The following is a 56574-nucleotide window of genomic DNA, read 5'->3' as shown; positions in this document are numbered from 1 at the left end:
CTGGGAAGTCTCGCTCCGACATCGCAGGAACAGGAGCGGCCCTCCGTCCGAGGAGCCACCCGGCCAAATTTCCAGGGCCAAGCAATTCCGTGGATAGAAAAGTTCTCTGACCCAATCTGAGGCTTTTTCGAACCTGCCACGAAGAAAAGTTCTCTATCTCGTATGCGCTCCTGCAGATCGGGCTCCTTCTTCCGCGCGCTATGTCGGAAACATAACCGTGTACCTCGTGGCCGGACCTCCAAAGATATTGCCCGAACGCCTGAACATAGGCGCCGTCTCCGCCGAAGAAGGCGTCGTACGGATAGCTATGGACAATTGCTACAGTGACCATCTGCCACCTCGAAGAGCTTCACGGGAAGCAAATCGCCCACAAGATCCGGCGCACTGGATGCTCCGCCTGTTCGCCGGTCGATGTTTGGGTGCATCAAGCACTGGCCCGCGCCTCCCGCCGGAAGCTCAGCAGCACATCCTGAAACAGGTGCAGCTGCCCGAAGACGAACAACAAAACGAACGCATAGATGGCGCTCAGGACCACCCCTCCTGCCACGAGCCGCACAAGTGAAGAAACCGACGCGCCGAGATAGTGCTGTGCCGCCAGCGCACCCGCTGAGGCCACCATGCCTGACATCCACGGCCTCACGATCACGCGCAACAGGTCCCCGATTGAAACTGGCGTGTCGCGCAGGCTCCAGGCCAGGTGTGGATAGAGCCAGAGCACCAGCGCCGTGGAGTAGCTCAGGGCCACGCCCTCGGGGCCGAAGGAAATCCCGATGCAATAGGAAACGATGACAAGTGGGGCGATGGCAAAAGCCATATACAGGCTGCGCTTCTGCTTGCCGGTCGAGATGAGCAGCCAGTAGGTGGGGTTAATGATCCCCAATACCAGGATGGTGGGGGTAAGAAGCCGGAAGATGGTCGCCGCCTCTGTCCATTGCGAGCCCAGAACCACGGTTATGATCTCATGTGCGAATACGAATGAGAACATTGTGATCGGCACCGTTACCGCGATGACGATCGAATACCCCTTGAGGTAGAAGTTCCGTAACCGCGCGGAATCCTGCTGCATCCGCGATAGGGCCGAGAACAGTACAGCGCCGACGGCGCTGTTGATGGTCGCCGTTGGGATGCCGATCAGCTGGAAGGCCCGGGTATACATTCCAAGCGGCCCGGCGCCCCAGAACCGCCCAAGAAGGACTTTCTCGGCGTTGTAGCCAACATAGACGACGAGGTTATTCAGCGTGACGATCCCACCGAAATGCAAGAGCGAGCGAATGTTGGCGCCGCGTCGGGGAAGTCCAGGAACCCACCCGGTGGCAATCCAGAAGCCCAGACTATTGGTCGCCGGTGTAATGAGGGTCGGGGCGATCAGTGCCCAATATCCATAACCATGGAGCGCCAGCAGCACGCCTGCCACCATGCCCAGGCACAGGGCGCCCGTATCGATTGCGCTCAGGGTGACATAACGCAGATTGCGCTCCAGCAGGGCGGCATGCTGGACCCCGCTCGCGTTGAGCAGGAAACCTGGGGCGATCGCGATGGCTATCCAGAGCAGGCGTGGCTCGTTGTAGAAGGCGGAGATAGGATAGGCGCTCGCGGCGCAGAGCAGCGCGAGAAGGATCCCCACCAGTATGTTGACCCAGAACAATGCCGAGATCTGCTCAAACGAAATCTCATGCTTCTGGATAGTCGCGGAGGAAAGCCCGGCGGTGGTGAAGGCGTCGAAAATGCCTGTGAGGGCCACCACCATCGCGACCAGGCCGAAATCGTGGGGGCTGAGCAGGCGTGCCAGTGTGGCTATGTAGCCGACCCTGAGCATCAGGTTCGCGCCCTGGCTCACCATCCTGGCGACGCCACTGTAAACGGCTTCGTTCTTAAGGCTGCGCTCGCTTTTCGCAGCCAGGAGCTCGTCGGTCATGTGTCGCTGGCTGCATGCGCGCGTGTCTCCGTTTGAGCGGCCTGCGCATGCCTTCTCTGATCAGTTGTGTCGCAAGATGCCCGCTCGAGCCATACTTCTCGCCACCAGGGATATACGGCTCTTGGGCATTGCATCCGGCAATCGCTATACCGCGAATTGCACCAGACTTTCTCCAGGATGACGGCCGGTCCCCTGAGCTTGTTGATAAGCCCGGTCTTTTCATTAACAAACGTCGTTACCCGCGACCTGACTCTGAAGGTATGACCGCAATAAGGTACCATCTCCGCGTCGAAGGTGAGACCGACGCTTTTATTATCGGTATCTAGGGTCTCCAGGATCTCTTCATAGGACTTGACCCTGATCAACTCGCCCGGTTGGAGATCAAGCTTGATCGTTGGCACCGGCCGGCCGGCAGGGATTGATCCACGATATCGTGGAAACGGAACGCCACCATAGAGGCGCTGCACCTTGTCATAACCCCAGCTGACACCCACTGATAGTCTGGTGAGACCCAAACGGCGCAGGTAATAATAGCAACTGAACACTGCCGCATAAATGAGACCCACGGTTAGGCGCCACGCGCTGGCATTTCCTGAGGCGTAGTCTTCCAAGTATTGCCGAACATCCCACCATGGAAGCCGGGTGGTCGCCTCCAGAAGTTCGGTGGCTTGGCATGAATATCTCGGGCCGCCCGAAAATGGTTGGTTCTTGGCTCGTGTACCGGCCAGCACATCGGCCTCTGTGCAGCCTTCTTCGTTGCTCCGCAACTTGATGGTCTCATCCGTCGACGGCATGTCCACAGGCTTGAGCCATGCCTCCTTCCAGAAAATCAGGCACGCCGCCTGACAGCCTCCAAACGCGCTGCCATCGCACCTCAGGTTTTCCAGATGGATGCCGCCGGGCAACTTTCGTCCGCCAGCGAAATTGATCGTATCACAAGTCTTATGCGCCCGCTTGTAAACGCGAAAGCGACGACCGCAATATTGAAACATCTGCGGCATGAGCGGAAGATTCTCAAGCCGACCATCCCTGTCGAGCGTGCGAAGGATCTCTTCCTTGGACCGCACTTCCACCCAGTCGCCAGCCCTCAGTGACATGCACCACTCCCGCTGACAGCGCCCCGGAACCAATGTCATTTCATTGTGCCGAAACCATAGCATTCTTGGATTCCGCTGGCCGACCACAAATAGCAGTAGCTGCCCTCCACTTTTGACGGAGTGGACGAGCGCCGCCCTTGTTTCTTACGACATGGATCGGGCGGATAGGGCTACGTTGGCCAACCGCGGGGGGTGCAGGCATGCTGCAACCTCCATGGGGCGAACGTGGGCTTCTGCAGTATCCGCCTTACTACGGAAAGCGGCTCACAGCGAAGATGCAGAATCGCTGGTGCGGAGCGGGCGGTTTCCTGACGATGCGCAATCGGAGCGTGCTTATGCCCAGCGTTGACGTGGTCATTCCGAATTATCAGTACGGGCGATTCCTGCCGGGCTGTATCAACAGTGTGCTTTCGCAGGACGTAGAGAATTTGCGCGTGCTCGTCATAGACAACGCATCGACTGACGACAGCCTCGAGGTGGCCCGTGCCTTGGCCGCCACCGATCGGCGGATCCAAATTGTCGCTCATCCGGTCAATGTCGGTGTTACTGCCTCCATGAACGAAGGCATCGACCAGGCGGCGGCGGATTACTTTACGATACTTTGCTCCGACGACATTCTTGCGCCCGGCAGCCTGTCGCGTGCCATCTCCATCATGGAGAAACATCCCACGGTGACAGTTGCACAAGGAGCGGCGCAAATCCTTGATTTCGAGCTTGCTCTGCCGACCGGGCCAACCACTACAGATCCGCCGGCTTGGACAATTATTTCGGGATCAGAATATATAGAGAATATCTGCCGCCGCCCGCTACACCGCCCGGTCGGCTTCATATTGGTGCGAACCGCTGCGCAGAAACAGGCAGGTTATTACACTAGGGAGCTGCCCTTCACTAACGATCTTGAGATGTTGATGCGGCTTGTCAGTATAGGTGATGTTGCCGAGACAAATACGATTCAAGGAATTCGACGGGAACACAAGAATAATATTTCGAGTGCGTACTGGCAGGACTTCAAGCTTAGATTGGATGCCGTATATAGGGCTGTCGAGGCTTTCTTGTCGTCCTGCAACATGGCCAAGAAACAATCAGCCAAGTTGCTTACGCTTGCGCGAGTGAATTTGGCCTGCGACGCCTACTGGTCGGCCGTATCACACTTGATCCGCGGTCGATATCGTGAGGCCTTCGAACTGTTCAAATTCGCCTTCAGCCTGTCGCCACATTTGGCGATCCTTCCTCCAGTTGCCCATCTCCTCAGGACAAAGAATGTCCTCTCTCGGACCCGAATGGTTTTCTCCGAGGCATTTGGGCGAGGTTGATACGAGAGGGTGTCAGCGAAGTGCCAAATGGTTGGTGCGGGTCATGCCGCCCAATAGGCGTGGAATGACCACCGTCGAAAGGGGTAACGAGAGGCTCCACTCAACCGTATGGGCAAATTGCACCCAGCGTCTGCAGTCCCGACTATCCCGCCCTTCGACACCCGGCAGGGAGCCCGTTGCCATGTCCTTTCGTTTTGCAATCGCCGCAGCCTGCCTGCTGGCGACAGCCGCACCTGCTTCCGCCGATTTCCTCTGGGGCGTCAACGGCCATCCGATAAATTCCTATCCGGGCGTCCCGATCGACAAGCAGCTCGATTTCCTCAAGGATCTCGGCCTGAAATCGTACAGGGTCAACGTCACGGGCGAGGACAACGCGGATATGCTTGCCAGCCTTGTCGACGCTGGCAAGGCGAGGGGAATTGAGATCCTGCCGGTCCTGACACCGCAGGGTATCGATCTGGACAAGGACAGCCCTGAGGACCTCTACGGCAAGACCCGGAAACTCGCGGTCGCCCTCGGCACCAGGTTCAAGGACGACATCCGTGTTTGGGAACTCGGCAACGAGTTGGAGAACTACGCCATCATCAAGCCGTGCGAGAAGCGCGACGACGGCACACAATATCCGTGCGGATGGGGCCCCGCGGGGGGAGTGGGAGCGCTCGATTACTATGGCCCGCGCTGGGTAAAGGTAAGCGCCGTTCTCAAAGGCCTGTCCGATGGCATGATCGAGGTCGATCCGGGGATCAGGAAGGCGTTGGGCACTGCCGGTTGGGGCCACGTCGGCGCGTTCGCGCGGATGAAGCAGGACGGGATCGCTTGGGACATCTCGGTCTGGCACATGTATGGCGAAGATCCGGAATGGGCCTTCCGCGAAATGTCGGGCTACGGCAAGCCGATCTGGGTCACTGAATTCAACAATCCTAACGGAAGTGAGCGCAGCGAGCGGCTGCAGGCCGAAGGCATCAAGCAGGCCATGACGCAGCTTCGCGCGCTCAGCGAGAAGTACAAGGTCGAGGCCGCGCATATCTACGAACTGTTCGATGAGACCTATTGGGCTCCCAGCTTCGAAGCGAAAATGGGATTGGTGAGACTAACCCCCGCATCCGATGGCAAATGGCGGGCCGGCGAGCCGAAGGCCGCCTACAAGACGGTGCGTGACTTCACTCGCGGTCCACGGCCGCCAATCAAGCCGCACTGGGAATGTGATCCGGAAACCACGGCCGCGGCCAAGTCCACGCCGGTGCGGCAGGCAAGTTTTGTCTACTGCCTCATCCTCGGCCACGAAGGCGACAGCGCCAGCGTCAAACAGTGGGCGGCGGCGCTGGAGAGCGGACAAGCCAAACTCCCCGACATGATCACGGCAATGATAGGCTCGGACGAATTCGAAACCAGATACACCACGATCGGCCTGACCGACCGCGAATATATCGGCTTCCTGTATCTGCTGCTTCTGGACCGTCCCGCGGATGGCTACGGGCTCGAAACCTATGTCGTCCAATTGCGCGCAGGCTCGATGACGCGCGAGGCCGTGGCCTTCGGAATCGTCACCTCGGCGGAGTTCCAATCCAGACATGCCGCTACCCGCGACGCTTCCGCGGTCGCGACTCCTGGGTGAAGCGGAACCATCGGGTGGCATTCGGAAATTGCTTGTCAGGCGCACAAGGTCGCGACCTTTGACAGGAGCGGCGGCGCCGGCGGCGGCAGCCGGCCATTTGTTTGCCCTTAGGCTTGCATCGGCAAGATGCTTTCGCGCAGGGCTGCAAGCCGAGTTGACCGGCCAGAGAGCAGAGACACGAATTCAGGATTTCCTCCTCTCCACGCTCAGGGAAAGAGCCGAAAGGGTTAGGCGCGCACCCCCCGAAAGAGGTAGCCGGCGGCACGGTTTCGTCCAACGGGGCAGGCTGATCTCCCATTGAAGTTCTCCCCGCACGCCTTTGAGGCCAAGTAGCCTCTCCTCGACTGTGTCTGCTCGAAGAAAGGTGTGCGATGAAAGTCATGGTGACCGGCCATCTAGGCTATATCGGCTCGGTAATGGTGCCGATGCTGCTCCGCGCAGGGCATGCGGTCTGCGGTTACGACAGCGATCTCTACCGGCGCTGCACCTTTGCCTGCGGCGGAGAGCAGGCGTTTGTCCCCTCCCTCCTGAAGGACGTCAGGGATGTGGATGCGCGCGACCTCGAAGGCTTCGACGCCGTCATCCATCTGGCGGCACTTTCCAACGACCCGCTGTCCGATCTCGATCCCGGCGTCACCTACGAGATCAACCACAGGGCCACGGTCCGTTTCGCGAAGGCGGCCAAGGAGGCCGGCGTGTCGCGCTTCCTGCTTGCGTCGTCGTGCAGCAACTACGGACAGGCCGGCGACGGCATGGTCGACGAGACCTCTGTGCTGAACCCGGTGACGTCCTACGGTTGGTCCAAGGTGCTTTCGGAACGGGATATTTCGGAGCTGGCCGACAGCAGCTTCTCTCCCATTTATTTCCGCCCGGCGACGGCCTACGGCGTGTCGCCCAGGCTCCGCTTCGACATCGTGCTGAACAATCTCGTCGCCTGGGCAGTCACGAAGGGGGTGATCCTCCTCAAGTCCGATGGAACACCCTGGCGGCCGATCGTCCACATCGAGGATATTTCCAGGGCGTTCATCGCCGGACTGGAAGCGCCGCGCGAGACCGTCCACAACGAGGCCTTTAATGTCGGAAGCACTGAGCACAACTACAGGATCCGCGACATAGCCGAGATCGTGGCCGAGGTCGTGCCGGGCTGCAGGCTCGAATTCGCGTCCGACGCGGGACCGGACAAGCGGTCGTACCGCGTCAGCTTCGACAAGATCGCGCGTGCCCTTCCTGCCTTCAAGCCGCAATGGGACGCCCGCAAGGGCGCCGAGCAGCTCTACCAGGCCTACCGCGAGGCCAATGTCACGCTCGAGGAATTCGAGGGGCCGCGCTTTCAGCGCATCGGCCACATCAAGTATCTTCTGGCCAACCGGCTTCTGGACAACCGGATGCGGGTCGCCGAACCTTCACGAAAGCTGGAGGCAGCGGCGGGCTAGCTGGAATGGAACATCTAAACCCCGAGGGTTTGCGCTCGCCTCCGCCCCCAGCCAGCCTAGGCCAGGAAATCTATGCTTTGGCCGAACGCCTCTTTCCAATTTGCAGGAGCATTACCGGGGACGGCGTGCGGCAAACGCTGGATCTCCTGTCGGGACAGGTCGACTTGCAACGGCATGAGTTGCCGACCGGCACGCAGGTTTTCGACTGGATTGTTCCGAAGGAATGGAACATCCGCTCGGCGCGCATCGCGGGCCCCGACGGGCAAACGGTCGTGGATTTCGCCGACTCCAACCTGCACGTCGTCAACTACAGCGTCCCCTTCAAGGGCACGCTGCCGCTCGACGAGTTGCGCAAACACATCCACACATTGCCCGAGCAGCCGGACCTGATCCCTTACCGCACCTGCTACTATGCTCCGGCATGGGGCTTCTGCATGGCCCACGACCGCCTGGCAAAAATGCCTGACGGTCTCTATCACGTGGAGATCGATGCCGAGCTCACGGACGGCAGCCTCACCTACGGCGAATACCTGCACCGCGGGCAGTCGGAGCGGGAGTTCCTTCTTTCGGCGCACATATGCCATCCCTCGCTGGCCAACGACAATTGTTCAGGCCTGGCCCTGCTGGCGATGCTTGCGAAAAGCCTGAAGGCAAAAAAGACACGATACAGCTATCGCTTCCTGTTCGCTCCAGGCACGATCGGCTCGATCGCGTGGCTGTCCCGCAACGAAGACCGGGTCCATCTCATCGATCACGGTCTGGTGCTGTCATGCGTGGGTGACGCCGCACGCCCGGCATACAAGCGCAGCCGCCGCGGCGACGCCATCATCGACCGCGCCATGGCCCATGTGCTTGGCCGTGAAGCCGGGGCCAGGCTTATCGACTTCTCCCCTTACGGCTATGACGAGCGGCAATATTGCTCGCCGGGCTTCAATCTTCCGGTCGGCATGTTCCAGCGCGCTGTTCACGGCACCTTTCCCGAATACCACACGTCCGCCGACAACCTCGACTTCATCAGGCCAGAGCACCTGGAGGACTCCTTCCGCATCCTCACGGAAGTGATCGACATCGTCGAAGGGGAATGGACCCCTTTGAATCTCTTTCCCAAGGGCGAACCACAGCTCGGCAGGCGCGGCCTCTACGCCGCGCTCGGAGGACAGAAGTCTTCGGGCGCGACCTCGATGTCCCTGCTTTGGGTGCTCAATCTCGCCGACGGTCGGCATTCGCTTCTCGCGATGGCGGAACGCTCGGGTCTGCCGTTCAGGGAACTGGCGGCCGCAGCGAGGCTGCTCTCGGATCATGGTCTATTGGCCGAGGCGGAGCCATGAAAACTATCCAGCACTAGCGTCGAGGCCCAAATATCACTTCCGTTATGGTTCGGCCTTCAAAGGAATTCAGGGGGAAGCTAATGGGCATAGAAGAATACGTTCCGGAGCCACTAAGAGATCCATACCGACGTCTACGGTCGGTTTTGAAGAATGGAACGCTGGCTAAGTCTAATTCCGAGATTTTCAACTCGATTTACAAAACGGCGATCTGGGGGAAGACGGAGGATGGGGCTGCTTGCTCAGGGTCGGGCTCCTACGACCCCTCAGTCGCAACTTATGTTGCATTCGTGAAAAGGTTTATTACAGACAATAGCGTTGCAAGTATCGTTGAGATTGGATGCGGCGATTTTGAAATTGGACATCAGTATGCCGATTATGCCAGATGTTATCTGGGAGTTGATGTTTCGTCGTTCGTGATCGAGAAAAATCGAGAAAAATTCGGTCGTGACGGGATTTCCTTCGAGCATTTCGATGCGAGCAAACGAGATATCCCAAGATCAGATCTGTGCATCATCAGGCAAGTTTTGCAGCACCTTGATAATAACACCATCGCTGATATTTTGGCGCGCACGACTGCACACAAGTTCGTTCTGATTACGGAGCATTTGCCCGCGCCGTCCAGACTTAAAAAACCAAACCTCAACAAGTGGACGGGCCCGGACACTCGCGTTGTGTTCAATTCGGGGGTGTACGTCGACCTGCCACCATTCGGGCGGGAAGGAACAACGGTGCTGAGTCTACCCGTAGCAAATCCGCAGGCCGGTCCCGGAGAGGAGATGAGGACGACACTGCTTGTAAACCCTTAGGAGTTGGAGCCCAGAGGTCAAGACACCAGCTTCTTCAGCAGCGGCCAGTTCATGTCCCGCTCCGACATTGCTGTCGGCAGCAAGGGCCAGTTAATCGAAAGCGCCGGGTCGTTGTAGTGGACGCCGGTCGATGCATGGGGCGTGTAGAACTGCGATATGAGGTAGGCGACCTCGGCGTCGTTCGTCAGGGTCTGGAACCCGTGCGCGAACCCGGCGGGGATATAGACCTGTTTCATGTTTTCGGGCGTCAGCTCGAAGCCCATCCAGCTGTGGCGTGTCGGTGAGTTCGGGCGCAGGTCGACGACGACATCGAAGATCGCACCACGCACGCAGGAGACCAGCTTCACCTCGCCGTACGGATCCTCCTGATAGTGCAATCCCCGCAGCGTTCCTCTTTTGACCGAATGCGACCGGCTGTGCTGGACAAAGCGCGTTGCCAGCCCGCAATCGGCCATCTCCTTTTCGCAGAACAGGCGGGTGAAGGAACCCCGGTCGTCGATCACGGGCGTCGGTTCGATCAGCCAGATGCCCTGCAGCTTGGTTTCGGTGAACCGCATGTCGACCTTGGCCCCACGGTGGCCGGGTGAGGACCGGCGGTCCGATTGTCGGCACCGTGTGAGCGGGCTGGAAGAGCTACCTAAGCGTTAGATGCTTCTCCGATCGCAGTATCCCGGACCGGCCGCACTACCCGTTCGGTGGTCTTGGCGACGTCACGGCCACGGCCGTTTCCCCATAAGGATTAAGCTACCCAACGGATTGGCAAATCGAACCCGGGGACGAGCCGTCCTAACCTGCGTGGAAAAGAAGCGCTCTCCGCAACGAAGCGCTGCCTAGGAAGGCGTGGTGGTTCCCGGTTCATCGTTTCAGGCCACCGCGTCTCCGTTTTTTCAAGCCGGCGCGAGGAGAGTACGGAATGAACGTCCAGGCTGCCGAGATCCTTCGTGCCCCCAGTACAGCACACCGGATCGTCAGCTGCAGGCTCTGCGGATCGCGCCTGCAGCACACACTGGTCGACCTTGGCATGTCGCCGCCTTGCGAGAGCTTCCTGCGCGCCGACCAGCTTGACCAGCTGGAACTGTATTATCCGCTCAACGTCCTGGTCTGCGACAGCTGCTATCTGGTGCAGCTCAAGGAGTATGTGAGCGCCGAGACCATCTTCAGCGAATACGCCTACTTCTCCTCCTTCTCGACGAGCTGGGTGGCCCACGCGAAAGCCTATTGCGAGCAGGTCACGAAGCGACTTGGGCTTGGCGGCCAAAGCTTCGTGGTCGAGCTGGCAAGCAATGACGGCTACCTGTTGCAGCACTTCCTGCCGCTCGGCGTTCCGGTGCTCGGCGTCGAGCCGGCGGCCAATGTCGCGCATGCCGCGGTTGAGAAAGGCGTCCCCACGCGGGTCGATTTCTTCGGCGCGCGGCTGGCAAATCAGATGGTGGCCGAAGGACGTCGCGCCGATCTCATCATCGGCAACAACGTCCTGGCTCAGGTGCCCGACCTCAACGACTTCGTCGCCGGAATGAAGATCCTGCTCAAGCCGGATGGCGTGATCACTCTGGAGTTCCCGCACATCGAACGGCTGATGGCGGAGAACCAGTTCGACACCATCTACCACGAGCACTTTTCCTACTTCTCGCTGCTGACGATCGACCTGATGGCGGCTCGCCATGGGTTGCGGCTGATCGACGTCGAGGAACTGCCCACCCATGGCGGGTCGCTGCGTGTCTATCTCGCTCACGAAGACAGCAGATGGACCGTGGACGATCGTGTCGCCGAACTCCTCGACCGCGAAAAGCGGCACGGGCTGACGGAAATGTCGACCTACGCATCCTTCGGCTACAAGGCGCGGCGCGCCAAGCGCGATCTCCTGGCGTTCCTGATCTCGGCCAAGAACGAGGGCAAGAGGATTTGCGGCTACGGCGCGCCCGGCAAAGGCAACACGCTGCTCAACTACTGCGCCATCGGCACCGACTTCCTCGACTTCACTGTGGACCGCAATCCTTACAAGCACGGCCGCTTCACGCCGGGCATGCACATCCCGATCAAGCCCATCGAGGCGATCGACCAGGCAAAGCCTGACTACATCCTCATCCTGCCGTGGAACCTGAAGGATGAGATCATGCGGCAGATGCATCACGTCGTTGCCTGGAACGCGAGATTTGTGGTGGCAATCCCCTTTGTGACAGTGATCGATCCATCGGAGTTACGGAAATGAAAGTTGTCCTCTTCTGCGGCGGCCGCGGGACGCGCATCCGCGACTATTCCGAAAGCGTTCCGAAGCCGATGATTCCACTCGGCCATCAGCCGATCCTGCGCCACGTCATGCAGTGGTACAGCGATCATGGCCACGACGAATTCATCCTGTGCCTCGGCTACAAGGCCAACGTCATCAAGGACTTCTTCCTGCACACCCGGCCGGAGACGTTTTCCGATTGCGTCGTCACGCACGGGGGAGAAGACGTCAAGCTGCTCGGCGACACGATCAAGGACTGGAGCATCACCCTGCTCGACACCGGCATCTGGCGCAATATCGGAGAGCGGCTGTGGGCCGCGCAAAACCATGTCCGCAACGAGAAGATGTTCCTGGCCAACTATTCCGACGGCCTGACCGACGTCGACCTCGATGACATGATCGCGAAGTTCGAGGCCAGCGGTAAGATCGGCTGCTTCCTGGCCGTGCATGCGCCGCTGACATATCACCTCGCCGACATCGCCGAAGATGGCCGCGTGCGCGAGTTCCGCGCGGCGGAGACGTCGGAGATCTGGATCAATGGCGGCTACTTCGTATTCCGCCCTGAAATCTTCGACTACATGCGCGACGGCGAGGAACTCGTCGTCGAACCCTTCAGGCGGCTGATCGAAGACGACATGCTGATGGCGTACAAGCATGAGGGGTTCTGGCGGTCGATGGATACGCTGCGCGATTGGCAGTCCCTCGAAGACATGGTCGAAAAAGGCGACATGCCCTGGAACATGAGGGTCACGGCGGAGAAGAACAGACGCAGCATCGTGTTGGCTGCATCATGAGAGGCCTTGGCCTCGCACGTCGCGGGGAGGCACTCTCGATCCTCTGCCTTGGTGCTCATTCCGACGACATCGAGATCGGCGCCGGCGGCACGATACTTAGCCTGATAGCATCGGGGGTCAAACTGGACGTTTGCTGGTGCGTGCTGAGCGCTCGTGGCCAGCGGTCGGAGGAGGCCAGGGCATCGGCAGCTGCTTTCCTAGAGGGAGCGAGTTCATCCATGGTCGAGGTCGCGGATTTTGAGGACAGCTACTTCCCCAGCCACAGCCGATCGATAAAGCAGTGGCTGATCGATGTCAGGTCGCGGGTCGATCCCGACGTGGTCTTCACGCACGCCAGGTTCGATGCTCATCAGGACCACCGGGAGGTCAACCAATTGACCTGGAATGTCTTCCGCGATCATCTGGTGCTCGAATACGAGATCCCGAAGTGGGACGGCGACCTCTGCCAGCCGAATGCATACGTGCCGCTCACGGCCAGCGTGCTGGAACGCAAGATCGAGCTTCTCCACCAGCACTTCGGGACGCAGCGCTCCAAGGACTGGTTCGACCGCGAAACCTTCGTCGGACTTGCGAGATTGCGCGGAATGGAATGCCGGGCAGCCGAGCATTTCGCCGAGGCTTTCACGTTTCGGAAAGCCAGAATTCTCTGAGGGTTTCGCGCCAGAAACTAACAGTGGATCATGGGGTGAAAGAGCTTTGAACGTATACGGCGATCTGCTACCAAACTTGCCTGTCGTCGTCCGGCGAAACAGATATTTCCAGGATAGACAGGCACGCAAGCAGCGATCCAAGCCAACGCATTTTTGCCGATGCGTTCTAAAGGAATTGACTAAGGTGGGCCAAGCAGCACTTGCTCCTGGATTTTCGCTCAACGAAGCTCGAATCGGAACGGTCGAGGGGGGAGAATCCGGCCTTCTTGTTTGGAAATTTGGCCAGTTGGTTGCTGTCCTCACCCGGATCGACGAGGAAGCCTATTCCACGAAGGGAAAATGGTTCCTCGAGACGGGCTTCGGATTGCTGAGCGGGCAGCACAAGAACTTCGACACGATCGAGGAAGCCGTAAGCTGGGTCGGCAAGTACACCTTCCCTAGCGCCGCCAACTCTGCAGATTGATCTGCGGATTCCAAAACACCAGCCTCTATGCCTCGGGAGCGCTCAAGGTTCCTTCGGCGCAGTGTCAGCCGCGGCCGAGCTGCGCGTAGAAATGGCCAACGGACGTCGTCTCCGTCTCGTTGCCGGCTCTAATGTTTTTTTTAAACTGGACGTAGCTGGACGTGCGAACACTCCGTTCCGGCGGCAACCTGAATGTCGGCTCAGGTTCCGCTGGAACGGTGGGTTCTATCCAAAACAATCACTTCTCGGCCAGCGTTCCTTCCGCGAAGAGATCGTTGACCTTGTAGGCGACTTCCGTGCGGTTGGTCGCCTTCAGTTTCTTCATGATATTGCGGATATGCACTTTCACGGTGCTTTCGCGCAGGTTCAGTTCGTAGGCGATGATCTTGTTCGCCTTGCCACGCCGGAGCGCCTGCGCCACTTCGGCCTGCCTGAGCGTGAACATTCCAGTCAAAGGCTGCGTGTCGCGGCTGCCTGAATCGATCAGATGCCGCATGGAAAGAACGCTGCTCGCCGGAACGAAGATGCCTCCGGCTGCCGCAAGGTTGATCGCCTCGACGCAGACATCGATCCCCACGGAGGTCGGAATGTAACCTCGCGCGCCGCATTCGAGAGCCGTCAGGATCTGTGTCAGCTCTTCGTTGTCGGCCAGGATGACCACGGGGATTGATTTGAACTCGGACGATATGTGCCTGATCTCGTCCGCTATGCCATGATCGGTGACCTTCCGGCCGCCGAGGTTGAAGAGTATGGCGACAAGCGGAGGGGCCGAGCCCTTCTTCGAACGCCATTCTTCGATTGAACCCATGGCGGCGACCGCCATGCCGAGTTCGTGCTCTACAAGGGCCGATGCTAGACACTCGCGGTCTAAGGCCCTGCCATCCAGGATGAGGAGGCATTCCCTGCTGGAGGCGTTTTCGGTTCCGTTGGCTGGAACTCGCGGCTGATTGGCCGAAGCATAATTAGACAGTCCTGCTGCGGTACTCATACTACCCACCCTTTCCCACACCGAGCCGCCTTCCGGCGGCCGACATAAACTCCTTGTCCTCTAGATTTGGAAGGTGATCCCCAACCCTACGCCAAAACTTGACGCTCTTTTGCCCTAGCCCTGGCGTCTTTGGCAGTTTCCCGGTTTGCCCCCGAAGAAACGGCTTGGGTAGTTTAGAACCAAATCATTAGGGGTCTCTAACATAGGTTAATTTTTAGTAAATTTCTGGTCGAAAGGCCTGCGTAGAAAATGGGCATCTCGATACACGCAATCAGCTGAAAAGGGGAGACACGGTCAGCCCGATGCACTGTGGCCTGGCGCCACGGGGAGGCAGGCCACGAGAATAAGACTAGGCCGTAGCGGGAGCGAAACCCTACCGCAGGTACTCATTGTCGAACCCGGCAACCTTGACCAGATTCTTGCGGTTGAGGACCTCCACATGGCCTGCCTTGAAAGAGACGAGATCGGCCTTGCGAAGTTCGCTCAATGTCCGGTTCACATGAACCGTGGTCATTCCGAGGATGTCTGCCAGCTCGTGCTGAGTGAGGGGGCACTCGTATCTGCCATGGGCAGACAGGCCAACGGAGGACAGCCTCTCTTCCAATTCGAGCAGGAAATGAGCAGTGCGGCTCATCGCATTCCGCCGCCCGACATTCACCAGATGTTCGGCAAGGATGGCGTTCGCCCGGGCCAGCGAGCAAGCGAACCTGTTGCCGAAGGTGCCCCCCGACAGGATGCGTTCGACCAGCGCCTTCCTGGACACCTCATGAACAGCCAGTTCCGTTATCGACGCCAGCGATGCGAAACGGGGACCGTCGACGGAACGCAAGCCGACAACGTCTCCCCACAACGGAGTGTCGATGATCTGACGCTCTCCGTCCAACAGCCCGCGGTAAAGCAGAGCCCAACCCGATTTCACGATGAATATTGTGTCGTCGTCATCATCCTGGCGGCACAGGATCGAGTGGGGTTTATAGATCTTGGGGGTGCCGAGAAAATCATTGTTCGCCCACTCGTTCTTGGACGATGTTTCCCCCGAATGATGTGACCCTATGAACTGCGACAGCGTCTGCATGGAGACCCGCGAGTTTGTTTCAATTTATGCACAACCTACAATAGTTGCTTTCAAAAAGCCAGATGTACACAACTTCGTGTGTTCTGGCCTTGCCGAATGCATCGTGCCCACCCGCCGCGCAAAACAGCCAATTGCATCAACGCTGCGCCGAACTTCAAAGTTCCGCATCGGCATGGATGCGGGTCGAAAATGACTTTTTCCGCTTTGGCGATTGGGCGGCGCGTCCGAAGGTAGGCAGTGATTACCCGGCGCGCGGGCGCCGTGCGGCGAACACACCGCCGGCCAGTTCCCGGATAAGTTGAGAGGTAAGCGGGGCTCCGCCTTAGGGCAGGCGTCCATGGCATCGACGGGACAGCAGGGTCACCTCGTCCGCCGGCTTCGCGGACGCCGCCCGTGAAGTCCAAGTCTCAGGCGTTTCCTTTGGGATTGGCGTCACGCAGCCACTGCGTCTCCAAGGCCGTTCCGTCGGCCCGGATCACGGCTTCGAAGGCGTCGATCAATCTTTTGGCGGCTCTGCTTGCAATGTGTGACTCCGGGTATCTGGCCTTCACCTCCCGGGCGCGGTCGTAGACTTCCTTGAGCTGCCGGAGTTGCTTGGCTCGCAGCGCACCCTGCATGACCTGGCCGGTCATATCGTTTCTCCTCCTCCTGTCGGAACGCCAAGCAGGCCGCCCGCGGCTTGCGTCCTCCCAGCCAGCATCCAGCCAGCAAGGCAGCTTACATCGTGCCGAGGTCTCCAGCACATTGACCCCGCTTAAGCTTTAGTACGTATCGTCAGCCCGGCCGTGCGCAGGCTCATTCGGAAGGAGTATCGGCTGCCATCCTACTGCCGTGGGATGTCCAGCTACGCCCTTTGGCTTCCTTGTCCGGGCTCCTGGTCTGCCGAAGTATGGGGTGTGGAACACAGGCAGCCTGGCGACATCCAAACCGCGACTTGTGCGAGAAAGGCCGAGCGACCATGCAGGTCTCGATTCCGGGACTGACAGTGTGCGCTGCCATCTTGATTGTCGCTTACTATTCCCGCGGCATGTTGATCATCGGGCTGATTGCATCCATGGCATTCGGCGCCACGGCTGCCATGATCCTTACGGCGCTCGGCGGGTCATCTCCGCAGATCTATACCCTGTTTGCGGCCTTGCTCGTCATGGCCGTCACAGCAAGGCGCCACATCTGGTTTGAGCTAGGCAGCGTGTTCGGGAGCATCCGCCCGATCTGGATACTCGCAAGCCTCATGGCCTACGCAGTCATCGGAGCCTGGCTGTTTCCAAGATTCTTCGCCGGACAGACCATCGTCTTCGTGCAAGCGAAAACCCGCGGCGCCGTCGTTGAAGCCGCTCTGGCGCCGGTCTCCGGCAACATTTCGCAGACGGGCTATTTCATTGTTGGTGGGCTCACGGCCGTCGCCCTTTGTGTTCTGTTGCTGCACTCCGACAGGATTGACCAGGTTCGCCGCGGCTTCTTCTTGTGGTGCGGTCTGCACACGGGCATGGGGCTGATCGACTTCATAGGCAAGAGTGCAGGGGCGGGAGACCTGCTGGCTCCAATCAGGACCGCCAGCTACGCTCTTTTGACCGACGCGGTCGAGGCGGGGTTCGTGCGGATCGCAGGAGCATTTTCGGAGGCCTCGGCTTTCGCGAGCGCATCGCTCGCCTGCCTGGCATTTTGCTACACGTACTGGCGAATGACCAAATCGCACCTTGCCCAATGGCTGGCGGGTATTCTGCTCTTCCTGGTCATTCTGTCGACATCATCGACCGCGTACATCGGGCTGGCTCTCCTCTGCATCCCGGTCGCCTTCATGATGTTGCTTTCGGTTCTCAAGGGACGGATTGAGCGCGAGGAGATATTGATAACCGCTCTGATGGCGACAGGCATGGTCGCGATAATCGGCATCAGCCTCTACGACGCCGGCGTCCTCGACCCCTTCGTGAGGCTCATCAACTCCACCATTATCAACAAGGCGAATTCCGCCTCCGGCGAGGAGCGCGCCTACTGGAACGTCAAGAGCCTGCAGTCCATCGTGGACACCAGCGGCCTCGGCATAGGTTTCGGCAGTTCGAGGGCATCGAGCTGGCCGATCGCGGTCCTGTCCCAGCTTGGCTTCTTCGGATCGCTTATGATGGCACTCCTGCTCGGTGTCCTGGTCAGCGGCATTGGCCGCGTGCGGGAATGGGTCGATCCGGAAACCGATGCCGTCGTTACGAGCGTCAGGAACGCGGCCCTGGCCGGCCTGGTGGCCAGCTCGGTGTCGGCCGGCAGCGCCGATCCAGGCATTCTCTTCTTCATCGCATTTGCCGTCGTTGCCACCGCGAGGGTCCGCGCCCGGCGCGCCATGGCCGCATTTGAACGGACTCGGCATCGGTTGGTCGCACAGGCGCTATGAACGGCTCCGGACTGGCAACGCAGGCCGCTGGTCGAGCGCTTTGTACAGGACTTCGCCGGGACACGCAGGCCGCGCCGGAGCTTACTTGCGCCCGTCCTTGCGGGTCGATGCCTGATAGACCAGCGAGGTCCAGCTGTTGCTCGAGGCGAGGTGGCAATAGAGCATTCCCAGCGCGCCCGATTTCCTGAGGTCGAGGAAGGCCTCGTCGCTCAGTTTGCTGAATGCGACCTCGTCGATCACCTGGAAATCGGTGAGGTTCAGCACCTCGCCGCCCTCCAACGTCACCTTGCTCTGGCGCGGCGCAAACAGGCCGTGCGCGTCGATCTTCTCGATCATGGCCCGCGTCGCGTTGAAGTCGGCCTGGAACTGGTTGCAGAAGGCCAGCGCCTGCCTGGTCGCCTCGGTCGGCTCGGCGCCGCTGAAGAAGGGCGCGATCTTGCCGCCATCCTCGCGGAACGGCGCCAGCAGCTGGTCGATGACGCGCTCGCTGGCGCGGTCGATGCACAGCGTCAGCCGGCCGGCCGTCTTGGTCTCGTCGGCGAGGATGAAGGGATAGCGCCGCACATAGGCCGGAATGTAGTGCGGCTCGCTCCAGCGGCCGTCGGCATCGACGAAGAGGTTCTCGTTCTGGCGCACGCCGGTGATGATGACCGGCGCCTTGGCGACGCCGATGAAGACGATCGGATAGGAGCGCATCGCCGCCGGCATTTCCGATGCCACCACGGGGATGGCATGGGCGGACCGGGCGAAGGAGAAGTCGGCGCGCGCCGTCAGGCCTAGCGAGCCGTGCCGTATCGGGTTGAGCGCCTCGGGCTTCGAATAGAACAGCGGCAGCCCGGTATCCGCCGCGGCCGGTGCCGTCTGCGTCTTCAGATCACTCATCAGTATTCTCCTCTGGCGCCATCTGGGTTTAGAGCAATTCCAGGAAAAGTGTGAAACGGATTTCCGTCCGGGATTGCGGCAAGGCAAAGAGCAATTCCAAAGAAAGTGTGAAACGGTTTTCCGTCCGGGATTGCGGCAAGGCAAGAAATAGAGCGGCTCAGCGTTTCCGCGAAACGATGAACCGCTCCGGTGACCCGAAAGGCGGTGACCATGCCGGCCTCGTTGGCGGAAGCCGCGATTGAATGAGTCACGAACCGAGGCCAGTGTCCGGCGGCTATTTTTCCCGCATCGCCCGGCGGAAGTTCTGCGTGATCGGCTCGGCGATGTAGGAAAGCACGGTGCGGGCGCCTGTCCGGATCATCGCCTCGCTCGACATGCCGGGCAAGAGCTTGCGGCCCTCCAGCTTGGCGAGCTCGTTTCTGTCGATCAGCACGGTGGCGGCGAAATACGGTGCCCCGCTGCGCTCCTCCGTCATGCGGTCGGCCGACACGACCTCGACGACTCCGTCGAGCGGCGGCAGGTTGTAGCGGGCGAAGGCCGGGAAGCTGACGCGCGCGGGCTGTCCGGGGGCGATCGTCTCGACATCCTCCGGTTTGACCATCGCCTCGACCACGAGCTGTTGCCCGAGCGGCACGACTGTCATCAATGTCTCGCCGGGTTTCACGACACCGCCGGCCGTGTGGACCTTCAGATCCATGACGATCCCGTCGACCGGTGCGACGACGTTGGTGCGGGCAAGCACGTCCTTGGCGGAACGCTCCCCCTGTCTGAGGTCGAACAACTCCGCCTCGACCTTGCTCAACTCCTCGACAGCCTCGTTCAGCCGCACAGTGTTGAGGTTCAGGGTCTGCATGTCGATCTCGGCCATGGCGCTTTTGGCGCGCGCGATCGCCGCGACGTTGGTGGCGCGCTCGCCTTCGATCTCGCGTTGTTGCTGCCTGAGCGACAGGTTCCGTTCGCGGGTGGTCAGCCCCTTCTTGAGCAGGCCCTCAAGGTCCTTGGTCTCGGCCTCGAGCGCCTCGATCTGCCTGCCCTCGGTGGCGACAAGCTCCTGCAGTCCCGTTATCTCTTCCTCGGTCTGGTGACGGCGCTGGGCGAGAATTCCCCGCTCGTCCTCGAGATTATGATGCTTGGCCGCGAACACGTCGCGCTGCGCGGCCACCGCGTCCCTCGCGGCCGTAGTGGGATTGGCGAGCAGCGTCGGATCGAACTCGATCTCGGCCTTGCCGTCGCGCTCGGCCCGCAGACGCGCCGCCAGCGCCTCTCGCGTCGCTATCCGGTTCTGGACCAGGTCGAGCTGCGCCTTCGCCTGCGTGTCTTCGAGCCGGAGGAGGACCTTGCCCGCCTTGACGATATCGCCGTTGGCGGCATTCAGCTCCGCGATGATGCCGCCCTCAAGGTGCTGGATGAGCTTGCGGTCGCCGGCGACCTTGATGACGCCCGGTGCCACTGCTGCGCTGTCCAACGGTGCCAGCGCCGCCCAGCCTCCGGCGACGCCGAAGAAAAGGAACATGATCGCGAATCCGGTCCATTTCAGGCCCGCGAGACGCAAGGGCACCGGTTCCAGTGCGGAGGGTGGCGCCACGGGCAACGGCACGACGGTCATAGCTGTTCTCGTTTTCCGGGTTGCGCAGCTTCTGCGTCACCCTCTCGGCCGCTTCCCTGCGGCGGCGGATCCTGACTGGCGGCAACGAGGTTGAGGTCCGGCCGCAATTTTCGTGTCGCGTACCGGCGCGCCGGCTGAGGAGCGCTGTCCTGGTTTGCGGCGATGGCCTGGTTCGACGCTATGTCCTGGTTCGCAGCGATGGCCTGGTTCGCCCCTATGGCCTGGTTCGCTGCGATGGCTGGCAACTGGCTCACCTGGCGGACGCGCGCGGCAAGTTCGCCGAAGACATAGTCGCGTGGACCGTAGAGGTCCTGTTGGCCGCGGTTGAGGACCAATATCTTGTCGACCTTGTCCATGATGTTCGGTCGGTGCGCGACCAGGATGATCGTCATGCCCGCCGCCTTGACCGCGCCAAGGGCTGAGATCAATGCCTCCTCACCCTCGCGGTCGAGGTTGGAGTTGGGCTCGTCCAGGATGAGCAGCGCCGGGTCGCCGTAGAGCGCCCGCGCCAGGCCGATGCGCTGGCGCTGCCCGCCTGACAACACCGCGCCGGATTCGCCGATCTCGGTGGCGTAACCCTTCGGCAGTCCTTTGATCAGTTCGTGAACGCCGGCCAGCTGCGCCGCCTTGACCACCTTCTTGAACACCGCCGGATTGAGCTGCGCGAAGCGGGCGATGTTTTCGGCGACCGTACCGGCGAAGAGCTCGATGTCCTGCGGCAAATAGCCGACATGCTGACCGCGGTCCTCTGCCGCCCATTGGGCGACGTCCATGCCGTCGAGCAGCGCGCGCCCGCCGGATGGACGCCAGGCGCCGGCCAGTATGCGCGCCAGGCTCGTCTTGCCGGCCGCGCTCGGGCCGATCAGCGCCATCGCCTCACCCGGCTTGAGCCGGAAGCTGATGCCTTTCAGGATGGGCTCGCCACCCTGTCGGGCGAGCACAAGATTGTCGACCTCGAACCTGCCTTTCGGTCGTGGCAGCGGCAGGGCCTGTGTGGCCTCCGGATGCTGTCCGGCGACCGCGGTGAGGCGCCGGTAGGCGGCACGCGCCCCGACCGTCGCCTTCCATGTGCCGATCGCCTGCTCGACCGGGGATAGCGCGCGACCCATCAGGATCGAGGCGGCGATCATGATGCCGGGCGAGGCCTCGTTACGAACCACCAGATAGGCGCCAAGGCCGAGTATCGCCATTTGCAGGGTCAGCCGGTGGCAACGCGCGATGGCCGCGATGACTCCGCCGCGGTTGGCGGCCAGGACCTGTCCCTGGTTTGCCTCGTCCTGCTGCGCCTTCCAACTCTCAAGCAGCGGCTTCAGCATGCCCATCGCCTGCACGACCTCGGCGTTGCGGATCGCCGCCTCGGCCTGCACGTAGGCCCGCGCCTGTGCGCTTGCGGCCTCGCTCAACGGCTTGCGGGTGAGGTATTCGTTGAGCACAGCCAACGCAAACAGCACGATGCCGCCGACCAGCGCCAACCAGCCCAGCCAGGGATGCATGAGGAATATGGCTGCGAAGAACAGCGGCGCCCAGGGCGCGTCGAGGATCGGGAAGATGCTTGGGCTGGTGAAGAAGTTGCGGACCTGATCCAGGTCGCGCAGCGGACGGGCGTTGGCATGACCGGGCGCCGAGGCCGAATATTCCACCGATGCGGTCAAGAGTACCGGCGCCAACCGCGCGTTCATCCACGATCCGACGGTGGCCAGCAGGCGCCCGCGCACCACCTCCAGCCCGGCCATCGCCGCGAGCGCCGCCGCCGCCATCAGCGACAGCATCGCCAAGGTCTCCAGGCTGTGGCTGGACAGCACGCGATGGTAGACCTGGAGCATGTAAAGCGCCCCGGTCAGCATCAGCACGTTGATGCCGGCGCTGAACCAGATAAGCGGCCGGATGGCGCGCCTGGCCTCTTTCATCACCACTTGCAGGGCAGGGGGCTGTTGGCTGGCTCTCATCATCATTTCTCTGTGCGGGAGGACATCGGAACGTCGTCCACAGCATCGTAAGTGGACACTGCAAGCCGCCGCCTTGCGCGTCGCCTAGTTTTAGTCCAGGGCCTTGATGTCTCGTGAACGACCGGTCCCCCAAGGGGGACCGGATCGCCAGGCGTTGAAGTTCTTGCAGGGTACGAGGACGCCATCAAACAATGAAGTCCTGGCTTGCGAGGATGCTCAGGTCTTGCGTGGCAGCATCGCCATCGAGATCGGTGTTTGCCAGCGTGAAGTCGAACTGCTGATCGGGAACCGGACCCTCGATGCTCGTCGAGAAGTCGAGGATGCGAACACCCGAGTTGGCACCGGGGACGTGGAACTGAACGTAGGCCGTGTCGAAGGCTTGACCACCATCGTCGTTGATACTCACGGTCTGATTACCCGTGCGCAAGCCGGTAACGGTGTCGATATTGTGATCGATCAGAACACCGGCATCGTTGTAAAGCCACGATTCTACCGTGATTGTGTTGATGTTTCCGATCCCGGCCACCGCAAAGGTTAGATTGTTGACATCAGAACCGTCCGCAGTATGGAAGGCGAAGCCCTCGTTGTTATTGATCTGCGAAGCCTGACCGCCTTTCACCCCGAATCCAACTGCATCGGGGTTAAGGTCGTCAGCCGCTACAGTCGGGCCTCCCAGTGGAGCAGTGTTGAACGGCGCAAAGTCTATCTGGGCCGCGTTCGCTGCGGGCGTAGTGTTGAAGATCAGACCGTCAAAGACGATGCTGCCGGTGTTGTCCACTGTGGGTACCGTCAAGGTCTCCTGGGGACCGCCCGACTTGACCGCATTGAAGTCGAGGGCGGACTGCTCACCCTGGGGTGTGAAGAGCACGTCGAAGGTGTAGCCCGAGTCGGTCACGTTAAGTTGGTAAAGGTCCGTATTGGTGGCCACGTCGGTGTACGTCAGCGTGGTTCCGTCGTTGGTGAGGGTCTCCGAGATGGCAGTGCCACCGAGATCGGTGTAGGCGGTGATGGTGACGTGTGAGCCGTCGGCTCCGGGATTAAGGTCGAACGTCCCTGTGTCCTGTTGACCGGCGGCCAATCCGACCTGGAACGGGTCATTATCACCAGTGATGCCGGTGAACGTCGGCCCGGCGTCCTCGAACACCAGGTGCGTCCCGAGATCCTCGTGGTTGACGACCGTCACCTCGGACGATGATGGGAACGCAACTTCGAGGTTCTCAATGCGGACGCCAGAGGTGCTCGTCTTCGTGTCGTAACTAAATCGAACGTAAATTTGATCGACACTATCCGTTGGCTCGATGGTGTAATTCTCAAAGACGGCACTGCCAGAGGGTAAGCTTACTTTGTCGGTCCCGTGGTCGATTACTAACCCATTGTCGACAGTCCACCACTCAATGTTAACGCTCTTCACGCCGCCTACGGCCTGGATGTCGAACCTGATGCCGCCGATTTCGTTCGCATCTGGAGAACCCGAGGTCCAAGCCGCGTCTTGAACCAAGAAACCCTCATTTTGATTCATCTGAGAGGCTTGACCGCCCTTCACACCGAAGCCGATGGCGTCGGGGTTCAGATCATCATTGGTTCCGGGGTTCTTGTTGATGGTCGTCGGATCAGCGACTGCACCTGTCGGGAAGATGATGCCATCAAACTTGGCGCTGTGGTTGTCAGTGGGGTCGGTTGTCGCAACCGTGAGTGTCTCCTGCGGGCTACCTGACGGGATCGCCGCGAAGTCGAGTGTCTGAAACGTCGTTACGATTTCGGTGGTCGATACATCGAGTATGATCTTGCCATCGGCAAACGACAGGATGTCGTCATCGTCAACTTTGAGAGGATCGCTGTGTTGCAGCGGTTCGTATTGAATGAGGTAAATTTGCGCCGAGGACAGATCGCTCTCGTCCAGCGCAACCGCGAACGCCAGGTCGCCGTTCGGGTCAGCGTTCCCATCCGCGTCGGCCTCGCGCCCATAAATGATGCCGCCCTCGTTGTAGAGGAAGATTGCCACACCGTCGACGGTAGAGAGGCCGCTCGGCGTGCCGTCATCGGGGATCGACAGCGCCAGATCGGTCACTCCGGTTGTGTCAAGGAGGGCGTCGTTGACAGCCACCTGCGGGAAGCCTGTCGTGGCGTCGGTACCGCCACTGATATCGGCCACGCCGAGACCTGCGAGCTTGGCGATCAGCGTCGCGTCGAGTTCGATATCATTATCATCGGTGACGGTCTGTACGCCGATCTGCTCGTCGAGAACGAGATTGTCGGTAATAGTAGCCATAATCTGCCTCCCAATTGTGATCGAGTTGTTCCAGGTTCAGCTGGAATTAGGTCAGGGCGCGCCGAAAATGGTGGATTTCGAGAACCAGAACAGAACATGCCTTAACGTATGCAAGTTCCGGAAGCGTCGAAAACACGATTGCCCGTCCGCCATGACTTGAAATGCTAGCAACCCCTAGCTGCTGAGGATCGATCTGAAATGCTGCCCTCGAACTCATTGTCCGGCTGAGGCAGAGGGCGCGTCCATTCGCGCTTCGATAGCTTTTCGGTCAATGATCGTCCTGATCGAACGATATATATCCTTCGATATACGGGCGGACGCGGGCCTGAACGCGCGGGGTCTTCGAGTCACGATGCGCAAACACATCGACGAACGCTGGCGCGCCGGCGCGATGCGCTTCAGCCAAAAAGGGGATTAGATCAGGTCGGTGTTGGGACGGTCGGAGCCTCGGCCGTGCGCCGCCCAGGCGAGCTCGGCGCGGCTGCCGAGATTGAGCTTGGCGTAGACGTGATGCAGATGCATCTTCACCGTGCCTTCGGACACGTTTAGCCTCTGCGCGATGGTCTTGTTGCGCAGGCCGCGTGACACCAGGTCGGCGATTTCCGTCTCGCGTCCGGTGAGCTTCGACAGGGGCTGCTGCTGCGGCCTGGGCATCAGCAGATGCTGGACGATCTTGTTGTCGATCCATTTCTTGCCGCTCGCCACCGCGTTCACGCATTCGACGAGGTAGCGGTGGCTGATGCCGTCCAGCAGCAGGCCGTCGGCGTCGAGCCCTTGTATGTCCCTGACGTCGAGCGCGCTGTTTGGCTGCAGGATGAAGATGATGCCGATGGCGACGTTGCGGGCTCTCAGCCGCGAGGCAAGACCGGCAGTCTGGGGGTCCGTCGTGTCGAGGCCGACGATGACAATATCGGGCCGATGGCGTTCCACTTGGGGAAGAACGTCAATAACGCGGTGGCACTCGGCGACAATCTCGTGACCGGCCTTCCGCAACACCCACTCCAGACCGGCGAGATACACCCCCCGCGGGTCCGCGACAACCACTGTCGACATGCGAACACCGTCCGTAAAAAACGCAACGAACTTTGTTTAAATACCCCAAAAATAAGGAAACCAGAGCTTTGGCCAATTGTCAAGAAATCACTAATATAGTTGCGGCTATAACCGCAACTATAGGCCATGCAAGATGGCGCCGGGAACGGCCAAGCAAGCTGCCGCGGGGCGTCGCCGCGACGACGCCCGCGGGCCTGGTCCTGACAATCAGTAGCCGACGGTGAAGCGCTGCCGGATGTGCCTCGGCGTCTCGATCTCGTCGGCCATGACGATGGCGTAGTCCTCGAAGGAGATGCTGCTGCCCTTGTCGGAGGAAAGCAGCGTATCCTTGCCGAGGCGGAACGTGCCGGTGCGCTCGCCGGCGGCGAACAGCGCCGACGGCGACAGGAAGGTCCAGTCGAGATCGCCGACCGTCCGCAGCGTGTCGAGGAAGTCGCCGCCCTTCTGCGCCTCGGCCTTGTAGATGGCCGGAAATTCCGGGGTGTCGACCAGGCGCTTGCCCGGCGCGACCTCGAGGCTGCCGGCACCGCCGACGACAAGGTAGCGCTTGACGCCGGAGGCGCGCGCGGCGGCGATCAGCGTGTCGGGATCGCTGGCGGTGAAATGCACCGAACTGACGACGGCGTCATGTCCCTGGATCAGCGCGGCGAGGCCCTCCTTGTCGAAGACGTCGCCCTTGACGGCGGTCACGCCCGGCAGCTTGGCGATCTTGTCCGGATTGCGGGCGATAGCTGTGATGGTATGGCCGCGGTCGGAGAGCTCTTTCAGGATGCGCGAGCCGGCCTGGCCGGACGCGCCGATGAGGGCGATCTTCATGTTATTTCCTTTCTGCTTGGGGGAGGGCTGGGAAGGATCACGCCGCCTGGATATGGGCGACGAGATTGTCGTAGCTGCCGAACAGCGCGTTGGCGCCGATCAGGCGCGGCGCCGCGTTGCGGATCACGGCGAGCGCGGGGACGCCATTGGCATGCAGGCGCTGGAACAGCGTGCGGCCATGGCCGACAAGGTCGCGGTGCGCGGCCAGCAACGCCGGCGTCGGCGCCTTCAGCATCTGCGCCGCGTCCGCCATGCCGACGTCGGTCAACACCGCGGCGACACCGTCCACCGTCACGATGTCGCGTCCGCCGACATAGCGGGCATGCTGGATTGCCTTCAGCGCCGCAAGCCGCTGGCGCGGGTCTTCGAGTCCGGCGGCGACGATGCCGAGGGTGGCAGCGCCGGAATCGAGCAGGGTGCCGCGAACGTTCAGCACGTTGTCGAGATAGGCCTGGCTGAAGCGCTGTCCGCTCAGCCGCTCGATGCGCTGGTCGTTCGCCCAGGCATGGGCGGCAAAGCCGGCATCCAGCGGCCGCGCGCCGGCGCCGGAGAAGAGACCGGTCGGCAGGAGCTCGAGCGCGATGCCGCTCTGCTCCAGCCTGTCCAGCATCGGCGTCGCGCCATAGCACCAGCCGCAGAGCGGGTCGAAAAGATAGGTCAGCGTCGCATCGTTCATGGCCGTCTCGTCCGGTGTCTGTCACGGATCTAGATGGCAGTTCGCCCAATTGCGAAAAACAGCGATCAATCGTACAGACTGTCTGATCAGATCAGACAATGGTTTGCCGATGGCCGAACTTCTGAACCTTAACCGGCTCGTCTATTTCACCACGGTTGTCGAAACCGGGTCCTTCACCGCGTCCGCCGACCGGCTCGACGTCGCCAAGGCGGTGGTCAGCCATCAGGTCGGCAGGCTCGAGCGGGAACTGGGCGCCACGCTGCTGCGGCGCACGACGCGGCGCGTCACGATGACGGAGGAGGGGCGGCTGTTCTACGACCGCGCCGCCATCATCCTGCGCGAGGCGGAAGCCGCCTATGGCGACATCGCGCGCAGCGCCGACAAGCCGACCGGGATGCTGCGGCTGACGGCGCCGCTCGACTATGGCGAGAAGGTCGTGGCGCCGACCATCGCAGCCTATCTCAGGAAATATCCGAGGATGCGGGTCGAAACAATCTTCGACGACGCGGTCAGCAATCTCGTCGACGAGCAGATCGATCTCGGCATCCGCGCCGGCTGGCTGGCCGATTCCAGCAATCTGGCGCGCCGCCTCGGAACCTTCCGGCAGGTCGTCGTCTCAAGTCCGGAGCTTGCGGCCAGGCTGCCGCCGGATCTGGTCCCCGGCCAGGCGAGGTCGCTGCCCTGGGTCGGCAATGTCCAACTCCGCGGTATCGGCCAATGGCTGTTCTCGAAAGACGGCGAAACGGTGCTGGCCGAGCTCAACCCGGTCGTCAACTGCGACAAGAGCCCCGGCGTCCATGCCTGCGTGCAGGCCGGCATCGGGCTCGGCATCTTTCCGGACTACAGCGTCGATGACGACATCGCCAAGGGGCGCCTGGTGCGGATGTTCGCCGACTGGACTTTGCCCACCGGCGGCATCCATGCCGTCTTTCCGCCGGCGCGCTTCAGGCCGGCCAAGGTGCGCGCCTTCGTAGAGCTTCTGGCGGCGGCCGAACGAAAGCGCGCCCGGGGCTCAAAACCGGACTGATGTCTCGACTGGTCAGCCCGGGCAGGGGGAGCAGTTCAGGGAACCTTTGTCCGGCTGGCGATTTTGGATATGGTGGAACTTCGAACCGGTTTGGAGGGGTATGCGAATGACGACGAAACGCCTTGCGATCCGCGCACTCGTTTTCGCTGTGGCTTGCGGCATGGCCGCCTCGGCCTTCGCCGGAAGCCGGGACCATCGGGCCGAATCCGAACGCTACGTCCCCGCGCATCGCGATATCATCGACATCCTGTTCGCGGGTCCGCACTACTATGACCAGCAATTGTTCACGACGGCGGCCGGGCCCTGCTCCTACGACCGGGTTGGTCCCGACGCGAATGCGCTGAACAAGATCAACGATCACCATTGCGGGAAGTAGGCGGCCAGCCTCAGCGCCCGCCGCTCTCCCTCATCTTGCCGATGATCTCCGCCATCAGCGCCAGGTCGGCGCGTGAATCCGCGAGGTCGGTCAGCGGCTTCGTGCCCTCCATGATATGGCGGTGGAAGGTTTCGAGCTCGTTGGAGAAGGCGTCGCCATAGAGCGGGCCGAAGGCCTTCGTCACCGGACCGAGCGGACCGGCTTCCGTCACCTCCAGCCGCGTCGGGAGGCTGCGGACATAGGGCGTGTCGTAGATGATGCGAACCCGCCTGGTGTTCGAGCGCACTTCGATCATGGCATCGAACAGGCCGAGGTCGTCGACCACCGCGTCATAGAGGCAGGCGAAGTGACCGTAGTCGAAGGTCACGCTGGTGTTGGCGCCGCCATTGGTGCGGTGCGCCGCCACCACGCGCTTCGGCTCGCCGAGCAGCCCGCGCATCGCCGAGATGTGATGCGAGGAGAGCGCCGTCAGCCCGCGGTAGGCGCGCACCAGGTCGGCGGAGGCATCCTGCCCCACCACTTCGCGGATCAGCGCGTCCCGCTCCCCGCCGCCGCGCGCCAGAATCGCCGGGTCGATGTCGGTGGGATAAAGGACGTTCTGGCTCTTCTTGAGAAAATGCCGGCCTTCCGAGATCAGGTCGAAGATGCGCACATGGGTGATGTCGGCGTGGGCCGGCAATTCCTCCCGCGCCGCCAGATAGGCCGGCGCGTAGCGGCGCATGTAGCCGACGAAGATGGTCTTGCCGTAATCCTTGCTCAGCGCCAGCAATTCGTCGATCTCGCGCACGGTCAGGCAGGCGGGCTTTTCCAGCAAAATGTGCTTGTTGGCCGCGATCGCGGCGCGCACGAAGCGGCTGTGCGTATCGTCGGACGACAGCACGAACACCGCGTCGATGTCGGGCGAGGCGATCAGCGCCTCGGCGCTCTCGAACGCCTTGGCGGTCGGATATTCCGATGTGGCGAGCGACACCAGGCTCGGCGAGACGTCATGGACGCCGGCGATCACCCAGCGGTCGCGCTGGTCGGCCAGCACCGGCAGATGGATCGACTGCGCGACCTCTCCAAGACCCACAAGCCCGACACGGATCACCGCCACGGCAAACTCCCTTGCATTTCCATTCTGTCGCCGGCCACCGAGGCCCGCGTTTGACGTCACGAATGACGGGCGATCACGCCGCGCCGGTGACCAGCGCCACCAGTTCGTTGCCGGTGGTTTCGGAGGCGCGCACCGTCGCCGCCATCCGCCCGGCCCGCATCACCCAGATCTGGTCGGACAGGCGCCGCACCTGATCGAAATTGTGGCTGACCAGGATGACGCTCACCCCTTGCTCGCGCAGCCGCCGGATCAGCGCCTCGACATTGCCCGTCTCCTGCACGCCGAGTGCGGCCGTCGGCTCGTCCATGACGACGAGCTTGGCGCCGGAGCCGGCGGCGCGGCAGATCGAGATCGCCTGCCTTTGCCCGCCCGACAGGCGCCGCACGCGCTGCGTCACTGAAGGCACGTTGATCGACAGGCGCGACAGCATGGCGCGTGCCTGCGCCTTCATCGCCGCGCGGTCGAGCAGCGCGAACCGGCCGATGCGGCGCACGATCTCGCGGTTGAGGAAGAGGTTCTGCGCCACGGTCAGCTCGTCGATCAGCGCCAGGTTCTGGTGCACCGTCTCGATGCCTGCCTTGCGTGCTTCGTCCGGGTTGGAGAAGGGATGCGGCCGGCCGTCGAAGAAGATCTCGCCGCCGTCCGGCGCATGAACGCCGACCAGGCAGCGGATCAGCGTCGACTTGCCGGCGCCGTTGTCGCCGATCACGGCGGTGACCTCGCCGCGGCGGGCCTGGAAGGCGACATCGGTGAAGGCGCGGATGCCGCCGAAATGCTTGCTTAAGCCGTCGCAGGCGAGGATCGCTTCGGTCGAGGGGGTGTGATGGACGGCGCTCATTTCTGGTACCGCATGATCAGCGCCGCCAGCACCACGATGGCGCCCACGGCGAGCGGTTGATAGAAGGCTGAGACGCTGAGCAGCGTCAGCCCGTTGACCAGCGCGGTGAGCATCAGAGCGCCGATGGCGGGCCCGAGGATGCTGGCGCGGCCGCCGAACAGGCTGACGCCACCCAGCACCACGGCCGCCACCGAATTGAGGAGCAGGCTGGTGTTGATCAGCGGCTCGGCCGAGCCGATCCGCGCCACCAGGAGCAGCGAGGCGATGCCGGCGCAGAAGCCGGAAATCGTGTAGGCGGCGATCTTCACCCTGCCGGTGCGGATGCCGAGCGCCGAGGCGCTTTCGGCCTGGCCGCCGGTGGCCAGCAGATGCACGCCGAAGCGGGTGTGATAGAGCGCGATATGGGCGACGATGACGGCCGCGATCGCCACCCAGACCGGATAGCCGAACGGTCCGAACGAGCCGGAGGCCAACCGCAGCAGGAAGGTCGAGCCGACCATCGTCGGTTCGCCGCCCGACAGGATGAGGCCGAGCCCGGTGATGCCCGACAGCGTGCCCAGCGTCACCACGAAATCGGGAATTTTCCCGGCGGTGATGAGGACGCCGTTGAGGAAACCCACCGCGCTGGTGGCAAGGACGGCGAGCACGCAGGCCGCGAAAATGCCCCAGCCGGCGGCGTTGACCAGGCCGAGGATGATGGCGCCGAGCATGACGGCGGCGGCCAGCGAAAGATCGATGCCGGAGGTCGCGACGACGAAGGTCTGGCCGATCGACAGCACCACCAGGATCGCCGCGGCAAGGAGCAGCGCCTGCAGATTGGCGACGCTGAGGAAGACCGGCTGGGCGATGCCGAAGACGATGACGAGGCCGACCAGGCCGACGACCGAGGCCCAGTCGGCCCAGAAGGAAGGATCCAGGAGGAGAGCCGACAGGGAGGACCGGCTCTCCTCCGCCGCGCCCGCCGTCACTCGAGCGGGCGCGCTTTGTTCAGGTGTGCTCACTTCAACATCTCGCGGAAGGGATCGGGATATTCGCCGCCGGGCGCGGGGAAATTCTTCAGCGACGCTTCCGCATTGTCCTTATTGATCAAGAGTACCGGCGCCGGAACATTGGCGGGCAGTTCCTTGCCCTTGGCGGCAATGGCGCAAGCCTCGACGCCCATGGCGCCGACGACATACGGATATTGCGCGACGGTGGCGGTGAGCTCGCCGGCGGCGATCGATTTCAGCGCGTCGACGATGCCGTCGAGGCCGATCACCTTGACGTCCTTGCCCGAGGTCTGCACGGCGCGTTCGACGCCGAGCGCCATGACGTCGTTGGCGGCGAAGAAGCCGGCGAGATCGGGGTGCGCTGCCAGGATGTCGGTGGCCGCGGTCAGCGCCTTCTCGCGATCCCAGTCGGCGCTCACCATCACCACCACGTCGAGCTTGCCTTCGACGGCCTGCTTGAAGCCCTTGATGCGGGCGTTGGAGCCGACGTCGCCGACGATGCCGGCGACCAGCGCCACCTTGGAACCTTTCGGCACCAGCTTCAGCATCTCCTCGCCGGCCAGCACGCCGGCGGCGACGTTGTCGGTGCCGATATAGGTCGAGATGGCAAAGCCTGCCGCCTTGGCCTGTTCGGCGTCGATGGTGCTGTCGATGTTGACGATCGGCTTCTTCTTCTGGGCGACCGGCACCAGCGCCTGCACCAGGTTGGAAACGCTGATCGGGTTGACCAGGTAGCAGTCGAAATCCTGCATCGCCATGGCGGTCAGGCGGTCGGCCTGCCCGGTCGCGTCGCCCATGTTGGCGGCGGCCTGCACGGTGACGCCGACACCGTCGGCCTTGGCCTGGTCCTCGATGCCCTTCTGCATGGTCTGGAAGAACGGATTGTCGAGACCCTTCACGATCGCCCCGACTTTCGGCGCTTCTCCGGCATGCGCCGGTACGGCAAGCGTCGTTGCAAGCAGGCCCGCGCCGAGCGTCAGGCAGTTCAACATGCGCATATGTCTTCCTCCTCCGAATTTTGGTTTGCGGTTCGTTGTTCTGCGAACGGAATGCCTGACGGCGCGCAAGCGACCCAGGCGCTCGTGCTGGAGCGGTGCAGGGTGTCTTCCATGTCAGGCATGCTCCTCCCAGAGCGCTGGCCGATGTGCCCTGCCAGCATTTCCGCATGTTTTAGAAAAATTTGACACGCGTCAAGAATTAAAGTGGTGTGCAGCGTGTTTTAATGTGCTGCGGTGCGGTAGGAGACGGCTGCGCCTTCTTGTTTCGTCATCCACGGGCGGAGCGGGAACGAAGCGGACGCGCAGACCCGAGGATCCATGCCGCTCCTTGCATGCGTCGCAGCGGTGCAGAACGTATGATTCTGCAGCGCCCTGTCCCTCGAAAGTCATGGGTGTGAATCCAGGTCTCCGCGACGTCGCTTCGGTTCTGCTCTCGCCTGGAATGACGAAGAAGAGGTCTGCTCAGGCCCGCGGCGCCAGCGCTGGCTCATCCTGCCCGCCGGCGCCGCTCCTGGTCTCGTCGTTCTGCACCATCGCCAGCGCCGTGCCGGGCTCGCCCTCCCACAGGATCAGGCTGGCCGCGCCGACCAGGCCCGCCCGGTCGCCGAGTTCGGCGGGCACGATCGGCACGGCGCGGTAGGCCTGCATGGCGCGCTCCTCGACCGTCGCCCTGATCCCCGGCGCCAAAAGGTCGAAGCCATTGGAAAGGCCGCCACCCATCACGATCAGGTCCGGCGAATAGAGATGCAGAAGATTGGTGAAGCCGATGCCGAGCCATCTGGCTTCCGCCTCGACCAGTCGGCACGCGGTCGCATCGCCCGTCCGCGCGGCCTCGACGACATGGCGGGCGGAGATGTCGCCGTCCTTGGAAAGGCGCCGGAGCAGCGATCCGTCGCCGGGCGCTGTCAGCCGTGTCGCCCGGCGCCCGAGCGCGGTTCCCGAGGCGACCGCCTCGAAGCAGCCGATGGCGCCGCAGAAGCAGCGGTCGCCTTCGCCGGTGATCGTCATGTGGCCGATCTCGGCTGCCAGCCCACGCCGGCCGTGATAGATGTGGCCGTCGGCGACAACGCCGCCGCCGATGCCTGTCGAGACGGTGACGAACACCAGCGATCCGGTCCCGCGACCGGCGCCGAAGCGCCATTCGCCGAGCGCTGCCGCATTGGCGTCGTTCTCCAGCCGCACCGGCAAGCCGAACTGCCGGCTGAGGATGTCGATCAGCGGCACATTGTGCCAGCCGGCCAGAGTCGGCGGTCCGATGACGATGCCCGCCTTGGGGTCGAGCGGGCCGGGCGCGCACATGCCGATGCCGACGACCTTGGCCTGCGGGTGCTGCTTGAGCAATTTGTCCGCCAGCGTGATGATCTGGCCGATCACCGCCTCCGATCCGGCACCCGCAAGCGTCGGCGCCGAGACGCGGGCGATGACGTCGCCGCTGCGCTCGACCAGCGCGCCGCGCAGCTCCGTGCCGCCGAGATCGAAAGCGAGCGCGACCGTGTTCATCACGCGGCGGCCTTCAGCCCGTGCAGCCAGGCCATGCGCTGCGCGAGGTCGGGGTCGCCGAAGGCAAGCGAGCCAAGCACCACCGTGTCGGCGCCGGCGGCGCGCAAGCTGGGCACCGTCTCGTGGCGGATGCCGCCGTCGGCGGCAAGGATGATATCGGCCTCGCGCCCGGCCTTCCTGATCAGCGCGCGCGCCTCGATCAGGCGCGGACAGGCCTGCTCCGACAGGCTCTGGCCCTTGACGCCGATCGACGTGCCGAGAAGCGTCACGAACGCCACCTCCGCCAGGAACGGGACGATTGCCGGAACAGGCGTTTCCAGCCGCAGCACGACGCCGGCCTCGGCGCCGAGTTCACGCGCCAGCCGCACGGCGCGCAGGCCCGCCTCGCCATTCTCGGCATGGATGGTGACGAGGTCGGCGCCGGCCTCGATGAACTGGCGCGTCTGCGCCTCGACGATCTCGGCCTCGACCATCAGATGCACATGGATCGGCTTCGCCGTCAGCCTGGCGATGCGCGCCACGAGGTCGGGGAAGAACAGGAAGCCGGGGGTGAAGCGGGCGTCCGCGACGTCGATGTGATGCAGGTCGGCATAGGCTTCGATGCGCTTCAGGTCGCGCTCCATATTGGCGAGGTCGGCCGACCACAGCGAGAATTCGCCGAGCAGCCTGTTGCGCGGCAGGGCGGCGATTGCGGCGGGGCCGGAGAGGGATTTGCTGGTCATGACGGAATGAGGCTCCGGACTTTCGAGTGGGACTGGAGGAACGTGGTGATCTCAGTGTGCAACTCACTGAAATGCTGCTTGCTGTCGCGGGCCTTGGGTGTGACCTCGGCGAAAACCGCGTTGGGCATCGTGGCGGCAAGCGTGTAGGCGCTCGACAGCGGATGGACAGTGTCCATGGCGTTGCCGACGAACAGCGCCGGAATGGCGAGCGCGGCCACTTCGTGTTGCGAAACACCCGGTCCGTCGGCGGCAATATTGGCCAGCACCTGCGCGAAGGCCTTGGCGTCGGGCCGGTCGAAATAGCCGAGCAGCGAGGAAAGATTGTCGGGCGCCTCGTGATAGAGGCGCGTGGCCGTCGCCGTTTGCGCGAAGATCGTCCTTGCCTTGTCGGGCCCATGCTCGAGGATCAGTTCGGCGACCTCGGCTATGGGCTGCATGTTCGGCGGCGCCACTGCAAAGGTCCAGGCAGGCCGCACCATGACCAGGGCGGCGACGCGTTTCGGATGGCGGCAGGCCAGCCGCAGCGCGATCCCGGCGCCCATCGAGACGCCGCCGGCAATGAAGCGGTCGAGGCCGGCCCGATCGGCGGCGGCGAGAACGTCGTCGGCGAACATGTCGAAGGAAAACGGCCGCCGCTGGCCAAGGCCGGAGCCGCCATGCCCGCGGCATTCCAGCGTGATGCGGCGGAAGCCGGCGGGGAAGGTCTGAGCGACCTGCGCCTCGCCACCGCCCAGCCCGTGCTGGAAGACGACCGCCAGACCTTCGCCGGCGTCGGTGAACCGCAGCGTGGCGCCGTCGCGAGAGAGCGTCGCCATCACACCAGCCCCTTCAGGAAACGGGCGACACCGGGTGCTTCCTCGGCGGAAAGTCCATGCGTCACCAGCGGTCCGTCGAAGCCGGCGCGCTTCAGCCGGGTGATAAAGTCGGCAAAGTCGACCACGCCGTGGCCGGCCGTGGCGAAACGGCCGTCGGCGAAACGGTCCTTGGCATGCGCCATGGCGACTTGGCCGGCCGTACGTTCGACCGCATCGGCGACGATGGCGCGCGCCTGCACGGCATCCGCCTGCTCGAAGAGGTTCGCCGGATCGAGCACGACGCGCAGCCGCTTCGAACCCATTTCGGCGATCAGGCGCGTCGCGTCGGCGGCGGAGGTGACGATGTTGGCCTGCTCGGGCTCGATGCCGAGATCGACGCCGTGGCGCTCGGCAATCTCGAGCGCCTTCTCCATCTCGCGCGCCATATCGGCCCAGGCCGAGGGGTCGGCATTGTCGGGATGATGCGCCCACTGGTCGTCGGGGTTGCGCGTTCCGGTGCAGAGCGTCACCAGCGGCGTGGAAAGCCTGGCGGCCGCCTCGATCACCAGCGCCAGCCGGCGCAAGCCGTCGTCGCGCACCGCCCTGTCCGGATGCGCCATGTTGTAGGTGCCCGACAACGCGACAAGGGCCACGCCCGAAGCCTCGGCGGCAGCCTCGATGGCCCGGATCGCCTCGACGGGAACGGCATCCGGCATCGATGGCAGGCCGGCGCAGGCGAGGTTGAACTGGGTGACCGCGAAGCCCGCATCGCGCACGGCGGCAAGCACGCCGGCCGGCTCGGTGCCCGGGAAGGTCTTGGCGAACACCCCGACCTGCATCAGACCGCTCCCGTCACGCTGGCGATCTCGACGCGCTCGCCGCTCTCGACCGAGCGGGCGATCGCCACCATGGCGCGGATCGAGGCGAGCCCGTCCTCGACATTGGCGCCGCGCATCGGCTTGGCGTCGAGCACGGTATCGGCGAGGCCTTCGATCTGGCGCCGGAAGAAGTGACCGTCGGCGCCGAGCGGCTTGCGCGAGGTGGCGTCCTTCTCGTGGAAGATGTCGACCTCGCTCGCCCGGAAATACCAGGGATTGAAGGTCTTCGCGATCACGGAGCCGTTCTCGCCATAGAGCTGGAAACCTTCGTGCCAGTCCATGCGCACGGCGACGGTGAGATCGAGATGGCCGAGCGCGCCATTGGCGAACTCGGTTTCGACGAACCAGCAATAGGCGCCGAAACGCTCGTTGAGGCGCGCCCGCACGGCGGCGATTTCGCCGGCGAGGAAGCGCGCCGTGTCGACCAGATGCGAGCCGTGCGCCAGCATGAAATATTGCCTGAGATCGGCTTTCGGGTTGCCGGCCGGCTTCCGCGCCAGCTTGCTGGTCACCGGCAGCGGTTGCACCGCGTCGGTGTTGGTGTAGCGATGCGTGGAATCGCAATACCAGGCCTTAAGCGCCAGGATCTCGCCCATCTCGTCGCGGACGAAATCGCGCGCCGCTTCCAGCGCCGGATCGAAACGCTTCATGTGCCCGACCTGCAGCACCTTGCCCGAGCGCTTGACCGCTTCGGCCAGCTTCTCGCCTTCCTCGACCGAGACGCCGATCGGCTTTTCGCATAGCACGTGCTTGCCGGCCTCCAGCGCCTTGATCGACATCGGCACGTGATAGGCATCCGACGTGGCGACGATCACCGCTTCCAGCGCGGAGTCGGCGAGCATCTCGTCAAAGTCGCCATACATCTTCTGCGGCTCATAGGTCGCGCCCATGCGCGCAAGCAGGTCGGGCGCGGCGTCGCAGATCGCGTAGAGGTCGGCGTTGCTCGCCTTCGCGCAGGATTCCAGATGCGCGAACTGCGCGATCGGCCCGCAGCCGAGCACACCGACACGAAGGCGACGGTCTTGCTTGCGGATCATCGTCTCAGGCTCCGTATCCGCGCATGGTCTGGCGGTTGGTCTTGACCGCGCCGGCAGGATCGGCGGCGGCGGTCTCAGATTCCTCCTCCAGCACCAGCCAGCCGTTGAAGTTGGGCGCCGCGCTCGCGATCTCGATCACCTTCGCCGTGTCGCATATACCCTTGCCGAGCATCGCCCAGGTGCCGCCGGCGTCGACGTCCTTCAGGTGCACGTAGCGGATGCGGTCACGGTAGGTGGTGAGCGTGTCAGCCATGTCCTTGTGGCCGCGCAATATGTGCCCGGTGTCCGGCACCCAGCCGACCAGCGAGGCGTCGAGCAGGGAAAAGATGCGGTCGTAGTCGGCGCGGTCGAAGAGCAGCGTGTTGTGGTGCGAGCTTGGATGCACCGCGACCTGGACGCCGACCTCGCGGCCGATCTCGCCGGCCTTGCTATAGAATTCCGCCGCAATGGCGAACTTGTCGTCGCGCGGCCCGTCGGAGACGACGGTCGCCGAGCCCATCGAGACAAGCGCGCCCGGAAAGGCGGCGGCAAAGTCGATCCAGCGCCTTGCGGTTTCGAGGTCGGCGCCAATCTGGTCCTTCAGCGTGAAGCCGCTCTTTGAACCGAAGGCGAAGGAGACCAGCGTCAGGCCGGTGGCCTTCAGCGCGGCGGCAAATTCCGCCGTCTTGCCGGCGTACCGGCCGATCATCGTGTCGGTGATCTCGATGCCGGCATAGCCGCCATTGGAAATGGCCTTCAGGAGATCGTCCGGGCCGCCGGCAAAACGGTCTCCGAGCATTTCCCAGGTGAAGGTCTGGCAGCCGACTTTGAGGTCTTTCACGTTCATCCTTTCAATCCTTGACACCGCCCATTCCGTGATGTCGCTTTGCGTCTTCATGGGATGGACATCTACTTGACCGAGCCCGCGGTCATCCCGGCGAGGAAGTACCTCTGGGCGACGAGGTAGATGAGCAGGAGCGGAAGCGAGCCGAGCACGCTCATCGCCATCATCTGGTTCCATTCGAAAGCGTGCTGCCCCATCAACAGCTGGATGCCGATCGGGACGGTGCGCATGGATGTCGACTTCGTCAGCGTCAGCGCGAAGAGGAACTCGTTCCAGCACAACAGGAAGGTATAGACCGAGGTCGCCACGATGCCGGGAAGCGAGATCGGGACGATCACCCGCCAGAGCGCCGTCCAACTGCTGCCGCCGTCGACGGCGACGGCCTCGTCGAGATCGCGCGGCAAGGTGTTGAGATACCCGGTCATCAGCAGGATCGCGTAGGGCAGCGTGAACACCAGATAGGTCACGATCAGCGCGATATAGGTGTCGAAGATGCCATACGAGACGACGAGCCCGAAGAAGGGGATCAGAAGCGTGATCGGCGGAATCGTCTGCGTGCTGATGATGAGCGTGTTCAGGCTGCCCTTGCCGCGGAAGTTGAAGCGACTGAACCCATAGGCTGCCAGCAACGCGATCAGCACCGTCAGCACGGTCACCGCTCCGGCCACGAAGTAGCTGTTGAAGAAGAAGCGCAGCTTCACCGGATCGCCAAGGATGGCCGCATACGCTTCCAGCGTGAACGCCTTCGGCAGGATGGTTGGCGGCAGGGCAAAGATTTCGGTATTCGATTTGAACGAACTGCTCAGCATCCAGTAGATCGGGAATGCCGCGAAAAACAGCCCGGCGGCAAGCGCGACATGCAGCGCGACGGTGATCAGCCGGTCTTTCGGCGTGTGCCTTTTCCTCATGGTGACTACCGAGCCTTCTGATAGCGGATGTAGAACAGCGTCAGGCCAAGAGAGATCAGCAGGATGATCACGGCGCTCGCCGCCGCCTGGGACAGGTTGTAGCTCGAGAACGCCAGCTTGTAGGTGTAGGTGCTCAGCACCTCGGTCGAGTAGATCGGACCGCCGCCCGTCGTTATCCAGATCAACGGGAAGACCTGCATGGTCCAGATGAAATCGAGCAGCGAGATGCTGATGATGATCGGCATCAACTGCGGAATGGTGATGAAGATCAGCTTCTGGTAGGCCTTCGCGCCGTCGATATCGGCGGCCTCGTAGAAATCCTTGGGAATGCCCTGCAGACCCGCGAGCAGGCTGACCATGAAAAGCGGGTAGCCCGCCCAGATATTGGCGAAGGTGACGGCGTGCAGCGCCGTCTCGGGCGAGGAAAACCACTCGACCTTGGAACCGATGATGCCCAATTGCATGAGGATGCTGTTCACGACGCCGTTGGGCTCGAGCAGCAGGCGCCAGATCACCGCGATGATGACGGCGGTGAACAGCCAGGGCAGGATGTAGAGCACGCGCAGGATATTGCGCAGCGTCGGATTGATGCGGTCGCTGTTCAGCATGAGCGCGAAGATCATGCCGATGGTCATGTGGAAGACGACGCTCATGCAGGTGAAGTAGAGCGTGTGCCACAGCGAAGCCCAGAACACGGGATCGGCAAAGATCGCCTGGTAGTGTTTCAGTCCGGCAAAGGAAGGGTCGCGCCGCAGCACCGCGCTGTTCTGGAACGAATAGCCAATCACCGTCACCATCGGCAGCAGCATCAGCAGGCCGATGATGATGAGCGAGGGCGACAGGTAGAGATAGGGTGCGACCGCTCGTTTCAGCCTATGGTGGGAGCGCTTCTGCGGGGTCATATGCCAACCTTGGGATACGCCTTCAAGAGAAGGGGAGCTTCGGAAACGGGTCCGTCTCGCATTGCCGATGCGTTGTTGCCGGGAGGCCTGCCCGAAGTCAGGCCGCCCGGTAGAGATCGCAAAACAGGCCGATCAGAATTTCGCCATCCAGCCCTTTTGAGCGTTGGCTGCGGCTTCTTCCGGAGATTGTTCGCCGGCGAGCATCTTCTGGGCTTGCACGTCGAACTGGGTCATCAGGTCTTCCGCCACCGGCAGGCCCGTGAACTCATTGGCAAGATAGCCGGTCTTGAAGATTTCGAAAGCCTTGCCGAAAGCCTTGTCGGAGGTCACGAAATCTGGCTTGGCGTTGACGTTGCCGGGGAAGGCGTTGGCAAGCGACACGAGCTTGGCGTTCACCTTTTCACTCATCAGATACTGGACGAGTTTCCAGGCCTCTTCCTGATGTTTCGAGCCCGCGGAGATGCCGATGCCCCAGGAGGCGTATGGCAGGCCGCGCTTGCCGTCGTAGTTTTCCACGACCGGGACCGGGATCAGGTCGAAGTTCAGATTGGGATTGCGTTTGCGGATGAGGTTCACATGCGCGAGCGAGTCGATCATCATCCCGACCCGGTCGTTGACGAATTCCTCGACCTTTTCCTGTTCGGTTTTGGTGGCGATGCCGGGCGAGATGGTGCCCGCGTCATTGAGCGATTTGACGAAGGTCAGCATATCCACCACCGGCTTGGCCTCGAGAGCGGGCTTGCCGTCCGCCATCATCGATTGACCCGACGCCCAGACCCACGACATCATGTCGTTCTGGACACCGGACGGCGTCTGCAGCGACAGCGGCAACACCCAGCCATACTGGTTCTTGTCGGCCTGGGTCATCTTCTTGGCGGCTTCGAGGAACTCCGCGCGGGTCGACGGCAGCTTGCTGACGCCCGCCTTGGCTGCGAGGTCCAAATTCACGAAGACCGGATAGACGAACGAAGCCACGGGAAACATCACCGCTTTGCCGTCCACCTTGATGATGTCCGCGACCTGGGCTTTGTCGAAGCCGCTCGCATCCATCATCGGGTTCATGTCGGCCAGCGCGTTCTGCGCGTTCAGATTGTTGACCCAGGCGCCGTCGAGACCAACGACGTCGCTAAGCGTTCCCGTCGCAGCACCAACCGAGATCTGGTCTCGCGTGGTCGCATAGGGGCCGCTGACCAGCGTCACCTTGATCCCGGGATTCGCGGCCTCGAATTCGTCCATGATTTTCCGCAAGGAGCCGGCGGGCAGCTCTGGCTCCCACCACTGCGTGAATTCCAGCGTCGTGTCCGCCATGGCGCCGGTTGCGCCAAGCAGCCATGCGGCCGCTGCCATTTTCAGCACCGCGGGTCTTATCCGAAACGTCATTTTCTCCTCCTTCTTTAAGATCGGCTGCACAATGCGGACGATCGTCTGGTTTATTCAGAAGTCTTCATTCGCAGGCGCCTCGCTCTCGCCCGCCGGCTCTGCCGCAATTCTTCAGATCGCCAGATGCGTCTCGGGATCGAAGAAATGGAGCTTGCTGTCATCCAGGGCCAACCGGATTTCCGAGCCGGAGCGGACTGCGCTGTCCGGTTCGAATTTCGCCACCGCGTTCGACGTCAGGCCGTAATCCTCCACCGCGTCCGGGTCGCCGGAGTCCACCCGGACCGCGTCGATGTTCAGATGGACGATATGTTCCGACCCGAGTTCCTCGATCGAGGTCACCTTTGCCGGTATCGTCTGATATTTGCGGCCGGATTCGAGGCTGCTGTCATAGAGATGCTCCGGGCGGATCCCGAACACGACCTTGCGCCCCGCATACGACCTCAAGCCCGGCCTGCGCACGAAGGCCGCATCCTGCAGCCGGACGCCGAAGGTGCCGGACGTCAGTTCGTCGCCCGTCAGGGTCGCCTCGAAAAGGTTCATCGAAGGAGAACCGATGAAGCCGGCAACGAAGGCGTTCACCGGCGATTCATAGAGCCGCTTGGGTGTGTCGACCTGCTGCAGCACGCCGCCCTTCAACACCGCGACCCTGTCACCCATCGTCATCGCTTCGGTCTGGTCGTGGGTCACGTATATGGTCGTGACGCCGAGCTGCTTTTGCAGGCTGGTGATTTCGGCGCGCATCTGGACACGCAGCTTCGCGTCCAGATTGGAAAGGGGTTCGTCCATGAGAAAGGCGGCCGGCTCGCGCACCATGGCGCGGCCCATGGCAACCCTTTGACGCTGTCCGCCCGAAAGGTTCGCGGGTTTGCTGTCCAGCAGCGACGTCAGCTGCAGGGTCTTGGCGATCTCGTCCACGCGCTTCCTGCGCTCGGCCTTCGGCTTGCCCGCCAGCCGCATCGAAAAGGCGATGTTTTCGAACACTGTCATGTGCGGGTAGAGCGCATAGCTCTGGAAGACCATGGCAATGTCGCGGTCCTTGGGCGGCATGTCGACGACGTCGACGCCGCCGATCCGAAGGCTGCCGCTGGTGACGTCCTCCAGCCCCGCGATCATTCGCAACGCGGTGGATTTACCGCAGCCGGACGGGCCGACGAGGATCAGGAACTCGCCGTCCTCGACCGACAGGTTCAATTGGTCGATGGCGTGAAAATTGTTCCCGTAGGTCTTGCAGATATTCTCAAGAATGACTTCTGCCATTTTCCTCCTCCACAAGTCTCAGTTCGACCGCTGACGGAGCGTTCGTAGATGTCAGAAGTTTCGTGACCTGGTCGTTGGTGGGCAGCGCTTCGCGCCCGCCACGTCCCGTTACGGACAGGGCTGCGGCCGCGGCCGCGAACGCGACCCGGCCTGCGGTGTCGGCCCCGCGCGTCAATGCATGGGCATAGGCGCCATGAAAGCAGTCACCGGCGCCGGTCGAGTCGACGACGTCAACCCGGTGCGGGGGCAGGTGCCAGAGCCCTGTCTCGTCGCGCCCGCGATAGTAGACGCCCCTGCCGCCATCGGTCAGAACCACGGCGGACCGCGACGGCAACCATAGCGCATCGAGCATCTCGGCCGGCGATCGGCGGCCCGTGGCAGTCCGCGCAAAGCCGAGGGGAAGAATGAGATGGTCGCAGAGCGCGATCAGCCTCTGGGTGTCCGGGCCGCTGCTCCATTCGATATCGCCGAGGATCGCAAGGCCGAGATCGCGAGCCCGGGCCACGACATCCAGCGACCGGATCGCGTAGCTATCGACGATCAGGACGGCTGCCCGGCTGAGGATATCGTCCGGAAAGTCCGGCGTGGTGCCCAGCATCGCTTCGTCGTCATAGGCGATGAACCGTTCCCCATCCGAGCCGACGGTGATGCGCGAGCGCACCGGGCGCGCTTGCGGGTGGCGCGGTGCGAATGCGGTTTCAACGCCGCTCGCAACGAGATCGCACAGCACGGCGTCGTCCGCGGCACTGCCCAGCCATCCGACAAACCCGGCGGTTCCGCCGAGCCGCGCGACGGCGGCCAGCGCCGTCGCGACATTTCCGCCGAAAGCCCGGGCACTTTGCAGAACCTTTCCCTTACCCGCCGACAACGGCTGATCGACATAGACGATGTCGTCGATCGCAATAGCGCCGAAGCCGAGGATCGAGGGGACGGCGGGCATCGTTCAGGCACCCGCCTTCGCCAGGGCGTCTTTTGCCGACAGGCCGTCATGGATGACGCCGCGAAAGGCAAGCGCCGCCTTCTGCGGATCGCCATGCCCCCAGAGATTGCGGCCGACCACGGCACCGCGCGCGCCGGCACGGATGGCGTCCGCCGTCTGCTGAAGCGCGCCGAGCAGCGTATCGGTCTTCGGACCACCCGCGATCACAACCGGCACCGGGCAGGTCCGGACGGTCTCTCGGAACGACTCGAAATCGCCCGTGTAGCCGATCTTGATCACGTCGACGCCGGACTCGTAGCCGATGCGCGCCGCATAGGCGATCTCGTCGGGGGTGAAGACGATTTTCGCCCCGTCGGTGAAATCGCGAGGGTAGATATGCGCCACCACCGGCATGCCGTAGCGAGCCGCCGCGTTCACCGAATCGGTCAGCCAGCGTATGTACTTGCCCTCGGTCGCGCCGCGCACCGGAATGGCCACTGCCAATGCATCGGCCCCCGCGCGCACCGCATCCTCGGGCGTTGCGATCAGCTCGCTGATGCGATCGTCCGGAGTGAAGCAGCCCGCCTGGATCACCAGGGAAGCCTTGCCCGCATATTGCGGCCACAAATGGCGGGCGGTGCCAGGCTGGATGCTGACATAGTCGGGTTTGCCCGCCATGACGCGCGCCAGCGCCCCCGGCAGGTCGGCAAGGCCGCCTTTGCGCACGTCGCCATAGCCGACGAAGTGGTCGACCGCGCCGCCAAAAAGGTTCCCCGATGGATGCGAGAAGAGGCGCGCAAGGCGCACCTTGGTTCCGAGGCTCATGAGTTCAAAATTCCCCAATCGGTTGTTTTCAAAATCCTGCTGCGTCAGCGTTTTCATATGCTCCATAAAATTTTTACGCGCGTCAAGAATTAAAATGTTGTATAGCGGCTTTCGATTGTGATCCATTGCTTGCGCCAGGGTGCGGCCAAGCCGTGGCCGCGTTGGGAGGTACGATCGAAAATGCACGGAAAATCAAAGACAAAGCTCGGCATCGGTGTCATCGGATGCGGCAACATCTCGATGACCTATCTGCGCAATGCGGCTCTGTTCGGCGGGATGGAGTTGCGCGCCTGTGCCGACATTTCCGCCGACATGGCGGCGCTCCGTGCCAAGGAATACGGCATCCGCGCGCTCGGCGTCGACGCGTTGCTGGCCGACCCGGACATCGACCTTGTCCTCAACCTGACGATACCGGCGGCGCACTTCGACATCTCGTTCTCGGCGCTTTCGGCCGGCAAGCACGTCTTCACCGAAAAGCCGCTGGCAACCTCGGCCGGCGACGGCCGCCGGCTGGTCGCCGAAGCAGCCAGCCGCGGCCTGCTGCTCGGCTCGGCTCCCGACACCTTCCTCGGTGCCGCCGGGCGCCGCGCGCGCCGCCTGATGGATGTGGGCGCCATCGGCCGCGCGGTGACCGGCACCGCCTTCATGATGGGGCGCGGCATGGAGCACTGGCATCCCAATCCGCAATTCTACTACCAGCCCGGCGGCGGCCCGGTCTTCGACATGGGCCCTTACTACCTGACGATGCTGGTCAACCTGCTCGGCCCGGTCGCCAGCGTCATGGCCATGGCGACGCGCGGCCAGGAGGAGCGGCTGATCACCGCCGACGGTCCCTTCAAAAACACCAGCTTCAAGGTCGGCACGCCGACCAACATCCTGTCGCTGCTCGAATTCCGCTCCGGCGCCAGCGTCACCTTCGGCGCCTCCTGGGATGTCTTCAGGCACTCCAACCATCCGATCGAACTGCACGGCACCGAGGGCTCGCTGAGACTCCCCGATCCCGACACGTTCGGCGGCACCGTCTCGCTGTCGGCGCGCGGCGCCGAGTGGAAGGATTTCGAGAGCGACAGCGAGCTCTACGGCGCGCGCAACTGGCCCAATGCCGCGCCCGACCGCGCCAACTACCGCATGCTCGGTGTCGCCGATCTGGTCCGGTCGCTGTCCGAGGGCAGGAGGCCGCGCGCCTCCGGCGAACTGGCGCTGCATGTGCTGGAGATCATGGAGGCGATCCTCGCCTCGGGCGAGCGCCGCGGATCGGTTGCTGTCAATGGCACCGTCGACCAGCCGCCGCTTCTCGCCGAGGACGAGGCGACGAGCCTGCTGGCCTGACGGGAGGCCGCCCGATGACGACATCGCCCTCGACGGCAGCCGGGCTCGATCCGCAAGCCCGCCACGTGCTCGATCTCGGCCGGCAGGCCGCCGCCCCGCCGTTCGAGACCGGCACGCCCGAAGAGGCGCGCCGCGCCTATGACCAGGGCTCTCCGGACCTGCAGGGCGAGCGCGAGCCGGTCGGCCTGGTCGGCGAGCGCACGCTCGCCGGACCCGGCGGATCGCTGGTGGTAAGAATCTATCGCGGGCAGGGGGCTCCGTCCCGGGCTGCTCCCGCGCTGCTCTATCTGCACGGCGGTGGCTGGGTGATCGGCAATCTCGACTCGCATGACGAGATCTGCCGCTGGTTCGCCAACATCGCGGCATGCGTCGTCGTTTCGCCCGCCTACAGGCTGGCGCCGGAGCACAAGTTTCCGGCGGCGGTCGAGGACTGCCGCGCCGCGCTCTCCTTCATGCGGGATGAGGCCGCCGCTCTCGGCATCGATGCTGGGCGCATCGCCGTTGCGGGCGACAGCGCCGGCGGCAATCTCGCCGCCGTGCTCAGCCTGCTCGCGCGGGACGACCGGATTCCGGTGACCGCACAGCTTCTGCTCTACCCCAACACCGATGCCGCGCAGACGGCGGACAGTTACCGACGCTTCGCCGAGGGTTTCGGCCTGACCGCCTCGACCATGGCATGGTTCCGCGACCAATATGTTCGCGACGCCGGCGACATCGACGACTGGCGCGTCTCGCCGCTGAAGACCAAAGGCCTTGCCGGTGCCGCCCCCGCCTTCGTCGCCATCGCCGGCCACGACATCCTCGCCGACGAGGGCGAGGCCTATGCCAGGCGTCTCCATAACGACGGCGTGCCGGTGGTGCTCAAGCGCTGGCCGGGCCAGATCCACGGCTTCGTCTCGATGGGCCGCCACGGCCCGGCATCGCGGCAGGCTGTCGAGGCGGCGGTCGCCGCCTGGCGGAGCTTCGATCCCGGTTGAGTTGGGTCGGGTCTGTCGAGGTTCAGGTCACGCCGACTGGCGCATCACCAGCGTCGCGTCGAGATTGACCTTGGGCGCCACCGCCGTCCCGTCCTCGTTGAGCAGCCCCAGCAGCGTTTCGACGCTGCGCCCGGCCATGGCGGCGAAGTCCTGCGCCATGGTGGTGAGGCCGGGGCAGGTGTAGCGGCTGAGCGGATGATCGTCATGCGCCGCGACCCTGAGGTCGCAGTCCGCCTTGCGGCCGACCTTGATCCCCTTCGAAAAGGCGGCCGCCATCACGCCGAAGGCGAGACGATCGTTGTTGCACAGGATGGTCTTGCCCGGCAGGCCGCCACTACCGAGCATCCTCTCGGTCTGTTCGTAGCCGATCCGCTCGAAATCCCAAGTGTAGTCCCTGGTATTGCCTATGACGATCGGCTCATGCCCGAGCCGCTTCATCGAGGCGACATAGCTGGCCAGCCGTTCGGGCGAGTTGTGGTTGACATGCGGGATGTCGAAATAGACCGGCGCGTCGCCCGATCGGCAGAGATACTCGACGATCGTCGCGACGCTCTGCGTGTTGTTGTTGCCGACGAAGGGCGTGCCGCCTTCGAGATAAGTGTCGAAATATACGATCGGGATGGCCTGCGTCAGCTTCTCCAGCGTGCGGTGATCGGAGCGCCGCCCGAGCGGCGCGACGAGGGCGCCGGAGACCTTCAAGGACAGGATGGTACGCGTCGCCTCGACCTCGAGCTCGGTCGAGCCGTGCGAGGAAATGACGATCGGCCAATAGCCTTCGTCGCGCAGCCGAAGCTCGATGCGGCTGACCATTTCCGAATAGAACGGGTCGGTCACCGTCGGTACGACAATGCCGATGCTGCGGGTGCGCTTGCGGTTGAGGTTGCGGGCGAACAGATTCGGCTGATAGTCGGAGGAGCGCAGCGCCTCCTCGATGCGCTTTCTGGTCGCCGGCTTGACGCTGGTCGGATCGTCGAAATATTTCGACAGCGTCGGTCTGGAGACGCCGCAGGAACGGGCGAAATCCTCCATCGTCTTGTGCGTCATCGCCATTCCAACCCTCGCGGCATGGACATCCGAAGAATCCTCGGTTCCATGCGACTGCCCCGGCACCTACTTAGAGCGCGCCGGCGCGCACCTGCAAGGTGAAACTTTACAGACAAGTTTTCAAGTTTCAACGCGTTATGAGAAATTATTGCATGCGTAAATTTTGTGCAGAAGCGTGTGCAGCTTGCAGTGAGGGTAACGCCTAGAGCCGGATGATTTCAGGTCGAATCGACCTGAAATCTGAATCCGGCTCTAAATCAGAGAAATAGAGCTGTCGCCCGAAAGCCGCTTCACACTTTTCGGCATCATGCTCTAGTAGACCGGCGTCGCCATATGCCGGGGAGCGGGCCATTCTTGCGTGATGCCGGGCTGCACCGGCCGCTCGAGATACGTCGACAGCACCACATAGCTGCGCGTCGAGGTGACGCCCGGCGTTTCGTAAAGCCGTGACAGCAATCCCTCCAGCGCGCGCGTGTCTTCGGTGCGGACCTTGAGCAGCATGCAGGTGTCGCCGGCCACCGTATGGATCTCCTCGACTTCGGGGAATTCGGACACCGCCATCAGCTCCGGCGTCTTGCCCCAGCCCCTGGTGTCGATATGCACGAAGGCTAGCAGCGGCTTCTTCACCGCTCTGGGATCGATGATCGCCGCCGTGGCGCGGATGGCGCCGCTGCGCTTGAGGCGCTTCACCCGCTCATGCGCCGCCGGCGGCGACAGGCCGACGCGATCGCCGAGCTCGGCGTAGCTGATGGTCGCGTCGTCGACCAGGATGCCTAATATCTTTCGGTCGATAGGGTCGATATCGCGGGCAGGCTGCCTGTTCCGCTGAATGCCATCTGTTTCTTCATCCATATCGGAATTCCTCATTCATGCAGAATTAAATACGGCCATTATGAGCATATGTCGAACAGTGATCAATCAGCAATTCTGGTGGCGGCGCCCCGGCCGCCGATCCCGGCGCTCGCCTATCTCCTGACCGGCTGCATCGCCGTCATCGGTTCCAACTCGCTGGTTCTCGGCCCGATCGCGCCCGCCGTGGCGACCTCGTTCGGGACGAGCGTGCCGGCGGTGATGAGCGCGGCCGCCGCCTTTGGCCTCGGCACCTCGGCCAGCGCGCTCTTCCTTGCCCGCTACATCGACCGGGTGGGCGCGCGCCGCATGCTGCAGGGCGCATTGCTGCTGCTGGCGCTGGCCCTGGTCGCCAGCGCGCTGGCACCGACGGTGACGGCGCTGGTCGCGGCCCAGCTGGTCGCCGGCATCGCCGCCGGCGTCGCCATGCCGGCGATCTACGCGAGTTCGGCGGCGATCGCGCCGCCCGGCCGCGAAAGCGGCACCATCGGCGTCGTGCTGACCGGCTGGACGCTCTCCATGGTGGCCGGCGTCTCGCTGTCGGCCGTGCTTGCCGATCTCGTGCACTGGCGCGCCGTCTTCGCCGCCGTCGCGCTCCTGGCCGCGACCGCCGTCGTCGGCCTGACAATGAGTTCGCTGCGCGACAGCAAGAAAAGCGGCCCGGCGCCTTCGCCGCTCGGCGCCCTCGCCGTTCCCGGCATCCTGCCGCTGCTGATCGCCTGCGGCGCCTTCATGACCGCCTTCTACGGCGTCTACGGCTATCTCGGCGATCACCTTCACCAGGGCCTCGGCGAGCCGGTCAGCGCCAATGGCCTGGCGGCACTCGCCTATGGTTTCGGCTTTGGCGCGGCGGCACTGCTCGACGGCGTCATCGATCGCCTCGGCGCCCGGCGCGTCATGCCGTTCGCCTATCTGCTGGTGGCGGCCGTCTATGTCGCCATGGCCACCGCCAGCGGCAGCTTCGGCCTGCTGATGGCGACGGTCGCCCTCTGGGGCCTTGCCAACCATTTCGGGCTGAACGTCCTGGTGATGCGCCTCACCGCGCTCGACCCCACGCAGCGCGGCACCATCATGGGCCTGAACAGCTCCGTCACCTATCTTGCCGTCTCCATCGGCACCGCCGGCTTCGGCCCGCTCTATACGAGCCTCGGCTTCGCCAATTGCGCCGTGATCGCGGCCCTGCTGATGCTGGTCGCCGCTTCGGCGGCGGCATGGCGCTCGGCAGGCACTGCCCAGCAGTAAGCTTGCGTCCCTGTTCGGTCCTTCGCTAAGGCTGGCAAATGGAACCGAACTGGACGAAGCGATGAAGACGACGCTTGAGACCACCGCCGATCCTTCGGTGCAGGAACTGGCCTTCCTCGGCGAGCAACTCACGGCCTTCAACGACGCCGATGTCGGCGCCTCGGGCCGAAAGTCGCTCGCCGTCTTCGTTCGCGACGAGGCTGGCAAGGTCGTCGCCGGCATCTCCGGCTACACCGCCTGGGGCTGGCTCTTCGTGCAATGGCTGTGGGTCGACGAGAGCCTGCGCGGCCAGCACATGGCGGGCCAGATGCTGCAGGCGGCCGAACTGGAAGCGGTGGCGCGCGGCTGCCATGGCGCCTGGATCGACACCTTCAATCCCAAGGCGGCCAGGGCCTATGAGCGCCAGGGTTACCAGCCGTTCGGCACGCTGCCCGATTTCCCCATCGGCCGCAGCCGCATCTTCCTGCAGAAGAGCCTGACTGCCGCCTGATCGGCGGTCCGGAATTGCGGCAAGCAAAACTCTACCCGGCGAGTTTCCCGCCGCGCATCGGCTGCGGCACGCCAGTCGTGCTCGGAAAACTGATCGGCAGGCCACGCAGCACGCGCACCGCCAGGAACGCAAAACACTCCGCCTCGACCGCGTCGCCCTTCCAGCCCAGCGTCTCGGCCTGCACGGCCTCGACGCCGGCACGGCTGGCGAGCATCGCCATCATCGTCGGGTTGTGGCGGCCGCCGCCGCTGACCACCAGCCGCTTCGGCCGATGCGGCAGAAGGTCGAGCGCCTTGCCGACGGCGGCGGCGGTGAAGGCGGTCAGCAAGGCTGCGCCATCCTCGGCGCCGAGGCCTTCGGCCATCGCGGCGGTGAAGTCGAAACGGTCGAGCGATTTCGGATAGGGCTTGGTCAGATAGGGATGTTGAAGCAGCCTGGCGAGCCGCGCCTCGTCGACCGTGCCGGCGCGCGCCAGCGCGCCGTCGCGATCCATGTCGCCAAGCCCCTTTGCCTTGATGAAATCGTTGAGCGGCGCGTTGGCCGGTCCGGTGTCGAAGGCGACGACATTGTCGTTGCCGTCCCACCAGGTGATGTTGGCGACGCCGCCGAGATTGAGCACCGCCATGTCGCCGCTGGCATCGGCCGCGCACAGCAGCGCGGTGTGATAGGCAGCCGCCAGTGGCGCGCCCTGTCCGCCGGCGCGCATGTCGGCCGAGCGGAAGTCGTAGGCGACCTTGGTTCCGAGGATCGAGTGCATCAGCTCGCCGTCTCCGAGCTGGCGGGTCTGGCCGAGCAGGCCGGCCTCCGGCGCGCGATGCAGCACCGTCTGGCCGTGGAAGCCGACGACGCCGATATCGGCCATGGTCAGGCCATGGCTTTCGACAAGGTCCTTCACGGCCGCCGATTGCGCGCGCGTCAGTGCCTCCTCGGCCTCGCGGAAGATCGCCGGTTCCGGTCCGGTGAAGTTCCACGCGCGCGCCTGCCGCAGCGTCTCCTCCAGCAGGGTACGGATCGATTGCGGGTAGGGCGCCAGCGTATAGGTGCCGAAATCCGCGATCCGCTCGCCGTCGGTCCTGATCAGCGCGACGTCGATATTTCCGTCAAGCACGGTGCCGGTCATCAGGCCGACGGCCCAGATTGGTTGCATGGGTTGCTAGTCCCCGTTGACGCGATCGCCGACAGCCTGGCGAAGCGCGGCGATTCCACTGTTAAAATGACGTGTCGGATGGATCCGGTTGGTGAGCAAGGTCCAGGCCCTGCCTTTGTCGAAATCGATCCACAGCCCGGTGCCGGTGAAGCCGGTATGGCCGATCGTGCCGGGGCTGCAGAGCCCGCCGCCGGACCAGCCTTCGTAAGGGCGTTCCCAGCCATGGGTGCGGGTGGCCGACAGCGGCGCCCGCATCAGCGCGATCGAGGCCGGCGAGGCGCCGGTTCCGTCGAGCAGCCCTTGCGCGAAATCGAGGACCGAGGCAGCCGTGCCGAACAGGCCGGCATGGCCGGCGCCGTCCAGCGCCGAGCAATTGTCGTCATGCACCTCGCCTGAGAGCACGCGGTGGCGCCAGGTGCAGTCTTCCGTCGCTGCTGCCTGGTCAGGCGCGGCCGAGAAGGCAAAGCCCGGACCGGGATCCATGGCGCGGATCCTCTTGCCCGACAGGCGCTCCATCGCCAAGCCGAGCAGGATGAAGTTGATGTCGGAATAGACCGGCATGCCGGCCTGCCATTCGCGCTGCAGGATGAAGGCGCGCAAGAGGTCGGGATCGCGGCCATAGGTGTATATGGGCGCGACGGCCGGAAACGGCGTCTGGTGGCCGAGGCACTGGCGAAACGTCACCTTCCGCTCCCACGCCTTCTCGTCATATTGGCGCAGGTCCGGCAGCACCGAGATCAGCGGCGCGTCGAGGTCGATGACGCCATCCTCAGCCAGCTTGAGAATGCGCGGCGTGGTGTAGATCACCTTGGTCAGGGAGGCGAGATCGAACCAGGTTCCCACGTGCATGGGCCTGGGTTCGGGCACGCGTTGGGCAAGGCCTGTTGCACGCACGACGCGGGCGCCGCCGCGCTCGACAATCCCTAACACGCCGCCCGGAATGCGGCCCTCATTCACCGCGGTTTCGAGCGGCGCGAAGGCGTGGGTGAAGAGCTCGGCGAGGGCGGTCAATATCGGCCTCCATCGGAGAGGCAGCGATCCGTCCCACACCCCTCTGGCCGGCAGGCCGGAGGGGTGTGCTGTCCCGCCAAGCCTGCACATCTTTGAGCGCTGTGCTTCACCCCTCGACCCTCACTCTATGGTCCGGCCCAAACACATCCCACTTTGCTGGCCCCGGTTCAAACCCCAGCGGCCGCACCAGCGACGGCACTTGCCGCGTGTCCAATTCGAAACGCTGGCGCCGCCGCTCGATGGTCGGCACCGCCGCGAGGAGTTTCTTCGTGTAGGCATGCCTTGGCGCCGACAGCACCGACTTCGCATCGCCGATCTCGACGATCTGGCCGGCATAGATGACGGCGATCCGGTGCGCGATGCGCTCCACCACGGCCATGTCGTGCGAGATGAACAGATAGGCCAGGCCAAATTCGCGCTGCAGGTCGACCAGAAGCTCCAGCACCCTGGCCTGTACCGAGACGTCGAGCGCCGAAACCGCTTCGTCGAGCACGACGACGGACGGGTTCAGCATCAACGCGCGCGCTATGCACAGCCTTTGCCGCTGGCCGCCGGAGAATTCGTGCGGGTAGCGCTCCAGGCTGTTTTCCGGCAGGCCGACGCGCTTCAGCAGCGTCGTCATCCTCGCCCGCGTCTCTGCATTCACGCGGCCGCCGCTGGCGATCACCGGTTCGGCGAGGATGCTCTCGATCGTCAGCCTGGGATTGAGCGAGGCATAGGGGTTCTGGAACACCATCTGGGTCGGCAGCGCGCTCTGCCCGGCGGCGGCCTTGCGGGCGCTCGCCGAGAAGCTGCCGCGCGTCGAGCGCACCAGGCCTAGCACCGCGCGGGCCGTGGTCGACTTGCCGGAGCCGCTCTCGCCGACAATGGCCAGCGTCTCGCCCGGCATCAGCTCGAAATCGACGCCGTCGACGGCATGCACTGCGCCGGTGGCGCGCCCGAACAGGCCGCTCCTGACCGGATAGCGCACGACAAGCCCGTCGACCTTGAGCGCCGGCTCGGCGTCAGGCGCCTTCTCGCGCCGCCCGTCCGAACGCGTTGCCTTGCCGCTGGCGAAATGCGGCACGGCGTGCAGCAAATGCTGCGTATAGGCATGCCGCGGATGGTCGAGGATCTGGTTCAGCTCGCCCTGTTCGACGGCCTGTCCGTTCTGCATCACCATCACCTTGTCGGCGATGCCGGCGACGAGGCCGATATCGTGGGTGATGAAGATCATCGACATGTCGGTCTCGCGCTTCAGCTCGGCCAGCAGCGCCATGATCTGCGCCTGCACCGTCACGTCGAGCGCCGTCGTCGGCTCGTCGGCGATCAGCAGGCGCGGATTGCAGGCAAGCGCCGTGGCGATCATCACCCGCTGCAGCATGCCGCCGGAAAGCTGGTTCGGCGTGTATTTCAGCCGTCGCGCCGCATCGGGGATGCGTACCCGGTCGAGCGCATCCTTGGCGGCGGCCATCGCCTGGCGGCCGGTCAGGCCGCGATGCAGGCGGAACGATTCCGCAATCTGTGTGCCGATGCTCAGCACCGGGTTGAGCGAGGTCATCGGCTCCTGGAAGATCATGCCGATCTCGGCGCCGCGGATCTTCGTCAGTTGCGGCTCCGTCGCCCCGGCCAGATCGAGCACGCCGCCGTCGCCGCGCCTCAGCCGGATCGAGCCGCCGGTGATCTTGCCGCCGCCGAAGTCGACGAGCCGGTTGATCGACAGCGCGGTGACCGACTTGCCGGAGCCGCTCTCGCCGACGATGGCGAGCGTTTCGCCGTCGGCGAGCTCGAAGCTCACGCCACGGACAACTTCATTGGCCTCGGCCTTGCGGCCGAAGCCGACGCTGAGATCGGATACGGAAAGCAGCGGGATCACGCGATCGCCCTCTGCATCTTCGGGTCGAGAATGTCGCGCAGGGCGTCGCCCAAAAGGTTGAAGCCGAGGATACTGATCATGATGGCGATGCCTGGGAAGATCATCAGCCACGGCGCCGTTTCCATAAGATTGCGGCTGTCGCTCAGCATCAGGCCGAGCGAGGCGGCGGGCGGCTGCGTGCCGAGGCCGAGGAAGCTGAGGCTGGCTTCGGTGAGCAGCGCCCAGGCCAAAGCCAGCGTCACCTGGACGGTCAGCGGCGCGACCAGATTGAGCAGCAGGTGCCTGGTCAGGATGTAGCTTGAACTGCTGCCGAAGGTGCGCGCGGCGTCGACGAATTCGCGCGCCCTGAGCGACAGCGCCGGGCCGCGCACCACGCGCGTGAAGATCGGCGTGTAGACGATGCCGATGGCAAGCACGCTGGTCCAGGTGCCGGGACCGGCGACGGCGACGATCAGCAGCGCCAAGAGGATCGCCGGGAAGGCGAGCAGCACGTCCATGATCCGCATCAGCACGCCGTCCCAGCGTCGGCCGAACCAGGCGGCCGCGAGGCCGAGGACGGTGCCGGCGAGCGTGGCGAGAGCCACCGAGAAGAAGGCGACGGTGAAGGACTGGCCGATGCCCATCATCAGCCGGCTCGCGACGTCGCGGCCGAACAGGTCGGTGCCCATCCAGTAGCCGGCGCCTGGCGCGTGCAGGCGGTCGACGCGGTACTGAGCCAGCGGGTCGTGCGGCGTAAGCCCGAGCAGGCCAAGCGCGGCAAGCAGGAGATAGAGCCCGACGATGAAACCGCCGATGCGGCCGCTGGTATGGGCGAAGATGGCTTTGAGGATGCGCATCAATTCTCCCCCAGCCGGATACGCGGATCGAGCGCGGCATAGGCGAGGTCGACCAGGAGATTAACGATCATGAAGTTGAAGGCGATAAACAGCACGCATCCCTGCACCAGCGCATAGTCGCGCTGCAGAATCGCGTCGAGCACCAGCCGGCCGAGGCCGGGCAGCGCATAGATCTGCTCGACGATGACTGCGCCGCCGAGCAGGTAGCCGAATTCGATGCCGCTCAGCGTCACCACCGGGATCAGCGCGTTGGGCAAGGCATGGCGCCAGATGACGCTGCGCGCCGAGGCGCCCTTGCTGCGGGCGGTGCGCACATAGTCGTCGCTCAAGACGTCGAGCATGGCCGAGCGCGATATGCGGGTGACCGAGGCGGCGAAGGCGAAGCCGAGCGTGATGGCGGGCAGGATCAACTGGCCAAGATTGCGCAGCGGATCCTGCCAAAGCGGCGCGAACTCGCCCATCGCCGGCAGCACGCCGAAGCCGGCCGACAGCGTGTAGATGATCAGCAGCGCCAGCACGAAGTTCGGCGTCGACTGGCCGATCATGGCGGCGATGCGCACGCCGAGGTCGGAGAACTTCTCGTTGCGCGTGGCGGCGAAGACGCCGGCGGGCACGCCGACCAGAAGCGCGATCAGCATCGACATTAGCGCCAGCTCGAGCGTCAGCGGGAAGCGCTCGAGGATGACGTCGAGCACCGGCCTGCCATAGGTTGTCGAAATGCCGAGATCGCCGTGCAGCAAGCCGAGCAGCCAGCGCCCGTACTGGACGAACCAGGGCTGGTCGATGCCGAAATAGGCGGCCAGCGCAGCGCGCTGCTGCGGCGTCAGAAGCCCGGCCTCGGTGCCCAGCATCGCCGTGATCGCGTCACCCGGAACCATCCGGATGGCGACGAACACGACGATGGAGACGCCGATCAAAACGAGAGGAAACACCGCCAGGCGTCTGAGCAGATAGGTCACGCGAAGAACACCTCTCGCCCGCTCGCTTCGGCCGCTACTGCTGGATCGTGACCTTGCTCAGGCTGAACAGCGTGCCGGTTGGCGTCGGCACGAATCCCGCGACGTTCTTCTCTGGTTGCCGCCCTCGATGCAAGAAGCTTTCCAACCTGATGTTCGGTGATCGAGTGCGTTCTTCTCTCAGGCCTTTTCCTCGCGGCCTTTCAAGAAGCCGCTGGCCGGTATGGTGATCTG

At 63.4% G+C, this 56574-nt stretch carries 56 protein-coding genes; 18 read left to right on the top strand and 38 right to left on the bottom strand.

The window, feature by feature from the left end; all coding sequences use genetic code 11:
- Positions 1-424: 424 nt before the first annotated feature.
- Together PU724_RS22475 and PU724_RS22470 are read right to left on the bottom strand one after the other, a co-directional pair.
- A complete protein-coding gene (locus PU724_RS22475) occupies positions 425-1915 on the bottom strand; it encodes a lipopolysaccharide biosynthesis protein (RefSeq protein WP_354422886.1) in 1491 nt (496 codons plus the stop codon).
- Complete coding sequence (locus tag PU724_RS22470) at positions 1912-3012, bottom strand: hypothetical protein (RefSeq protein WP_354422888.1); 1101 nt, start codon at positions 3010-3012, stop codon at positions 1912-1914. Before PU724_RS22470 ends, PU724_RS22475 begins: the two co-directional genes overlap by 4 nt.
- A gap of 200 nt (positions 3013-3212) precedes the next feature.
- Between PU724_RS22470 and PU724_RS22465 the strand changes: the two genes are divergently transcribed.
- From PU724_RS22465 to PU724_RS22445, 5 genes are all read left to right on the top strand, one after another.
- Positions 3213-4325 (top strand): glycosyltransferase family 2 protein, encoded by a 1113-nt coding sequence (locus PU724_RS22465; protein ID WP_354422890.1) that lies wholly within the window; start codon positions 3213-3215, stop codon positions 4323-4325.
- A complete protein-coding gene (locus PU724_RS22460; RefSeq protein WP_426213646.1) occupies positions 4312-5940 on the top strand; it encodes a DUF4214 domain-containing protein in 1629 nt (542 codons plus the stop codon). The genes PU724_RS22465 and PU724_RS22460 overlap by 14 nt, the downstream gene beginning before the upstream one ends.
- 371 nt (positions 5941-6311) lie before the next feature.
- The gene (locus PU724_RS22455) at positions 6312-7373 is read left to right on the top strand and encodes an NAD-dependent epimerase/dehydratase family protein (RefSeq protein ID WP_354422894.1); all 1062 of its coding nucleotides are present in this window, start codon (positions 6312-6314) and stop codon (positions 7371-7373) included.
- A 5-nt stretch (positions 7374-7378) separates the two neighbouring features.
- On the top strand, positions 7379-8701 hold the full coding sequence (locus tag PU724_RS22450) for a DUF4910 domain-containing protein (protein WP_354422896.1): 1323 nt from the start codon (positions 7379-7381) through the stop codon (positions 8699-8701).
- Between the two features lie 80 nt (positions 8702-8781).
- Positions 8782-9507, top strand: a complete 726-nt coding sequence (locus PU724_RS22445) for a class I SAM-dependent methyltransferase (RefSeq protein WP_354422898.1) — start codon at positions 8782-8784, stop codon at positions 9505-9507.
- Between the two features lie 17 nt (positions 9508-9524).
- Here the strand turns inward: PU724_RS22445 and rfbC are convergent, their stop codons facing one another.
- The gene (gene rfbC / locus PU724_RS22440) at positions 9525-10064 is read right to left on the bottom strand and encodes a dTDP-4-dehydrorhamnose 3,5-epimerase (protein WP_354422900.1); all 540 of its coding nucleotides are present in this window, start codon (positions 10062-10064) and stop codon (positions 9525-9527) included.
- Between the two features lie 356 nt (positions 10065-10420).
- On the opposite strand from rfbC, the gene PU724_RS22435 reads away from it, so the two are divergent.
- The 4 genes from PU724_RS22435 to PU724_RS22420 all read left to right on the top strand — a co-directional run bounded on the left by PU724_RS22435 (position 10421) and on the right by PU724_RS22420 (position 13641).
- Complete coding sequence (locus PU724_RS22435) at positions 10421-11716, top strand: methyltransferase domain-containing protein (protein ID WP_354422902.1); 1296 nt, start codon at positions 10421-10423, stop codon at positions 11714-11716.
- Positions 11713-12528: a sugar phosphate nucleotidyltransferase gene (locus PU724_RS22430; protein WP_292166675.1), complete on the top strand. Its 816-nt coding sequence runs from the start codon at positions 11713-11715 to the stop codon at positions 12526-12528. Before PU724_RS22435 ends, PU724_RS22430 begins: the two co-directional genes overlap by 4 nt.
- Positions 12525-13178, top strand: coding sequence for a PIG-L deacetylase family protein (locus PU724_RS22425; RefSeq protein WP_292166673.1), 654 nt, complete (start codon positions 12525-12527; stop codon positions 13176-13178). Before PU724_RS22430 ends, PU724_RS22425 begins: the two co-directional genes overlap by 4 nt.
- 184 nt (positions 13179-13362) lie before the next feature.
- A complete protein-coding gene (locus PU724_RS22420) occupies positions 13363-13641 on the top strand; it encodes a hypothetical protein (RefSeq protein ID WP_187331225.1) in 279 nt (92 codons plus the stop codon).
- Between the two features lie 238 nt (positions 13642-13879).
- On the opposite strand, the gene PU724_RS22415 is transcribed toward PU724_RS22420, so the two are convergent.
- Both PU724_RS22415 and PU724_RS22410 read right to left on the bottom strand, forming a co-directional pair.
- A complete protein-coding gene (locus PU724_RS22415) occupies positions 13880-14629 on the bottom strand; it encodes a response regulator transcription factor (RefSeq protein ID WP_292166670.1) in 750 nt (249 codons plus the stop codon).
- 373 nt (positions 14630-15002) lie between these two features.
- Complete coding sequence (locus PU724_RS22410; RefSeq protein ID WP_292166668.1) at positions 15003-15704, bottom strand: Crp/Fnr family transcriptional regulator; 702 nt, start codon at positions 15702-15704, stop codon at positions 15003-15005.
- Between PU724_RS22410 and PU724_RS22405 the strand changes: the two genes are divergently transcribed.
- Positions 15703-15897, top strand: coding sequence for a hypothetical protein (locus PU724_RS22405; protein WP_354422906.1), 195 nt, complete (start codon positions 15703-15705; stop codon positions 15895-15897). The two genes, PU724_RS22410 and PU724_RS22405, sit on opposite strands and share 2 nt — an antisense overlap.
- A 214-nt stretch (positions 15898-16111) precedes the next feature.
- Here PU724_RS22405 and PU724_RS22400 read toward each other — a convergent pair whose 3' ends face one another.
- Positions 16112-16336, bottom strand: a complete 225-nt coding sequence (locus tag PU724_RS22400; protein WP_292349429.1) for a hypothetical protein — start codon at positions 16334-16336, stop codon at positions 16112-16114.
- A gap of 326 nt (positions 16337-16662) precedes the next feature.
- On the opposite strand from PU724_RS22400, the gene PU724_RS22395 reads away from it, so the two are divergent.
- The gene (locus tag PU724_RS22395) at positions 16663-18087 is read left to right on the top strand and encodes a hypothetical protein (protein WP_354422908.1); all 1425 of its coding nucleotides are present in this window, start codon (positions 16663-16665) and stop codon (positions 18085-18087) included.
- A gap of 81 nt (positions 18088-18168) precedes the next feature.
- Here the strand turns inward: PU724_RS22395 and PU724_RS22390 are convergent, their stop codons facing one another.
- The 5 genes from PU724_RS22390 to PU724_RS22370 form a co-directional block, all read right to left on the bottom strand.
- Positions 18169-18969: a SapC family protein gene (locus tag PU724_RS22390; RefSeq protein WP_354422910.1), complete on the bottom strand. Its 801-nt coding sequence runs from the start codon at positions 18967-18969 to the stop codon at positions 18169-18171.
- Positions 18969-19181, bottom strand: a complete 213-nt coding sequence (locus tag PU724_RS22385) for a hypothetical protein (RefSeq protein WP_354422912.1) — start codon at positions 19179-19181, stop codon at positions 18969-18971. Before PU724_RS22385 ends, PU724_RS22390 begins: the two co-directional genes overlap by 1 nt.
- A 62-nt stretch (positions 19182-19243) precedes the next feature.
- Positions 19244-20575, bottom strand: a complete 1332-nt coding sequence (locus PU724_RS22380; protein ID WP_354422914.1) for an HlyD family type I secretion periplasmic adaptor subunit — start codon at positions 20573-20575, stop codon at positions 19244-19246.
- The gene (locus PU724_RS22375) at positions 20572-22521 is read right to left on the bottom strand and encodes a type I secretion system permease/ATPase (protein ID WP_354422915.1); all 1950 of its coding nucleotides are present in this window, start codon (positions 22519-22521) and stop codon (positions 20572-20574) included. Before PU724_RS22375 ends, PU724_RS22380 begins: the two co-directional genes overlap by 4 nt.
- Positions 22522-22705: 184 nt before the next feature.
- Positions 22706-24790, bottom strand: a complete 2085-nt coding sequence (locus PU724_RS22370; RefSeq protein ID WP_354422916.1) for a DUF5801 repeats-in-toxin domain-containing protein — start codon at positions 24788-24790, stop codon at positions 22706-22708.
- A gap of 271 nt (positions 24791-25061) precedes the next feature.
- On the opposite strand from PU724_RS22370, the gene PU724_RS22365 reads away from it, so the two are divergent.
- A complete protein-coding gene (locus tag PU724_RS22365) occupies positions 25062-25208 on the top strand; it encodes a hypothetical protein (protein WP_426213645.1) in 147 nt (48 codons plus the stop codon).
- On the opposite strand, the gene PU724_RS22360 is transcribed toward PU724_RS22365, so the two are convergent.
- From PU724_RS22360 to PU724_RS22350, 3 genes are all read right to left on the bottom strand, one after another.
- Positions 25205-25843 carry a LuxR C-terminal-related transcriptional regulator gene (locus PU724_RS22360; RefSeq protein ID WP_354422918.1) on the bottom strand — a complete coding sequence of 213 codons (639 nt, stop codon included), beginning with the start codon at positions 25841-25843 and terminating at the stop codon, positions 25205-25207. The two genes, PU724_RS22365 and PU724_RS22360, sit on opposite strands and share 4 nt — an antisense overlap.
- Positions 25844-26050: 207 nt before the next feature.
- A complete protein-coding gene (locus tag PU724_RS22355; protein WP_354422920.1) occupies positions 26051-26659 on the bottom strand; it encodes an NAD(P)-dependent oxidoreductase in 609 nt (202 codons plus the stop codon).
- A gap of 37 nt (positions 26660-26696) precedes the next feature.
- Positions 26697-27335: a DsbA family protein gene (locus PU724_RS22350; RefSeq protein WP_354422921.1), complete on the bottom strand. Its 639-nt coding sequence runs from the start codon at positions 27333-27335 to the stop codon at positions 26697-26699.
- Between the two features lie 109 nt (positions 27336-27444).
- Here PU724_RS22350 and PU724_RS22345 point away from each other — a divergent pair, with 109 nt between their 5' ends.
- Together PU724_RS22345 and PU724_RS22340 are read left to right on the top strand one after the other, a co-directional pair.
- A complete protein-coding gene (locus PU724_RS22345) occupies positions 27445-28362 on the top strand; it encodes a LysR family transcriptional regulator (RefSeq protein ID WP_354422923.1) in 918 nt (305 codons plus the stop codon).
- Positions 28363-28468: 106 nt separating this feature from the next.
- A complete protein-coding gene (locus PU724_RS22340; RefSeq protein ID WP_292099150.1) occupies positions 28469-28738 on the top strand; it encodes a hypothetical protein in 270 nt (89 codons plus the stop codon).
- 10 nt (positions 28739-28748) lie between these two features.
- Here the strand turns inward: PU724_RS22340 and PU724_RS22335 are convergent, their stop codons facing one another.
- The 16 genes from PU724_RS22335 to PU724_RS22260 all read right to left on the bottom strand — a co-directional run bounded on the left by PU724_RS22335 (position 28749) and on the right by PU724_RS22260 (position 44604).
- Positions 28749-29834 carry a Gfo/Idh/MocA family protein gene (locus tag PU724_RS22335; protein WP_354422925.1) on the bottom strand — a complete coding sequence of 362 codons (1086 nt, stop codon included), beginning with the start codon at positions 29832-29834 and terminating at the stop codon, positions 28749-28751.
- A 73-nt stretch (positions 29835-29907) separates the two neighbouring features.
- Positions 29908-30672, bottom strand: a complete 765-nt coding sequence (locus PU724_RS22330) for an ATP-binding cassette domain-containing protein (protein WP_354422927.1) — start codon at positions 30670-30672, stop codon at positions 29908-29910.
- Positions 30669-31673, bottom strand: a complete 1005-nt coding sequence (locus tag PU724_RS22325) for an ABC transporter permease (protein ID WP_127282944.1) — start codon at positions 31671-31673, stop codon at positions 30669-30671. Before PU724_RS22325 ends, PU724_RS22330 begins: the two co-directional genes overlap by 4 nt.
- A complete protein-coding gene (locus PU724_RS22320; protein WP_354422929.1) occupies positions 31670-32659 on the bottom strand; it encodes a sugar ABC transporter substrate-binding protein in 990 nt (329 codons plus the stop codon). Before PU724_RS22320 ends, PU724_RS22325 begins: the two co-directional genes overlap by 4 nt.
- A 462-nt stretch (positions 32660-33121) precedes the next feature.
- Entirely contained in the window at positions 33122-34159 is a 1038-nt protein-coding gene (locus PU724_RS22315; RefSeq protein ID WP_354422990.1) for an ROK family protein, read from the bottom strand.
- On the bottom strand, positions 34159-34881 hold the full coding sequence (locus tag PU724_RS22310; protein ID WP_354422931.1) for a ribulose-phosphate 3-epimerase: 723 nt from the start codon (positions 34879-34881) through the stop codon (positions 34159-34161). Before PU724_RS22310 ends, PU724_RS22315 begins: the two co-directional genes overlap by 1 nt.
- Entirely contained in the window at positions 34878-35696 is an 819-nt protein-coding gene (locus tag PU724_RS22305; protein ID WP_354422933.1) for an alpha/beta fold hydrolase, read from the bottom strand. Before PU724_RS22305 ends, PU724_RS22310 begins: the two co-directional genes overlap by 4 nt.
- Positions 35696-36514: a sugar phosphate isomerase/epimerase family protein gene (locus PU724_RS22300; RefSeq protein WP_354422935.1), complete on the bottom strand. Its 819-nt coding sequence runs from the start codon at positions 36512-36514 to the stop codon at positions 35696-35698. The genes PU724_RS22305 and PU724_RS22300 overlap by 1 nt, the downstream gene beginning before the upstream one ends.
- Positions 36514-37590: a Gfo/Idh/MocA family protein gene (locus tag PU724_RS22295; protein ID WP_354422937.1), complete on the bottom strand. Its 1077-nt coding sequence runs from the start codon at positions 37588-37590 to the stop codon at positions 36514-36516. The genes PU724_RS22300 and PU724_RS22295 overlap by 1 nt, the downstream gene beginning before the upstream one ends.
- A gap of 4 nt (positions 37591-37594) precedes the next feature.
- Complete coding sequence (locus PU724_RS22290) at positions 37595-38416, bottom strand: sugar phosphate isomerase/epimerase family protein (RefSeq protein WP_354422939.1); 822 nt, start codon at positions 38414-38416, stop codon at positions 37595-37597.
- A gap of 62 nt (positions 38417-38478) precedes the next feature.
- Complete coding sequence (locus PU724_RS22285) at positions 38479-39321, bottom strand: carbohydrate ABC transporter permease (RefSeq protein ID WP_127282936.1); 843 nt, start codon at positions 39319-39321, stop codon at positions 38479-38481.
- A 5-nt stretch (positions 39322-39326) separates the two neighbouring features.
- On the bottom strand, positions 39327-40223 hold the full coding sequence (locus PU724_RS22280) for a carbohydrate ABC transporter permease (RefSeq protein WP_354422941.1): 897 nt from the start codon (positions 40221-40223) through the stop codon (positions 39327-39329).
- Between the two features lie 132 nt (positions 40224-40355).
- Positions 40356-41603 carry an ABC transporter substrate-binding protein gene (locus tag PU724_RS22275; protein ID WP_127282934.1) on the bottom strand — a complete coding sequence of 416 codons (1248 nt, stop codon included), beginning with the start codon at positions 41601-41603 and terminating at the stop codon, positions 40356-40358.
- A 111-nt stretch (positions 41604-41714) separates the two neighbouring features.
- A complete protein-coding gene (locus PU724_RS22270; protein WP_127309044.1) occupies positions 41715-42860 on the bottom strand; it encodes an ABC transporter ATP-binding protein in 1146 nt (381 codons plus the stop codon).
- Positions 42841-43800 carry a PfkB family carbohydrate kinase gene (locus PU724_RS22265; protein WP_354422943.1) on the bottom strand — a complete coding sequence of 320 codons (960 nt, stop codon included), beginning with the start codon at positions 43798-43800 and terminating at the stop codon, positions 42841-42843. Before PU724_RS22265 ends, PU724_RS22270 begins: the two co-directional genes overlap by 20 nt.
- A 3-nt stretch (positions 43801-43803) precedes the next feature.
- Entirely contained in the window at positions 43804-44604 is an 801-nt protein-coding gene (locus PU724_RS22260) for a beta/alpha barrel domain-containing protein (protein WP_127309046.1), read from the bottom strand.
- A gap of 180 nt (positions 44605-44784) precedes the next feature.
- Between PU724_RS22260 and PU724_RS22255 the strand changes: the two genes are divergently transcribed.
- Positions 44785-45933, top strand: a complete 1149-nt coding sequence (locus PU724_RS22255; protein WP_354422945.1) for a Gfo/Idh/MocA family protein — start codon at positions 44785-44787, stop codon at positions 45931-45933.
- Between the two features lie 14 nt (positions 45934-45947).
- Positions 45948-46910 (top strand): alpha/beta hydrolase, encoded by a 963-nt coding sequence (locus PU724_RS22250; protein WP_127282929.1) that lies wholly within the window; start codon positions 45948-45950, stop codon positions 46908-46910.
- Positions 46911-46937: 27 nt separating this feature from the next.
- Here the strand turns inward: PU724_RS22250 and PU724_RS22245 are convergent, their stop codons facing one another.
- Positions 46938-47960: a LacI family DNA-binding transcriptional regulator gene (locus PU724_RS22245; RefSeq protein ID WP_127282928.1), complete on the bottom strand. Its 1023-nt coding sequence runs from the start codon at positions 47958-47960 to the stop codon at positions 46938-46940.
- Positions 47961-48266: 306 nt separating this feature from the next.
- Positions 48267-48806 carry an Lrp/AsnC family transcriptional regulator gene (locus PU724_RS22240; RefSeq protein ID WP_126056125.1) on the bottom strand — a complete coding sequence of 180 codons (540 nt, stop codon included), beginning with the start codon at positions 48804-48806 and terminating at the stop codon, positions 48267-48269.
- Between the two features lie 48 nt (positions 48807-48854).
- Between PU724_RS22240 and PU724_RS22235 the strand changes: the two genes are divergently transcribed.
- Both PU724_RS22235 and PU724_RS22230 read left to right on the top strand, forming a co-directional pair.
- Complete coding sequence (locus PU724_RS22235) at positions 48855-50045, top strand: MFS transporter (RefSeq protein ID WP_292349403.1); 1191 nt, start codon at positions 48855-48857, stop codon at positions 50043-50045.
- Positions 50046-50106: 61 nt separating this feature from the next.
- Complete coding sequence (locus PU724_RS22230) at positions 50107-50535, top strand: GNAT family N-acetyltransferase (RefSeq protein ID WP_292349402.1); 429 nt, start codon at positions 50107-50109, stop codon at positions 50533-50535.
- A gap of 31 nt (positions 50536-50566) precedes the next feature.
- Here PU724_RS22230 and PU724_RS22225 read toward each other — a convergent pair whose 3' ends face one another.
- From PU724_RS22225 to PU724_RS22200, 6 genes are all read right to left on the bottom strand, one after another.
- On the bottom strand, positions 50567-51682 hold the full coding sequence (locus PU724_RS22225) for an anhydro-N-acetylmuramic acid kinase (protein WP_354422948.1): 1116 nt from the start codon (positions 51680-51682) through the stop codon (positions 50567-50569).
- Between the two features lie 6 nt (positions 51683-51688).
- On the bottom strand, positions 51689-52693 hold the full coding sequence (locus PU724_RS22220) for a serine hydrolase domain-containing protein (RefSeq protein ID WP_354422950.1): 1005 nt from the start codon (positions 52691-52693) through the stop codon (positions 51689-51691).
- 106 nt (positions 52694-52799) lie between these two features.
- On the bottom strand, positions 52800-54548 hold the full coding sequence (locus PU724_RS22215; RefSeq protein ID WP_354422952.1) for an ABC transporter ATP-binding protein: 1749 nt from the start codon (positions 54546-54548) through the stop codon (positions 52800-52802).
- Positions 54545-55384, bottom strand: coding sequence for an ABC transporter permease (locus PU724_RS22210; protein WP_354422954.1), 840 nt, complete (start codon positions 55382-55384; stop codon positions 54545-54547). The genes PU724_RS22215 and PU724_RS22210 overlap by 4 nt, the downstream gene beginning before the upstream one ends.
- A complete protein-coding gene (locus tag PU724_RS22205) occupies positions 55384-56343 on the bottom strand; it encodes an ABC transporter permease (protein WP_354422956.1) in 960 nt (319 codons plus the stop codon). The genes PU724_RS22210 and PU724_RS22205 overlap by 1 nt, the downstream gene beginning before the upstream one ends.
- A gap of 34 nt (positions 56344-56377) precedes the next feature.
- On the bottom strand, positions 56378-56574 hold a 197-nt coding region (locus tag PU724_RS22200), incomplete at its 5' end, for a hypothetical protein (RefSeq protein ID WP_426213644.1).

Source organism: Mesorhizobium abyssinicae, assembly GCF_049887195.1.
GTDB classification, from domain to species: Bacteria; Pseudomonadota; Alphaproteobacteria; order Rhizobiales; family Rhizobiaceae; genus Mesorhizobium; species Mesorhizobium abyssinicae.
The sequence above is the reverse complement of the archived record's forward strand: the minus strand, read 5'-3'. Positions and strand labels throughout refer to the sequence as shown.

Coding starts and splice junctions, on each gene's coding strand:
- PU724_RS22475 (WP_354422886.1), bottom strand. CDS start 1,915: ATGACCGACGAGCTCCTGGCTGCGAAAAGCGAGCGCAGCCTTAAGAAC.
- PU724_RS22470 (WP_354422888.1), bottom strand. CDS start 3,012: ATGTCACTGAGGGCTGGCGACTGGGTGGAAGTGCGGTCCAAGGAAGAG.
- PU724_RS22465 (WP_354422890.1), top strand. CDS start 3,213: ATGCTGCAACCTCCATGGGGCGAACGTGGGCTTCTGCAGTATCCGCCT.
- PU724_RS22455 (WP_354422894.1), top strand. CDS start 6,312: ATGAAAGTCATGGTGACCGGCCATCTAGGCTATATCGGCTCGGTAATG.
- PU724_RS22450 (WP_354422896.1), top strand. CDS start 7,379: ATGGAACATCTAAACCCCGAGGGTTTGCGCTCGCCTCCGCCCCCAGCC.
- PU724_RS22445 (WP_354422898.1), top strand. CDS start 8,782: ATGGGCATAGAAGAATACGTTCCGGAGCCACTAAGAGATCCATACCGA.
- rfbC (WP_354422900.1), bottom strand. CDS start 10,064: ATGCGGTTCACCGAAACCAAGCTGCAGGGCATCTGGCTGATCGAACCG.
- PU724_RS22435 (WP_354422902.1), top strand. CDS start 10,421: ATGAACGTCCAGGCTGCCGAGATCCTTCGTGCCCCCAGTACAGCACAC.
- PU724_RS22430 (WP_292166675.1), top strand. CDS start 11,713: ATGAAAGTTGTCCTCTTCTGCGGCGGCCGCGGGACGCGCATCCGCGAC.
- PU724_RS22425 (WP_292166673.1), top strand. CDS start 12,525: ATGAGAGGCCTTGGCCTCGCACGTCGCGGGGAGGCACTCTCGATCCTC.
- PU724_RS22415 (WP_292166670.1), bottom strand. CDS start 14,629: ATGAGTACCGCAGCAGGACTGTCTAATTATGCTTCGGCCAATCAGCCG.
- PU724_RS22405 (WP_354422906.1), top strand. CDS start 15,703: ATGGAGACCCGCGAGTTTGTTTCAATTTATGCACAACCTACAATAGTT.
- PU724_RS22410 (WP_292166668.1), bottom strand. CDS start 15,704: ATGCAGACGCTGTCGCAGTTCATAGGGTCACATCATTCGGGGGAAACA.
- PU724_RS22400 (WP_292349429.1), bottom strand. CDS start 16,336: ATGACCGGCCAGGTCATGCAGGGTGCGCTGCGAGCCAAGCAACTCCGG.
- PU724_RS22395 (WP_354422908.1), top strand. CDS start 16,663: ATGCAGGTCTCGATTCCGGGACTGACAGTGTGCGCTGCCATCTTGATT.
- PU724_RS22390 (WP_354422910.1), bottom strand. CDS start 18,969: ATGAGTGATCTGAAGACGCAGACGGCACCGGCCGCGGCGGATACCGGG.
- PU724_RS22385 (WP_354422912.1), bottom strand. CDS start 19,181: ATGGTCACCGCCTTTCGGGTCACCGGAGCGGTTCATCGTTTCGCGGAA.
- PU724_RS22380 (WP_354422914.1), bottom strand. CDS start 20,575: ATGACCGTCGTGCCGTTGCCCGTGGCGCCACCCTCCGCACTGGAACCG.
- PU724_RS22375 (WP_354422915.1), bottom strand. CDS start 22,521: ATGAGAGCCAGCCAACAGCCCCCTGCCCTGCAAGTGGTGATGAAAGAG.
- PU724_RS22370 (WP_354422916.1), bottom strand. CDS start 24,790: ATGGCTACTATTACCGACAATCTCGTTCTCGACGAGCAGATCGGCGTA.
- PU724_RS22365 (WP_426213645.1), top strand. CDS start 25,062: ATGATCGTCCTGATCGAACGATATATATCCTTCGATATACGGGCGGAC.
- PU724_RS22360 (WP_354422918.1), bottom strand. CDS start 25,843: ATGTCGACAGTGGTTGTCGCGGACCCGCGGGGGGTGTATCTCGCCGGT.
- PU724_RS22355 (WP_354422920.1), bottom strand. CDS start 26,659: ATGAAGATCGCCCTCATCGGCGCGTCCGGCCAGGCCGGCTCGCGCATC.
- PU724_RS22350 (WP_354422921.1), bottom strand. CDS start 27,335: ATGAACGATGCGACGCTGACCTATCTTTTCGACCCGCTCTGCGGCTGG.
- PU724_RS22345 (WP_354422923.1), top strand. CDS start 27,445: ATGGCCGAACTTCTGAACCTTAACCGGCTCGTCTATTTCACCACGGTT.
- PU724_RS22340 (WP_292099150.1), top strand. CDS start 28,469: ATGACGACGAAACGCCTTGCGATCCGCGCACTCGTTTTCGCTGTGGCT.
- PU724_RS22330 (WP_354422927.1), bottom strand. CDS start 30,672: ATGAGCGCCGTCCATCACACCCCCTCGACCGAAGCGATCCTCGCCTGC.
- PU724_RS22320 (WP_354422929.1), bottom strand. CDS start 32,659: ATGCGCATGTTGAACTGCCTGACGCTCGGCGCGGGCCTGCTTGCAACG.
- PU724_RS22315 (WP_354422990.1), bottom strand. CDS start 34,159: ATGAACACGGTCGCGCTCGCTTTCGATCTCGGCGGCACGGAGCTGCGC.
- PU724_RS22310 (WP_354422931.1), bottom strand. CDS start 34,881: ATGACCAGCAAATCCCTCTCCGGCCCCGCCGCAATCGCCGCCCTGCCG.
- PU724_RS22305 (WP_354422933.1), bottom strand. CDS start 35,696: ATGGCGACGCTCTCTCGCGACGGCGCCACGCTGCGGTTCACCGACGCC.
- PU724_RS22300 (WP_354422935.1), bottom strand. CDS start 36,514: ATGCAGGTCGGGGTGTTCGCCAAGACCTTCCCGGGCACCGAGCCGGCC.
- PU724_RS22295 (WP_354422937.1), bottom strand. CDS start 37,590: ATGATCCGCAAGCAAGACCGTCGCCTTCGTGTCGGTGTGCTCGGCTGC.
- PU724_RS22290 (WP_354422939.1), bottom strand. CDS start 38,416: ATGAACGTGAAAGACCTCAAAGTCGGCTGCCAGACCTTCACCTGGGAA.
- PU724_RS22285 (WP_127282936.1), bottom strand. CDS start 39,321: ATGAGGAAAAGGCACACGCCGAAAGACCGGCTGATCACCGTCGCGCTG.
- PU724_RS22280 (WP_354422941.1), bottom strand. CDS start 40,223: ATGACCCCGCAGAAGCGCTCCCACCATAGGCTGAAACGAGCGGTCGCA.
- PU724_RS22275 (WP_127282934.1), bottom strand. CDS start 41,603: ATGACGTTTCGGATAAGACCCGCGGTGCTGAAAATGGCAGCGGCCGCA.
- PU724_RS22270 (WP_127309044.1), bottom strand. CDS start 42,860: ATGGCAGAAGTCATTCTTGAGAATATCTGCAAGACCTACGGGAACAAT.
- PU724_RS22265 (WP_354422943.1), bottom strand. CDS start 43,800: ATGCCCGCCGTCCCCTCGATCCTCGGCTTCGGCGCTATTGCGATCGAC.
- PU724_RS22260 (WP_127309046.1), bottom strand. CDS start 44,604: ATGAGCCTCGGAACCAAGGTGCGCCTTGCGCGCCTCTTCTCGCATCCA.
- PU724_RS22255 (WP_354422945.1), top strand. CDS start 44,785: ATGCACGGAAAATCAAAGACAAAGCTCGGCATCGGTGTCATCGGATGC.
- PU724_RS22250 (WP_127282929.1), top strand. CDS start 45,948: ATGACGACATCGCCCTCGACGGCAGCCGGGCTCGATCCGCAAGCCCGC.
- PU724_RS22245 (WP_127282928.1), bottom strand. CDS start 47,960: ATGGCGATGACGCACAAGACGATGGAGGATTTCGCCCGTTCCTGCGGC.
- PU724_RS22240 (WP_126056125.1), bottom strand. CDS start 48,806: ATGGATGAAGAAACAGATGGCATTCAGCGGAACAGGCAGCCTGCCCGC.
- PU724_RS22235 (WP_292349403.1), top strand. CDS start 48,855: ATGTCGAACAGTGATCAATCAGCAATTCTGGTGGCGGCGCCCCGGCCG.
- PU724_RS22230 (WP_292349402.1), top strand. CDS start 50,107: ATGAAGACGACGCTTGAGACCACCGCCGATCCTTCGGTGCAGGAACTG.
- PU724_RS22225 (WP_354422948.1), bottom strand. CDS start 51,682: ATGCAACCAATCTGGGCCGTCGGCCTGATGACCGGCACCGTGCTTGAC.
- PU724_RS22210 (WP_354422954.1), bottom strand. CDS start 55,384: ATGCGCATCCTCAAAGCCATCTTCGCCCATACCAGCGGCCGCATCGGC.